The sequence below is a fragment of the Vibrio sp. RW genome (assembly GCF_027587105.1).
GTDB classification, from domain to species: domain Bacteria; phylum Pseudomonadota; class Gammaproteobacteria; order Enterobacterales; family Vibrionaceae; genus Vibrio; species Vibrio toranzoniae.
Genome location: NZ_JAPPTM010000030.1, coordinates 1 through 43,603, shown reverse-complemented (window position 1 = coordinate 43,603; position 43,603 = coordinate 1). Strand labels below are relative to the sequence as shown.

The 43,603-nt window shown below is 44.3% G+C and carries 36 protein-coding genes, 1 pseudogene and 1 riboswitch; of the genes and pseudogenes, 21 read left to right on the top strand and 16 right to left on the bottom strand.

Going from position 1 to position 43,603, the window contains the following annotated elements; genetic code table 11:
• Window positions 1-271 precede the first annotated feature (271 nt).
• Window positions 272-1,642, bottom strand: a complete 1,371-nt coding sequence (locus tag OCT63_RS18575) for an alanine/glycine:cation symporter family protein (protein WP_161687720.1) — start codon at window positions 1,640-1,642, stop codon at window positions 272-274.
• A gap of 129 nt (window positions 1,643-1,771) precedes the next feature.
• A riboswitch (glycine riboswitch) is annotated at window positions 1,772-1,905 on the bottom strand.
• A 301-nt stretch (window positions 1,906-2,206) separates the two neighbouring features.
• On the opposite strand from OCT63_RS18575, the gene OCT63_RS18570 reads away from it, so the two are divergent.
• Entirely contained in the window at window positions 2,207-2,365 is a 159-nt protein-coding gene (locus OCT63_RS18570; RefSeq protein WP_046222879.1) for a hypothetical protein, read from the top strand.
• A 164-nt stretch (window positions 2,366-2,529) separates the two neighbouring features.
• Complete coding sequence (locus tag OCT63_RS18565; RefSeq protein WP_060467572.1) at window positions 2,530-3,264, top strand: hypothetical protein; 735 nt, start codon at window positions 2,530-2,532, stop codon at window positions 3,262-3,264.
• Window positions 3,265-3,394: 130 nt separating this feature from the next.
• On the opposite strand, the gene OCT63_RS18560 is transcribed toward OCT63_RS18565, so the two are convergent.
• The 5 genes from OCT63_RS18560 to OCT63_RS18540 all read right to left on the bottom strand — a co-directional run bounded on the left by OCT63_RS18560 (window position 3,395) and on the right by OCT63_RS18540 (window position 8,664).
• A complete protein-coding gene (locus tag OCT63_RS18560; protein WP_161755227.1) occupies window positions 3,395-4,558 on the bottom strand; it encodes an ABC transporter permease in 1,164 nt (387 codons plus the stop codon).
• Complete coding sequence (locus OCT63_RS18555) at window positions 4,555-5,781, bottom strand: ABC transporter permease (RefSeq protein WP_269984284.1); 1,227 nt, start codon at window positions 5,779-5,781, stop codon at window positions 4,555-4,557. The genes OCT63_RS18560 and OCT63_RS18555 overlap by 4 nt, the downstream gene beginning before the upstream one ends.
• A gap of 7 nt (window positions 5,782-5,788) precedes the next feature.
• The gene (locus tag OCT63_RS18550) at window positions 5,789-6,763 is read right to left on the bottom strand and encodes an HlyD family secretion protein (protein WP_161672085.1); all 975 of its coding nucleotides are present in this window, start codon (window positions 6,761-6,763) and stop codon (window positions 5,789-5,791) included.
• A 3-nt stretch (window positions 6,764-6,766) separates the two neighbouring features.
• Window positions 6,767-8,200: a TolC family protein gene (locus OCT63_RS18545; RefSeq protein ID WP_161687714.1), complete on the bottom strand. Its 1,434-nt coding sequence runs from the start codon at window positions 8,198-8,200 to the stop codon at window positions 6,767-6,769.
• Between the two features lie 236 nt (window positions 8,201-8,436).
• Window positions 8,437-8,664, bottom strand: coding sequence for a hypothetical protein (locus OCT63_RS18540; protein WP_060467577.1), 228 nt, complete (start codon window positions 8,662-8,664; stop codon window positions 8,437-8,439).
• A gap of 625 nt (window positions 8,665-9,289) precedes the next feature.
• Between OCT63_RS18540 and OCT63_RS18535 the strand changes: the two genes are divergently transcribed.
• The 6 genes from OCT63_RS18535 (at window position 9,290) to OCT63_RS18510 (ending at window position 16,678) form a co-directional block, all read left to right on the top strand.
• Window positions 9,290-10,939 (top strand): ATP-binding protein, encoded by a 1,650-nt coding sequence (locus OCT63_RS18535; RefSeq protein WP_161672083.1) that lies wholly within the window; start codon window positions 9,290-9,292, stop codon window positions 10,937-10,939.
• A 74-nt stretch (window positions 10,940-11,013) separates the two neighbouring features.
• Window positions 11,014-11,709: a response regulator gene (locus OCT63_RS18530; protein ID WP_161678283.1), complete on the top strand. Its 696-nt coding sequence runs from the start codon at window positions 11,014-11,016 to the stop codon at window positions 11,707-11,709.
• A 501-nt stretch (window positions 11,710-12,210) separates the two neighbouring features.
• Window positions 12,211-13,713: a glucose-6-phosphate dehydrogenase gene (gene zwf, locus OCT63_RS18525; protein WP_017055239.1), complete on the top strand. Its 1,503-nt coding sequence runs from the start codon at window positions 12,211-12,213 to the stop codon at window positions 13,711-13,713.
• Window positions 13,710-14,426, top strand: a complete 717-nt coding sequence (gene pgl, locus OCT63_RS18520; protein WP_269984285.1) for a 6-phosphogluconolactonase — start codon at window positions 13,710-13,712, stop codon at window positions 14,424-14,426. Before zwf ends, pgl begins: the two co-directional genes overlap by 4 nt.
• A 28-nt stretch (window positions 14,427-14,454) precedes the next feature.
• On the top strand, window positions 14,455-15,903 hold the full coding sequence (gnd, locus tag OCT63_RS18515) for a decarboxylating NADP(+)-dependent phosphogluconate dehydrogenase (protein WP_161672081.1): 1,449 nt from the start codon (window positions 14,455-14,457) through the stop codon (window positions 15,901-15,903).
• 361 nt (window positions 15,904-16,264) lie between these two features.
• A complete protein-coding gene (locus OCT63_RS18510; protein WP_017055242.1) occupies window positions 16,265-16,678 on the top strand; it encodes a VF530 family DNA-binding protein in 414 nt (137 codons plus the stop codon).
• 123 nt (window positions 16,679-16,801) lie between these two features.
• On the opposite strand, the gene OCT63_RS18505 is transcribed toward OCT63_RS18510, so the two are convergent.
• The 5 genes from OCT63_RS18505 to OCT63_RS18485 all read right to left on the bottom strand — a co-directional run bounded on the left by OCT63_RS18505 (window position 16,802) and on the right by OCT63_RS18485 (window position 21,434).
• On the bottom strand, window positions 16,802-16,993 hold the full coding sequence (locus OCT63_RS18505; protein ID WP_060467583.1) for a hypothetical protein: 192 nt from the start codon (window positions 16,991-16,993) through the stop codon (window positions 16,802-16,804).
• A 239-nt stretch (window positions 16,994-17,232) separates the two neighbouring features.
• Window positions 17,233-17,991 carry a sulfite exporter TauE/SafE family protein gene (locus OCT63_RS18500; RefSeq protein ID WP_269984283.1) on the bottom strand — a complete coding sequence of 253 codons (759 nt, stop codon included), beginning with the start codon at window positions 17,989-17,991 and terminating at the stop codon, window positions 17,233-17,235.
• 191 nt (window positions 17,992-18,182) lie between these two features.
• Entirely contained in the window at window positions 18,183-19,703 is a 1,521-nt protein-coding gene (locus OCT63_RS18495) for a tripartite tricarboxylate transporter permease (RefSeq protein WP_161755215.1), read from the bottom strand.
• Window positions 19,704-19,713: 10 nt separating this feature from the next.
• Window positions 19,714-20,214: a tripartite tricarboxylate transporter TctB family protein gene (locus OCT63_RS18490; protein ID WP_060467586.1), complete on the bottom strand. Its 501-nt coding sequence runs from the start codon at window positions 20,212-20,214 to the stop codon at window positions 19,714-19,716.
• 248 nt (window positions 20,215-20,462) lie between these two features.
• Window positions 20,463-21,434, bottom strand: a complete 972-nt coding sequence (locus OCT63_RS18485) for a tripartite tricarboxylate transporter substrate binding protein (protein ID WP_060467587.1) — start codon at window positions 21,432-21,434, stop codon at window positions 20,463-20,465.
• A gap of 491 nt (window positions 21,435-21,925) precedes the next feature.
• On the opposite strand from OCT63_RS18485, the gene OCT63_RS18480 reads away from it, so the two are divergent.
• The 10 genes and pseudogenes from OCT63_RS18480 (at window position 21,926) to OCT63_RS18435 (ending at window position 34,154) form a co-directional block, all read left to right on the top strand.
• On the top strand, window positions 21,926-22,522 hold the full coding sequence (locus OCT63_RS18480) for a LysE family translocator (protein WP_269984282.1): 597 nt from the start codon (window positions 21,926-21,928) through the stop codon (window positions 22,520-22,522).
• Between the two features lie 13 nt (window positions 22,523-22,535).
• The gene (locus OCT63_RS18475; RefSeq protein ID WP_060467589.1) at window positions 22,536-23,351 is read left to right on the top strand and encodes an AraC family transcriptional regulator; all 816 of its coding nucleotides are present in this window, start codon (window positions 22,536-22,538) and stop codon (window positions 23,349-23,351) included.
• Window positions 23,352-23,512: 161 nt separating this feature from the next.
• The gene (locus tag OCT63_RS18470) at window positions 23,513-24,232 is read left to right on the top strand and encodes a GntR family transcriptional regulator (RefSeq protein WP_269984281.1); all 720 of its coding nucleotides are present in this window, start codon (window positions 23,513-23,515) and stop codon (window positions 24,230-24,232) included.
• A gap of 37 nt (window positions 24,233-24,269) precedes the next feature.
• Complete coding sequence (gene prpB / locus OCT63_RS18465) at window positions 24,270-25,166, top strand: methylisocitrate lyase (RefSeq protein ID WP_269984280.1); 897 nt, start codon at window positions 24,270-24,272, stop codon at window positions 25,164-25,166.
• Between the two features lie 158 nt (window positions 25,167-25,324).
• Window positions 25,325-26,527, top strand: coding sequence for a bifunctional 2-methylcitrate synthase/citrate synthase (gene prpC / locus OCT63_RS18460; RefSeq protein ID WP_269984279.1), 1,203 nt, complete (start codon window positions 25,325-25,327; stop codon window positions 26,525-26,527).
• 87 nt (window positions 26,528-26,614) lie between these two features.
• Window positions 26,615-29,260, top strand: a complete 2,646-nt coding sequence (acnD, locus tag OCT63_RS18455) for a Fe/S-dependent 2-methylisocitrate dehydratase AcnD (RefSeq protein WP_443088555.1) — start codon at window positions 26,615-26,617, stop codon at window positions 29,258-29,260.
• 9 nt (window positions 29,261-29,269) lie between these two features.
• Complete coding sequence (prpF, locus tag OCT63_RS18450; protein WP_269984277.1) at window positions 29,270-30,442, top strand: 2-methylaconitate cis-trans isomerase PrpF; 1,173 nt, start codon at window positions 29,270-29,272, stop codon at window positions 30,440-30,442.
• 116 nt (window positions 30,443-30,558) lie between these two features.
• Window positions 30,559-32,088: pseudogene (locus OCT63_RS18445) on the top strand (AMP-binding protein); the annotation flags it as partial.
• A gap of 101 nt (window positions 32,089-32,189) precedes the next feature.
• On the top strand, window positions 32,190-32,669 hold the full coding sequence (locus tag OCT63_RS18440) for a GNAT family N-acetyltransferase (protein WP_060467595.1): 480 nt from the start codon (window positions 32,190-32,192) through the stop codon (window positions 32,667-32,669).
• Between the two features lie 72 nt (window positions 32,670-32,741).
• Window positions 32,742-34,154: a bifunctional NUDIX hydrolase/phosphatase PAP2 family protein gene (locus OCT63_RS18435; RefSeq protein WP_269984276.1), complete on the top strand. Its 1,413-nt coding sequence runs from the start codon at window positions 32,742-32,744 to the stop codon at window positions 34,152-34,154.
• Between the two features lie 105 nt (window positions 34,155-34,259).
• Here OCT63_RS18435 and OCT63_RS18430 read toward each other — a convergent pair whose 3' ends face one another.
• Window positions 34,260-35,069, bottom strand: coding sequence for a Cof-type HAD-IIB family hydrolase (locus OCT63_RS18430; RefSeq protein WP_269984275.1), 810 nt, complete (start codon window positions 35,067-35,069; stop codon window positions 34,260-34,262).
• Window positions 35,070-35,253: 184 nt separating this feature from the next.
• Here OCT63_RS18430 and queE point away from each other — a divergent pair, with 184 nt between their 5' ends.
• On the top strand, window positions 35,254-35,922 hold the full coding sequence (gene queE, locus OCT63_RS18425; RefSeq protein WP_333482697.1) for a 7-carboxy-7-deazaguanine synthase QueE: 669 nt from the start codon (window positions 35,254-35,256) through the stop codon (window positions 35,920-35,922).
• Between the two features lie 58 nt (window positions 35,923-35,980).
• Window positions 35,981-36,676 carry a 7-cyano-7-deazaguanine synthase QueC gene (gene queC / locus OCT63_RS18420; RefSeq protein ID WP_161678296.1) on the top strand — a complete coding sequence of 232 codons (696 nt, stop codon included), beginning with the start codon at window positions 35,981-35,983 and terminating at the stop codon, window positions 36,674-36,676.
• On the opposite strand, the gene OCT63_RS18415 is transcribed toward queC, so the two are convergent.
• The 4 genes from OCT63_RS18415 to OCT63_RS18400 form a co-directional block, all read right to left on the bottom strand.
• Entirely contained in the window at window positions 36,636-38,663 is a 2,028-nt protein-coding gene (locus OCT63_RS18415; RefSeq protein ID WP_269984273.1) for a tetratricopeptide repeat-containing diguanylate cyclase, read from the bottom strand. The two genes, queC and OCT63_RS18415, sit on opposite strands and share 41 nt — an antisense overlap.
• A 163-nt stretch (window positions 38,664-38,826) precedes the next feature.
• A complete protein-coding gene (locus tag OCT63_RS18410; RefSeq protein ID WP_017055260.1) occupies window positions 38,827-39,177 on the bottom strand; it encodes a DUF2750 domain-containing protein in 351 nt (116 codons plus the stop codon).
• A 134-nt stretch (window positions 39,178-39,311) separates the two neighbouring features.
• The gene (locus OCT63_RS18405; RefSeq protein ID WP_161678298.1) at window positions 39,312-39,929 is read right to left on the bottom strand and encodes an OmpA family protein; all 618 of its coding nucleotides are present in this window, start codon (window positions 39,927-39,929) and stop codon (window positions 39,312-39,314) included.
• The gene (locus tag OCT63_RS18400) at window positions 39,929-41,194 is read right to left on the bottom strand and encodes a TolC family outer membrane protein (protein ID WP_060467611.1); all 1,266 of its coding nucleotides are present in this window, start codon (window positions 41,192-41,194) and stop codon (window positions 39,929-39,931) included. Before OCT63_RS18400 ends, OCT63_RS18405 begins: the two co-directional genes overlap by 1 nt.
• A gap of 445 nt (window positions 41,195-41,639) precedes the next feature.
• Here OCT63_RS18400 and OCT63_RS18395 point away from each other — a divergent pair.
• Window positions 41,640-43,603, top strand: a 1,964-nt coding sequence (locus tag OCT63_RS18395) for an Ig-like domain-containing protein (protein WP_269984272.1), incomplete at its 3' end; no start/stop codon positions are given.

The window sequence follows — 43,603 nt, the reverse complement described above, 5'->3', positions numbered from 1 at the left end:
GTTTATTCGTTTTTGACAAAAATACTGACATTTAGTCACAATTTGTTAAACGTAAGCAATATCTAATTAAGTGTTTGTTTTATTAGTGAGTTTTATATTAGTGACTTTTTATTAATCTTTTTCTCATATTTAATTGGATCCGTACCCGAATAAATATCGTATTTATTTATGGATATTCGGTAGTCATAACTTAGTCAGTTTAACTTTCGAGTGAATATAAAAAAGCCCGCACTTGAAGTGAGTGCAGGCTTTGTGTTCAATCAATTTAAGGTTATGCTTTAACTGCTTGGCTATCATTTGAAGAAGTTAGAGGCTTGAAGAAGAGCTTCGTTTCTTCGACAACAACGTGGCGTAGTAAAATAAGTCCGATTAGGTTCGGAATTGCCATTAGGCCATTCACGATATCTGCCATTATCCAGATCATGTCGAGCTTTAAGAATGCCCCAGAAGCCACCAACGCGATGAAGATGATCTTGTAAGGTAGAACGGCTTTAGTACCCAGCAAAAATACAACGCAGCGCTCACCGTAGTAGTTCCAACCTAAAATCGTAGTAAACGCAAAGAAGATTAAGCCAACAGAAACCAGCATTGGTCCTAGGGTGTCTGCGTTTAAACCTACAGCGAATGCATGAGTGGTCATTGCAGCACCAGAGAGGTCAGTCTGCCAAGCACCGGTTAAGATCAGTGCCAAACCTGTCATCGTACAGATGATGATGGTGTCGAAGAAGGTACCTGTCATAGAGACAAGGCCTTGTTTCACGCATGAATCTGTTTTTGCCGCAGCTGCAGCCATTGGTGCGCTACCTAAGCCAGATTCATTAGAGAACACACCACGAGCAATACCTGATTGGATGGCAAGCATGATGCTCGCACCAAAAAAACCGCCTGTAGCCGCTGTGTTAGTAAACGCAGAGGTCACAACAAGGGTTATGGCATTCAGTAGTTGGTCTGCATTGGACACCAGAACGCTCAAACATGCGACGATGTACATGATAGCCATGGTAGGAACGACTTTTCCTGCCACCTTAGCAATAGATTGAATGCCACCAAGGGTTACCACTGCCACCAATATTGTAAGAACGACAGCTGACATTTCTCGAGAAGCACCAAATGAAATTTCAGTTGCGTCTAAGATTGCGTTGACTTGTGGGAAGGTACCAATACCGAAGCAGGCAACACCCAGAGCGAACACTGCGAACATCACCGCTAAGATTCTTGAGCCAACACCGTATTGAAGGTAGTACATTGGGCCGCCAACCATTTCACCATTACTATCGGTTCTGCGGTATTTAACGGCAAGTAGACATTCTGCATATTTGGTCGCCATGCCAAATACAGCGGCAAGCCACATCCAGAATAGGGCACCAGGGCCACCAATCTTGATTGCGGTCGCTACACCAACGATGTTACCTGTACCAATGGTCGCTGAAAGCGCGGTACACAAAGCAGCAAAACTGGATACATCACCCGTACCAGATTTGTCTTTGGTGAACACCATTTTTAGTGCAGTTGGGAGGTGTCTAAACTGGAGCAAGCCTAAGCGAAAAGTAAAGTAGATACCTGTACCCACCAGCAGAATAAGCAGTGGTGGTCCCCAAACGAATTGGTTGATGGTTTGTAGTGTAGCTTGTAGGTGGTTCATAGATTCCCCTTAATAAATTAAAAATTTAAGGAGAAGAGGGAAGGCAGCGCAGATCACAGGGATCGGTAGCACTACTTAATACATACGGATTTCTAGATAGAATTCTTTTGTTAATTAAGGCTTGTTGCTTTCCACTCCTCTGTCCTTTTGCCTGAGAGTTTCACTTAGCGAATCACTTATAGATAAGTCACGGGCACTAAGCTTGCTCCTTCGGCGGCCGCTTTCTACTACAAAGTAGTACGGCTCTCTCCAGAGGTTCCTCCAACGACAGTCCTCACTTTTCTGGGGTTAGCCAGCATAAAGCACCTGAAAGATTTACTTCTTCGGCGGGTCAATCTAACTAAATGTTAAAGTTTAGTTAAAAACCACTCTCCTGCAGTCTTCATTGGAACAATTACCTAAATAATCAGGTAATCTGTAGGCGTATCCTAGATCATATAAACTGTGATGTCAGCTACAAAATATCTGTTTGTACAAATGTTGTTCAACTAAATGATCAAACAACGCGACTCTGACGTAACTTGCTTATTTAAATGGTATAAAATAGAGAAACAAGGAGGAGTTATGACTCGACTAATAGCGATTGTTTTTTTATTGGCTTTGGCATTTGTACTGTTTCGTTATCGGACTAACGAAAAGGTGCAAAAAGGGGTAGTGATAGTTATCGTTAGCAGCTTCCTTTTGTATACTGCCAGCTTGATGATTTCAGAGTTAACTCGTTAGGCGCGGTGGTTTCTACTGCGTTTTTAAATGAGCGGTGTTCAAACGACAGTGAGCGAGTGGACATGAGCTTAAGTGATGTATTCAAGGCTTAGGTGATAAGTTTAACTGAATCTTGAATATCAGTGACCGCGTAATGTTAAACATATTTTTGGGAGTACCCGCTAGTGAACCAGCAATCTGGACAAAGCGAACAAGATGAAGTGGTTGTTATTGAAGAACGTGATAAGCGCAGTCAGCTTTATATCGGCATTGCTGCGGTTATAGGTTTAGCGCTAGGTGGCTTAATCGGTTCTACAGTGACGGCTTCGAAGTGGGAGTCCACTTATCAGGTACTTGAAACTCGATACCAAGAACTGCGCGACAGTAAAACGGAATTGATGACGTCAGTGGAAGCGAAGGTGGCAAAAGTCGATACCGAGGTCGATGCAAAAGTAGAAGCTGCGCTAGTCAAACAGGCTGAAGAGCATCAAAAAGAACTCCAAGACTTAGCGAAACAATCTGCAGTTTTAGAGAAAGCGAACTACTCGCTAGAACAACAGTTAAACGAACAACAGCAAACGCTAGACAAAACTAAGCAGGACAACCAGAAGCTAAACCGTCAGGCAGATATGCAGTCGACTCTGTTTGAACGCTCTCGTGAATTGTTCCGTAAAGAATTACAAATTTCTCAAGAACTTGAAAAGCTTGAGAAAGAAAGAGATGAACTTGAACAGAAACTTGGTTCTTTGAAAAAGGCGTGTGACGTGTTTTTAGATGGCACGTCATGGGATTCAAAATCAAATGCTTGTGAGAAACAAGATAACGCTAACTCTCGATTGAGTGATATCAGACAAATGATTCAAGTTCACACTATGGATCTCAAACAAATCAAAACATTAACTGAAGAGATGGGTTTATAGCCCTTATCATCAATATTTAAGTCATGATGATTTGTGACTAATCTAGCTTACAATTAATCAGTATTAAAACGCCCACATCACCTTGGTTGGTGTGGGCGTTTTATGATTATGGGTTCTTTACATATGAATATTAAGTTCTTGCTGTTCGGCGTACCAAAATCTTACTCGATTTATGCCATAGTTTAAGCGCTAGCAACGAACCCCATAGAATAACTTGTCCCCATAACAGCGTCCACTGAGGTGCTACCTCTTGCCAAGACGCGCCCATCTGATTCAGCGCCAAGAAACCTTGAATTGCAGGGGTACTTGGGAATAGCTGTGATAGCAGTACTAACCACTGTGGCATCATTTCAACAGGCCAGATAAATCCAGACGAGAAAATAAGCGGCATCGAACTGATTAACACCACAACCGTGACTAGCTCTCTTCTTGGTACTAGCTCACCGATAAGAATTCCGATCAAACAACTTGCCAATAAGAAAGGCAGCAGCAGAGTTAGAATTTGAGTTATAGAGGCGAGCAAGTTAATCCCATACATCGAGAAACTGGCGCCGAAGTAGTACATGGACAGCAAATAATAAATGCCGACTAAGGTACAACAACGAGCAAGGATCAGTTTGGCTGGTGGCGTTTTACTCCAATATCCAAATGTCGATTGAGCATTTTGTGTTGCGCCAACTAAACCAGAAGCCATGGCTAGGGTTTGTTGCAGAATCAACACAAATACAGCAGGAACAACATAATCGATGTATCCCATGCGACTATTGAAGGTTGGTTTTAGATTCAAGCTAAACGCGCTATAGCCTTTGGTTGCGGACTCTAACGGCACACCTTCGACTAACAAGTGGCTGACCTTAACTTGTGCCGCTAACGTGCCTCCGGCTTTGGCTAACCCTTCAACAATGGTTCCGTACACCAAGAAGTAAGACGCATCGCCTGCATAAGAGAGCGTAGGGCTCTTTCCAAGAAGTAGATCTTTATAGAAATCTTCTGGGATGACGATGAACCCGCCAATCTCTTGGTTCAGCACGGCTTGTTTCGCATCTTCGATGGTGGAATCTCGACGAACCAAATCGATTTGAGAGGTCGCATCGACCATTCTCTCTAACTGGTAGCTGCTTTTGCTCTTATCCAAGTTCACCACCGACGCTTTCAATTGTTGAGGTACTTGATTAGCGTAAGGCAACGGATACAAGAAGGAATAGAAGACTACACCACCGAACACGGTGAGCAATACAACAGGGTTGCGAAGTACCGCTAAGAGTTCTTGTTTCAGTAGTTGAGTAAAGCTCATGGTTTTACTCCTTGTTGTTCTGCTTCTTGTGCTTCTTCAGCGTTAGCTGAGCGTGGTAACTGCGCTAGATGTTTCTTAATTAATAAGATAACCACCAACGCAGGAACCGCATACCACAACATAGAAGTGAGGCTGATTAACGATTGTGCTGCGCTTGCCCCGTAACTGGATTGTGCTGTTTGTACTTCGATGTAGTGACTCACTGGTAACAAGCTTCTCCAGATTTGAGCCGCCGTGTTCATGTCGGTGACTGGGAAAGTAATTCCCATGAACGCAAAACTTGGTGCCGTAAACGCGCCAGCGAAGCTCATCGCTCTTGCTGGATCGAGTGTTAAAAAGAAGAACAAGCAACCCATGATAATACAGCTGATCACAGTCAGCAGTTGAGCAACAGTCAATGCTATAAAACTGCCGTTAAATGGCCAGTCGAGTAGGCAATAGAACCAAAAGCTAAACGCAATACCAAACGCTAAAAACAGAACCACGTAAGGGGTTAACGTTGAAACTAACGACTTTATAGGGGAGTGTGAAAGCCAAGCTTTTAGTCCACGAGCTCGAACGTTTGCAGTCAATACTAAGATCGTGCCAACCACAATCATGATTTGCCATAACGCAGGAATTACGGCTGATACTAAGAACTGCGCATAACTGCTGTTCTTATTAAACAATGGCGTGATCTGGCTTTGTACCGTAACCGCTTGCCCCAATGCTGATTTCACTGTGGTATCACCATGCGAAAGTTGTTTCACCACTTCGAGTTGCGCGTTAAATGTGCCTTGAGCCTGCAGCAGAGCCGAGTTCACCAGTTTGCCGATCAAAATAAATTGGCTGTTGTAGAACACGGAAACTTGCGGGTTTAATCCTAAGTAAATATCTCGGTCAAAGTGTCTGGGTATGACAACATAGCCATAGATATCGCGTTTGATCATCGCCTTAGCTGCTTCGCTCACTGAGCTGTATTTCTGACTCACTTGCAGCGTTGGGGAGGCATCAACTAAGCGCGTGAACTGTTGCGAAATTTGGCTATGTTCAAGATCAACCACCGCAACGGGTAAGTCACGAGCGATGCCTTGTGAGAAAATCAGCCAAATGCTGGCAGCAAGAAGCAAAGGTATCCACGTTAGGCTCGACAACAACCACTTGTCTTTGCGGACTATCGTCCACTGCCTAAGTAATGTACTCGTCACTTTATGATGATCTGATGAGTGAGAGTTAGCAGACATACGTCACCTAAAGCTCAACCACAAGGCTCATGCCCATACGCAGTGTTTCATCAGTGTCGACAGGGCGTGCTTCTACTTCAAATGTACGTAGGTCAAAGCCTTGCGCTGCATCGGTTGAACGCCAAGTCGCGAAATCACCCATGACGGCAATATGAGTCACTTTAAAGGTCAATGATTTATCTAGCGCAGGGAGATAAGCATCAAACTGAGTGCCTTTCTCAAAGTGTTTCAACATGTCTTCACGAACGTTGAACACAGCCCAGGCGTCTTGAGTGTCGATAACGGTGACAACGGGGAAACCTTGTGGCGCTAATTCACCACTGCTCAATAGTACCTGAGCCACTTCACCGCTAAACCAACTGTGGATCTGTGTGTCTTTCGCGTAAGCCTCAACTTCCGCTACCGCACCTGCCGCCATTAACGCTTTTTGAGCAGCTGCCACTTTGGTTTCGTCGCGAGCACCTTCTTGTGCCAGTTGGTACATCTGGAAGGCAGCACTTTCTGTGTATTTCGCGGCTTGCCACTGTGTTTTGGCTTCATCACGCTTCTGCTCGGCAACCACGCCATCGTTGTAAAGATTATTTACTCGTTGGTAGGTTTTGTTCATTAGGTCCGCGGCAGCTTTGGCTTTCAACCATTGGTCTTTCGCAGCTTGGATCTGTTGGCTACGCGCACCATTCTCGGCTTCTTTAGCCAATGCACCTGCCGCTTTCTGTCCCGCTTTTGCTTGTTCTAATTTAGCATCAATTTCTGGGCTAAGAAGAGAGAAGATCAACTCTCCTTTTTCCACTGAATCGCCTTTGCGTACAAAGACTTGGTCTATTCGGCCGGGCACTTTAGAAGAGATACTGTATTGCTGTGCATCGATTTGCCCTTGTAGCTTTACGGGTTGAGGTTGATAAGCTTGGTAAAAACTGTATCCAACCCAGCCAATAATTCCGATACCAACTAAAGATAGAAGAAGGGGTTTAATAGGTTTCATGAATTATCCTTTTGACTGGCTATCGGTGTCTGTTTTTGAATCGAAATCAGACGAAAAAGAAGAAGTTGAGTAACTCGAGTAAGCGTTCATTTCGCTGGTTAGCGCCAAAAGCTTGTTGAGAGAAATGAGGTATTTGAATCGCGCAGCAGATTGCTGGGTTTTAATGCTCGCAAGATAGAGTTCAGCATCAACAACCTCTAACGAATTAGAGAGCCCTTGAGTGAAGGCTTTTTTACGTAGGGATAGGTTCTCTTGAGCCAATGAAAGGCTGGAATTAAGTCCTTGAACCTCTTCAATTGCTTGGTTTGCTTCGAGGTAAGTCTTTTGAACCAACACGGTTAAGTCTTGCTTAGCTTGTGACTTCAGGAATTGAACCTGAGAAACAGCGCTGTGCGCAGCGGCTACTTTGTCTGAGCGCCCTGAGGTATCCAGTAACGGAACGTTCACCCCAATGCCAACCAACCAATCAGGCTTCATTTCGCTGGCTAGAGAGTCATCCTCATACAAGCTGTAATCACCGTAAAGATACACCTCAGGGTAGTATTTACCTTTCTCCGCTTTAATTAAGCTACTTGCTTGTTTCTCTTTCGCATCAAGGATCTTAAGGCCGGGGTAGGTCATGAGTGTTTGATCAATGAACACGTCCATATGAGGTAGGTTCTTGTTGATAAACAGTTGCTCTGAAGGTTCAACGCTTTGGCTTTGACCAAGAATTTGAGTAAGGGCGAGCTGAGCTATTTTAAGATCATTCTGAGCTTTCGTGCGCTCGACAGTTGCTTTGTCTAAAGATGCATCCGCTTGTAGGCGTTCTACGCGCGCGATTTGTCCTTGTTGCTCCAGCTTGATCGCGAAATCACGGTGTTGAGTTAAGCCAGCTTCTACGGCTTGACGGGTTCTTACTACATCTTCTGCTAAGATCACTGAGAAGTAGTATTTACTTAAATCCTCGTATCGCGCCTGCTTTTCCATCAACAGTTGGCTTTGCGCTTCTTCGCTTTTACCTTCGGCTGCATTTTGCGCAGCGGTAATCCGCCCGCCCGTAAAAATAGGCCAAATAGCGCGAATCGAAGAGCTAAAGATGTCTTGTTCGGTGATCGTTGAGGTAACTCCACCAACTAGAGGGCGAAAAATCGCGGATATAGCAGGGTTTACTCCACTCAAGCTATCTGAAAACTGTTCGCCATTGATGGTCACATCACTATCAAGGTGAGTGTAGTTAGCACCTAAGGTCACAGAGGGCAGATTAAGGCTTCCAGTGGCATTTTGAAGATGCTGATAACGCTCAACGTTAGCTTGTTGAGCCGCAAGAGAGTTGTTGTTCTCTTGAAGTATTTGCCATGCTTCGGAAAACGTGAGTGGGGCAGCATAGCTTGGCGAAGTCATCGTACCGAGGAGAATACTGGCGATCGCAAGGTATTGAAGTTTTGGTTTGGTCATCTGTATTAAATACCAATTAGAGTATTAACTCTAATGTTAGCAGGGCGATAGTTATTTGTCTTGAATAGATTGTACCTGCGAATAGATTGTCTCACACCAACAGAAGTATCATAACTCGTTAATCAAGTGTAAAAAGATAGAGTGATGCAGATGTCAAAGATAAATAACACTTAAAAAGCACGCCGCAGCGTGCACTCTAAGTTCTGTAAATAATTGTCTTTACAGCATTTAATGGTCTATTTAAAGCTTGGACAATGGTGATCGGCTCGCCATACCAATTGCTTTGACCCTTGCATTGTTTGTAATAAATCTTTGCCTGACATTTGCGGAAATGCTAACAATACCTTGAGATCACGTGGGGATGTATCGTCTTTCTCATAGGCTCTTACATGAGTGAAAGTAGATTGTAAGTGCTTGAATAGCATAGTCTTAGTTAGACAAATTCCAAAATTATCGCGTTTCATTGCCTGGTTTCCTTTTCAACAATGTTTGTACGTTATGTTTTTTATCCCGTTGTCATTGGACATCACCACTGGCTTACATGCCCTTATTATTAGTGTTGTTTCGTCGTTAACTGAGTCTAGGTGATGTTTCACTAGCACCTCTGAGTTTCATTCCTGTCTACTGTTTAGTAGAGGCAAACAAATAGGGTTGGAGACATCACTCATTTTTAAACTTTCTCAACAGTAAAATGACAAGTTTCTTACTGTACGACACGTCTAGCGAGTCAATGATTGTTGCCTTTCTGTGAATCCAAATTGCGACCTAGATAGCTGTCTTAAAATGGTGACTTACAGTTTAACAACAACAAATCTCTTTATATGCAACTATTATAATTGTATTTATTTTAAACAACCTAAAAACACCTAAAAGCTTAGTGATCTAGCTCAATGTTTACTCGTTTATTTATTTTTTGAGTCAATCTGCTCTGAAATTGAACAGTAGCCTAAGTGACATAACGTAAGGGAATACCAATTAAGAACCAACCCAGTTATTTAGTTGAGTAACAGTCACAAATTCGTATAAGTACAAAGGCTATCGAATTAACTTGGTGTTAACATCAATGGCTAAGTATTAGGGACGTTCTATATGAAATGGAGTAGCATCAGCTTCAGAAAAAGGTTGCTGATTATCATGACGGTCACTGGCCTCGTTGAACTTTTGATACTGTCAGCTGCAGGTTTCTACTATATCAAACAATCTCAAGAGCAAGAGATGGGTTTGAAAGCATTAGGTGTTGCTGACTTTCTTGCTGAATCACCATTTGTCATTCGTATTATTCAAGATAATGGAACCTTTAATTCCAAAGCTGCTCCCCACGTAGTCTCAGAAGAAACCCAACTTAAATTTCGTAACCTTACCCAACTTATTGGTGCAGCGTTTATTGTTGTGGGCGATGAGCAAGGAATTCGTTTGATTCATCCGTATGACGATAGGTTGGGTAAGCCAATGCGTGGTGGCGACAACGAGCAGGCCTTGGTGTTGGGGGAGTCTTATGTGTCGACGGCTAAAGGTTCACTCGGGTTTTCGGTACGTGGTAAATCTGCGGTCAAAGACGCTCAAGGCAATGTCATCGGCGTGGTGTCTGTAGGTTATTTATTGGATTCATTGCAAGATCGAATCGAACCTTACTTAGCCTTTTTGATTGTGATGGCGTTGCTGGTGGTCGCCGTCAATGCGGTGATTTCAAGCTATGTGTCTCGTCGTTTTCAGCGCGCGATTTTGGGGTTTGAGCCAGAAGAAATTGGTCGATTATATGTCGAACTTGATGTGACGATGAGTACCGTAAAAGAAGGCATCCTGAGTATTGATAAACACGGTATTTTACGTTCAATCAACAAGAGTGCCTGCGACATTTTGTCGATAGACAGGGAGAAATCCCTTAATCAGCGCCTTGCCGATGTATTGGCTGGCAGTGATTTGGAGCAACTTTTATCAACGGGAGAAATTGACCACGATGTTGAGTTATACCTGAATAACAAACGAATCATTGCTAACCGTAGCCCAATTACTGTGGCTGGTGAAGTGGTCGGTGCGGTGTCCAGTTTCCGATTACGAGATGAGATTAATGATTTAACTGATCAGCTTTCTCAAACTAAAGAGTATGCGGATTTGCTGCGCTCGCAAACGCACGAACACCAAAATAAGTTAAACACCATCAGTGGCCTAATTCAGATGGGTGAGTTGGAGTCTGTTCAGCAGTTGATTGGACAAGAAACAGCTCACTATCAAAGCCTTATCGAGTTCTTAAGAGAAACGGTCAAAGATCCACTGATCGCGGGCATGTTGCTAGGTAAAACAGAGCGTGCACGCGAGATTGGTTTGGAGCTCAAAGTCGAAGAAGGTTCAAGGCTAGAAACACTGCCAAGTCGGTTAAACGCCGATGATGTCGTCACTATTATTGGCAATCTGATTGATAACGCATTTGATGCCACCATGATGGCCATTAAACAGGAAGGACAAATTGTCCCGGCACGCCGTGTTATCGAAGTGTCTATCAGTGATTTTGGCAATGAAATCATTGTTGAGGTTGAGGATAAAGGGTGTGGTTTACCAAAGCATCTAGCAACCGATGAACTAACAGAGAAAGGTGTATCAAGTAAAGCTAAGCAGAATCGTGGTGTGGGTTTGTACTTGATTAAACAGCTTGCCGATCGTTATCAAGGGCAATTGGAGATGATCGATAATCATGATTTTGGTACTCGAATGACAGTGTATTTACCGAAAGAAGAACAGTAAGAAATGGATATCAAAATTGTGCAGAATATTAGAACAGTGATGACTGGACATAACATGTTGAAAGGAAGGACATAATGGATGCAATCACGAGAGTCATGGTCATTGAAGATGATATTGCGATTGCAGAGCTTCACCATCGTTATTTAGATCTGATGGGAGGCTTTGATGTGGTCGGAATTGCGACTACACAGTCTGAAGCCTTAATGCAATTGGATATCTTAAAGCCGGATTTGGTTTTGTTGGATGTGTATCTTCCTGACGGGTGTGGGTTGGATATTCTCAATCATGTCCGTGGCGCCAATCAAGGGTGTGATGTTATCTTAATCACCGCAGCACGTGATGTCGATACATTGCAACAAGCGATGCGTGGCGGAGTGGTGGATTATCTACTTAAGCCGGTTATGTTTCCTCGCTTAGAAGCGGCATTGAAAAAGTACCAGTCACAGCAACAAGAATTTGAAAGTGTGTCTGACCTCAACCAAGGATTGGTGGACAAGATGTTGCAAGCGAACGCGAAAGATAATGCAGGGAAAATATCAACTCTACCCAAAGGAATCGATGGGGTAACGCTTAATAAGATCAGAGCGCTTTTTCAGCAAGTAAGCGCGACCAACATCACGGCGGACGAAGCGGGTGAACGTATTGGTGCAAGCCGAACCACAGCCAGACGCTACTTAGAGTTTTTGATCACGACGGGCGAGTTGGTTGCCGACTTAAACTATGGCACCGTCGGTCGCCCTGAGCGGTGCTATAATAGAGCGAGACGATAGGGCAAATCAGAAGGTAGTACTCTTTACTTAAAATCTTCCCTTCTACTTAAAGTACTCCTCCTGCTTAAAGATTCCCGTTTGCTTGAAGATAGCGCTTAATTTAAACGCAGAATGCGAAATCAGTTGAGTAAAGCGCTGTTTGCTTTCTTCGGATATCCCGCAGTTAACTCCACCGACCAGATACCATTCTTTATTAACTACAATGTCCGTGAACGAGGAATTATCGTCACCACGGGCTTTACGAACTCAATAATCGCTTATATTCCGGACAAAGTGAGCCAATATTTAATCGATTGCCTTCACAGTGGTTGATGTAAATCAAATAGTCATAGACAATACTGTCCCGAATAGAGGTGATAGCTTTCACCCTCATTTACCAAACGCATTCTCAAGTGTAATAGGCACTTGCTATTGATGTAATAGTTAAGACCTATTATCTATTTTTGTATGTCGCTGATACCTTTGGCGAATACTAAAAACCTTGTTTTTATAGGAAAGATGATGGTAATACCTGAAAACAGCAGCATCGTTATTTTTGGTGCGTCGGGAGATCTAACTTATCGTAAGTTAATTCCTGCTTTATACCACCTGTATGCTAGCAATCAACTTCCTGAATCCTTTGCGATTCTTGGAGTGAGCCGTACTGAGTACAGCGACGAGTCTTACCGTGAGAAGCTGAAGAAGTCTCTTCAGGAAATGGAAAAAACTGAACCAGAGACGCTAAATGCATTCATTGAGCATTTGCATTACCAGGCGATCAACACTTCAGATGTAGACGACTACGCTCGTTTAGCACAACGTCTAGATAATCTTGAGCAAGACTACCAATTCGAAAACCATAACACACTGTTCTATTTGGCAACGCCGCCAAGTTTATATGGTGTGATCCCAGCAAATCTTGCTGCGCATGGCCTGAACGATGAGAAGAACGGCTGGCGTCGTCTTATCATTGAGAAGCCATTTGGTTACGACCTCGCATCTGCTCAGGCGTTGGATGAAGAGATCCATCATCACTTCCAAGAACACCAGATCTACCGTATCGACCATTACCTCGGTAAAGAAACGGTACAAAACCTTCTAGTGCTTCGTTTCTCAAATGCGATGTTTGAACCACTGTGGAATCGTAATTTCATTGATTACGTTGAAATCACGGGTGCTGAGTTCCTAGGCGTTGAAGAGCGTGGCGGATACTACGACAGCTCTGGAGCTGTGCGCGACATGTTCCAAAACCACTTGCTACAAGTATTAGCAATGGTTGGCATGGAGCCACCTGCACAGATCAACGCGGATTCTATTCGTGACGAAGTGGTTAAAGTCCTTCAGTGTCTAAAACCACTAGAAGAAGATGACCTGCGTAAAGACTTGGTCCTAGGTCAATACACAGCATCAGACGTTCGCGGCCAGCAATTGTTAGGTTATCGTGAAGAACCAGGTGTTGCGGATGACTCTCGTACTGAAACTTACATCGGCTTGAAAGCTCACATCAATAACTGGCGTTGGAATGGTGTTCCTTTCTACGTACGTACTGGTAAACGTTTACCTACACGTGTAACTGAAATCGTGATTCACTTTAAGAACACACCACATCCAGTATTTGGCCAAGATGCACCAGAGAACAAACTGATTATCCGTATCCAACCGGATGAAGGTATCCAGATGAGCTTTGGTTTGAAAGAACCTGGTGCAGGCTTTAAGGCAAAAGAAGTCAAGATGAACTTCTCTTACTCTGACTTGCCTGAAACTCAAATGCTAACGGCTTATGAGCGTCTGCTTCTTGATGCGTTAAACGGTGACGCAACTCTGTTTGCACGTACTGATGCGGTAGAAGCATGTTGGAAATACGTTCAACCAATCTTAGACTTCAAACAAGATCCTCAAGCACTGTTTGGCTATGCTTGTGGTACTTGGGGCCCACAGGAGGCGGATGAGCTTCTACAACGTGATGGCCGAGCATGGCGTTTCCCATGCAAAAACTTAACAGACACGGATTACTGCGAATTATGATCAATCACAAGATCTTTGCAACGCCAGAATTGGTCGTTGAAAACCTAGCAAACGAAATGAAAGCTTACAGTGAACAAGGCAAACCTGTTCATATTTCATTGTCGGGCGGCAGCACGCCAAAAATGCTCTTTAAGCTGTTAGCTCAAGCACCATACGCAGAAGGTATTCAATGGAATAACCTTCATTTTTGGTGGGGCGACGAACGTTGCGTGGCACCAGATGACGCTGAAAGTAACTTCGGTGAAGCGAATGCGTTACTGTTTTCGAACGTGAACCTTCCGGCAGAGAATATCCACCGCATCCGTGGTGAAGATGAGCCTAACGCTGAAGCCGAGCGCTTTGCTAAAGAAATGGCTGATGTGATTCCTGGTGAAAACGGCACGCCTATTTTCGATTGGATTCTGTTAGGTGTTGGTGCCGATGGCCACACAGCTTCGCTATTTCCGGGTGTAACTGATTACCAAGACGAGAGACTCTCTTTATTAGCTTCTCATCCTGAGTCCGGTCAAATCCGAGTTTCTAAAACGGCGAAAGTTTTAGAAGCAGCAAAACGAATCAGTTTCCTAGTACTGGGTGCAGGTAAAGTTGAGATCGTTAAAGAAATTCATACAACTCCTGCTTCAGAATTGCCTTATCCGGCAGCGAAAATCCAGTCTAAAGCTGGCGAAACAGAGTGGTTCCTAGATTCAAGTGCAGCAAGTGCTATCGCATAAGTGCGAATAGCCGCAAGGAGATAAAATAATGAAAGGTGATATCGGTGTAATTGGCCTAGCAGTAATGGGTCAGAACCTTATCCTAAACATGAACGACCACGGCTTCAAAGTTGTGGCTCATAACCGTACTGCTGCTAAAGTAGACGAGTTCCTAGAAGGCCCAGCTAAAGGTACTAATATTGTTGGTGCTTACTCTCTAGAAGAGCTAGTTGAGAAGCTAGAAGCGCCACGTAAAGTGATGCTTATGGTTCGTGCAGGTGACGTTGTAGATACGTTCATCGACAAGCTTGTACCACTTCTAGACAAAGGCGACATCATTATTGATGGCGGTAACACTAACTTCCCAGACACTAACCGTCGTGTTGCTGCTCTTCGTGAGAAAGGCATCCACTTCATCGGTACTGGTGTTTCTGGTGGTGAAGAAGGTGCTCGTTTCGGTCCTTCAATTATGCCAGGCGGTTCTCCTGAAGCTTGGGAAGCGGTTAAGCCTATCTTCCAAGGTATCTCTGCGAAAACTGACGCGGGTGAGCCTTGTTGTGATTGGGTTGGTAACGACGGTGCTGGTCACTTCGTTAAGATGGTTCACAATGGCATCGAATATGGTGACATGCAGCTTATCACTGAAGCATACCAGTTCATGAAAGATGGCCTAGGTATGAACCACGACGAAATGCAGGCTGTATTTGCTGACTGGAACAAAACTGAACTAGACAGCTACCTTGTAGAAATCACTGCTGATATCCTTGGCTACAAAGATGAAGACGGTGAAGCACTTGTTGAGAAAATCCTAGACACTGCTGGCCAAAAAGGCACAGGTAAATGGACAGGTATCAACGCACTAGACATGGGTATCCCACTGACTCTAATCACTGAGTCTGTATTCTCTCGTTGCCTGTCTGCACTTAAAGACCAACGTGTTGAAGCTGAGAAACTATTCGGCAAGACAGTTGCTCCAGTTGAAGGTGACAAGCAAGAGTGGGTTGATGCAATTCGTCAGGCTCTACTGGCTTCTAAGATCATCTCTTACGCTCAAGGTTTCATGCTAATGCGTGAAGCGTCGAACGAAAACGGCTGGGATCTAAACTATGGTAACGTTGCACTGATGTGGCGTGGCGGTTGTATCATCCGTTCTGCATTCCTAGGCAACATTCGTGATGCTTACGAAGCGAACCCAGACATCGCTTTCCTAGGTTCAGATGCCTACTTCAAAGGTATCCTAGACAACTGCATGAGCGCTTGGCGTAAAGTTGCAGCTAAGTCTATGGAATCTGGCATCCCAATGCCTTGTATGACTTCTGCACTAACGTTCCTAGATGGCTACACTACAGCGCGTCTTCCAGCGAACCTTCTACAAGCTCAACGTGACTACTTCGGTGCTCACACTTACGAGCGTACTGACCGTCCACGTGGTGAGTTCTTCCACACAAACTGGACGGGTACAGGCGGCGACACTGCTTCTACCACTTACGACGTATAATCGTTAGTTAGAATCAGTTAAGAACACGTTCGTTCTTTCAGCTGTAAACTAGAAAACAAAAGGATGCGAATCGGCATCCTTTTTTGTTGCTTGAGCATTTTTGTTAATTTGAATGGTGAGGTTTCGGAACCGAAGAAGACTCCCGAGATGCAGGGCAGTTGATGTTACCCCCGAATGTTAAATGACCAATTCGAAATTAATTTTAAAGATAAATAGGATCACGAGCATGCTTTATGCCATCATAAAGGCATAGATAAGGGCAACGGATCTAATGCCCAAGTGATTGAGCTAGAAATGGTCAGTGATGACGGTGTTCTAGAGTAAATTCAAGGCCTTTAGTTGCCTTGAAAAAGGTAATGTTATGACTGAAGAAGAAAGAATCGAACTGCAACAAAATAACCCATTGCATGGCTTAAAGCTTGAAACCATGATCACTGAATTAGTGGATCATTATGGTTGGGAAATTTTGGATGCAGCAATGCGCATGAACTGCTTTAACACTAAACCAACGGTAGCAAGCGCTGTTAAATATCTAAAGAAGACAGAATGGGCCCGTGAGAAGGTAGAAAACTTTTACCTGTATCGTTTTAAGCGTATGCCTAAAGCGTCTGATATCGAATATCAGATGCCACCACGTTCACGTACGTTCCGTCACGGTTTAGAACCTCGTGAACCAATGGAGTTGACGGTTGAGTCTATTCAAGCGTCACAAGCTAAAGCCGCGTCTGCTTTCAAAGAACGCCGAGGTGGCAACGGTCGTAACTTTCGCCGTTAATTAAACGTCGTTAAATAAAGCAGCCTAAATAGGTTAAGTAACCTAAGGCCGAAAAGTGATAAGCATAAAATACAAAGGAGCCTCAGAGCTCCTTTTTAATGCGTGTAGCTTTAGTAATACGTCTTAAGTTTCGCGGTTTTTTCTTTGATTCTTCCAAAGATCGGCGATATAAATAATTGCACTGACGAGTAAGAATAGCGCTGACACAGAAAATAGAGCAGGCATTTTTAGGATCCACGCGAATGTGGCAGCAAGAAAAGCGACAAAGCAAATGAGTCGACTTGATGACATGATATGACCGAGTTTAATGTTCATAACGCCTCCTAATGAAGTCTCACTTTCGACAGAAGAATTATCCCACTTCCCATAGAGAAAAGACTAAAAAATAGTCTAAATTGTTATCAAATTTACTAATTAAAGGACTCGTCTCACATATATCGGTGTGGCTGTTTTATAAGCAATAAAATAGCGAGATAGGTAATGTGAGAGTCAACTCTTCCACTCTGTCTTCCTGTTAGAATTAAGCTTAGTCTTGAGTTTAATTAGCATAAAACCTAGTTGGCATAGAAAAAGTAAGCGGTGATTAAGAAACTCGCGATGATCACTGTGTTACGAACATATTGTTGTGGGATGCGGCGAGAGATTTTTGCTGAGTAATAGCCACCAACTAAGGTCCCCATCAAAACGGCCATGCCTGACGGCCAATCAATAGAGCCATTCACGATAAAAAACACGATTGCAGCAAGTGATACACAAGCGGATACAAGCAGTTTAATGCCATTCATGACGTTGATATTGGTATATCCCGCCAGTGCCAAGTAGCTCAATGTCACAATGCCCAAACCTGCATTAAAATAACCACCGTAGATACAGACAATCAAAAGCAATAAAGCGGAAAAGAATGCGCCTGCGCTGGTGGCGTGCTTATGTTTTGCTGCAGCTTGTTTAAGCCACTTATTGAGCGTGCCGCCAAACGTGAATAGCAGAGCGGCGAACAGCAATAACCAAGGAACGGATTGAGTAAATAGCGCTTCTGGTGTGTGTAACAATAGAAGCGCTCCGATGCCACCACCCATTACGCATAAAGCGATGGTCAGCTTTAGCTGCTTGGTGCCAGATTGAATTTCATGGTGCAGGGCATAAGCGCCACTGATATAACCAGCGCATGAAGCAAAGGTGTTGGTTGCGTTGGCCGCAATAGGAGGGACGCCAGCAAATAGCAGAGCGGGAAAGGTGATAAAACTGCCTCCGCCAGCGATGGAGTTCAGTACACCGCCAATCACGCCTGACGAGAATAGAATCAACCAATCCATAGTTTAGAATCCAATACGTTAACTAATCGGTTACCTTACTTGAATTTGTTATGAATATCAGCGCCATGTGTGTTGTAAAGATAGGTTTGTGAGTTTGCTACCATCTTTAACCGCTGGTTCGAATTGAGGCTCTAAATGAAAAAAGGAGCCAATGGCTCCTTTCGTTGAGGTTTAGTTGATTCGGTAAAGCTTTACACTTCTACTGGTTTTGTTCTAAAGCTCTTGAACAGCTTAACTAGAATCGGACTAGCAAGAACTAATACAGCCAAGACAGTGAATGTCATGGTGATAGGACGTTCCCAAAGGAAGCTTAGCTCACCATCGCTGATCATCAGTGCGCGTCTTAAGTTTTCTTCCATCAAACCACCTAAGATAAAGCCAAGTAGTAATGGCGCCAGTGGGAAGTTAGCCAGCCTTAACGCTATCGCTGCCATCGCCACAATGAGCATCACAAACACATCCATCGTGTTGAAAGACACCAAGTACACGCCAGTGATTGAGAAGAAGATAATCATTGGCAGCAGTACCGTTCTTGGTACCGCTAGCAGTTTGGAGATATATGGGATAAGCGGCAGGTTTAGAATAACCAATACAATGTTGCCAAAGTACATAGAGATAATCACCGACCAGAATACATCTGGGTGTTCAACGAATAGGCGAGGGCCCGGTTGGATGCCGTAAGCGATCAATGCACCTAGCATGATTGCAGTGGTACCAGATCCCGGAATACCTAGCGTCAGTAGCGGAACGAATGAGCCACTTGAAGCCGCGTTGTTTGCTGATTCAGGAGCCACAAGACCACGAATACTGCCTTTACCGAACTCTTTCTGTTTGTCTTTTGGTGCAAGGCTACGTTCCATACCGTAACTCAAGAAAGCGGCAATGGTTGCACCAGCGCCAGGTAGAACACCGGTAAAGAAGCCAAGGATCGAAGAACGAATCGAAACGGGCGCTACTTCTTTGAACTCTTCTTTGGTTACCTTCATGCTGCCAATATCGGCCATCTTTTGGCTTTCTTCGCCGCTGGTGTCTTTCTCTGGTTTCAAAATACCCATTAAAGTTTCACCAAGCGCGAACGTCGCCATAGCCAGCAATAGGAAGCTGAAGCCATCCATTAGATCCGTGAGGCCGAATGTGAAGCGCTCAACACCAACGCCTTTGTCGATACCTACGGTTGAAAGCATCAAGCCTAAGATGGTCATCATCCACGCCTTGATAACCTGACCTGGGCCTGCAAACGCCGCTACAGCCGATAAACCTAATAGCATCAATGCAAAGTAGTCTGAAGACTGGAAGCTCAATGACACGCTTGCTAGAGCCGGAGCTGCAATCAAAAGCATAATTGCTGAAAGTGTACCGCCAGTAAAAGAAGAGTAAGCAGCAAGAGCCAGTGCTTTACCAGCTTGGCCTTTTTGTGCCATTGGGTAGCCGTCGAATGCCGTTACTACCGTAGAAGAACAGCCTGGAGCATTGATTAGGATTGATGATGTTGAACCACCAAATACCGCACCGTAGTAAACACCGGCCATCAAAATAAGACCAGAAGATGGGTCTAGGCCGTAAGTGATAGGGATCATCAGAGCAATGGCTGAGATTGGACCTAACCCCGGAAGCATCCCGATGAAGGTACCTACGAAACAGCCCACGATTACCATCATGATGTTCATTGGCATCACAGCGGTAGAAAGTCCTTGTAAAATTCCGTCTAACATAATGTTATCCCTACCAAAGAGTGAAGATTAAACCAGGCTCTAGGTAGATATCTAAGCCTTGAGTTAAAAGAAGAAAGAACGCGATAACGAAAGGAAACGACGCGCCAAACAAGATAGATTTACGGCGCTCACCCAATAGGTAGAAGCCCGCTAATAAGAAGAAGCTTGTAGCTAAAACAAAGCCAAGATACGTCAGCCCAACACCGTACAGTGCCATTAACACCAAGAAGCCAATCAGCAGTTTCCAGTTCAGCGGCGTTGTTTCACATTTGACTTTCTTGTTTGGTTCTCCAGTGACAAGCAAAATCAACGATAACCCGATACCGATGAAAGTCAGCAGGGTAGGCAATGTTCTCGCGGTAAAGGGTTCATATTCATCACCGGGAAACAGCGGAATCAGGGTAGTTTGGTAGCCATAGCACAAGCACGCCAGCATAAAGATCAAAGCTCCGAGACGATCGCCTGAAAGCAAAGATTCCTTACTGAAAAATTTGGTTGGTAAGTCCGACATATCCAACTCCATTTGTGTGGTGTAGAAAAGTAAAAAAACCGTACATGAGCGAGTCAATGAAATGTCTGGGATCACTAACCGAAGGTAAGCGAACTACAGTGCTTGGGCTTAGCAAGCCGCTTGTGTTTACAACGAATCAGCAAGCGTTAGTAACACGTCTACAAATAAACAAAGGAGTTTGAAGTTAACTCATGTACGGCGAAACAAGGAAAGAGTAAGAGGGCATAAAATCCCTCTATCGTTGTTGGTTATTTCAAGAAACCAAGCTCACGCATTAGGTCGCCCATCTGTTTTTCTTGGTCTTCTAGGAAGGCGTAAAAATCTTTGTCCGCTTTGTAGTTGTCGATCCAACCGTTACGGTCGCGCACCACTTGCCACTCATCGGTTTTGTACATTTTGCCTAGAGCTTCATTCCATTCATTGATTTTCGCTTGACTAGTGCCCGGTGCCGCGAAGAAACCACGCCAGTTAGCGAATACTGTTTCGTTGCCGTACTCAGTCAGTGTTGGGATGTTAGGTGCTGCTTCAAGACGTTTTGGTGCTGTTACCGCCAGTACTTTCACCTGCCCAGACTTAGACATCTCGAGTACTTCACCAAGACCAGTTGAAAGCAGTTGTGTTTCACCAGAAAGCAGTGCAGCCATTGCTTTGCCGCCCGCATCGTAAGCAATGTAGCGAACCTTTTTCGCATCAAAACCTTCACCTTTGAACGCTGCGGCTACAACTAGGTGATCCATGCTGCCACGAGCTGAACCGCCAGCAATTTTCACTTTACGTGGGTTGGTTTCGAATTCCTTTACTACGTCTTCCCACGTGTTGTACTTAGAATCTGCAGACGCAACGATTGCGCCGTAATCGGCAATGGTTGCAGCAACAGGCGTTAGGTCACGGAAAGACTGTGGAAAAATACCCGTGAGAGAGCGCACAACGATAGGTGTTGAGTTCACCATTAGCGTGTCTTCTTGGCGTTGAGCCGTTTCAATTAGGTGTGCAATGGCTTTACCGCCGCCACCACCAGATAGGTTTTGGAAAGAGACATTTTCTACGATGTCTGATTTCACCAGTACATCACCGGTACCACGAGCTGTCATATCCCAACCGCCACCAGCGCCGCCAGGGATTAGGAAGTGTATTTTTTCTACGTCAGCAGCAAAAGTGTTGAAAGAAAAGGTTGCTGCGATAATAGAAGCCGCAAGAGTAGGTTTCAGTGCCTTGAACATGTTCACGTTCCTTATGTAGGGGCTCTCTTCAATGGAGAGAAACTTATGTTTATATCCAGCTACTAAACACACGAGTAGGGTATTGCTTAGTAGATGAAGCTAAAGTTAACGATGTGTTAACGAATTGTCTGCAATGCGGCGATATTGAGGATAAAGAACATTGGGTGAATAAAGTTCATAAAGTTCACGGATTGGTTACTCTCTCTTATCCATAAAAGAGTCACGTATGTTGATGTAAACAAATATCTCGAGGTCACGTGCTAGATGATGAGATCTAGAATGACTGTATTGTAGAGTGGGCGATGAATGAAAGGCGCAGGTAAATGCGAATTTTTTCATCTGAGGGTTATATGTAAAGGCGTTATACCAGTAAGGCGTTTAAAAACTGAAAGAAGCATAGAAAGTAGATGAGATCATAGCAATTTTGTTCAATAACGGGTTTTGAAGTTTAGGTACTTTAGTGTTTTAGCAAAAGAATAAACGGAACTGTCATGGAACAATTATGGGTAGCTATGTTCACATTTGCGATGATTGGAGCTTTGTCACCTGGACCGGTAAATATCGTGGCAACTAGTACGTCGGCCAATTACGGCTTAAAGGTTGCGTTGAGGTATGTAGTAGGAGCGAGTATTGCTTATGCCACCATCGTTTTTTGTTCAGGAAGTTTATTGCGATTATTAGCAAGTGGGATTCCAAATATTGCATGGTTGATGAAAATTGTAGGGACCCTATTTTTACTCTACCTCGCAAAACAAATTGCTTTTGCGCCATATCAAAGCATTGACGCTATTTCGCAAGACAAAGCCCCTAATGCGTGGCAGGGCGCATTTTTGCAATGTATAAATCCCAAGGCTTGGTTAGTTGCGATGTCGGGTATTAGTTTATATGTTGTCGATCAGCCATCGTCTTCCATCGCGCTACTGCTCTTTACCTTGATATCTCTAGCTGCATGCTTAGTGGGGGTGGCGAGTTGGGTATTTTTAGGACAGGCGATAAGAAAGGCATTACAATCTGAGGTGAAGCAAACAATGTTCAACTGGGGTATGGCTGGACTACTCGTCGTTTCGATAGTAAGTATTTGGGCATAAGAAGGAGAATGATATGGCAAAGGATCGCACGGTCGCTTTTAAGCAAAGCACCTTGTTGCCGAACATTGAAATTAGAATAGCGGATAAATCGAGCGCATGCTATGACGCGCATTCTCACGATGAATTTTCGTTTGGTGTTATTCAGCAAGGCGCTGCTCACTACCGCAACCTAGGTTCCCAACACCAAATAGGGCGTGGTGATATTGTTACTATTAACCCCTCAGATATTCATTCTTGCAATCCTGTTACGGTAAGTTGGTCTTATAACATGCTATTTGTGGATACTCATTGGATGGGTAATATCCAACAGCAAATAACAGGGGATAGACAATACGATTATTGTGCGTTTTTGCACGATTACGAGAAAGGGGGCGAGGTAAGAAACAGCTTTCAAAAGCTTTACACTTCTCTTGTTAACGGTCACTCCTATCTTGAGGCCGAAACTCATTTTTATGATTTTATTGAAGAATGTCTCCAGCAGTCGAACACCAATACCTTGCGTACAACGTCCGTGTTACCTCACCTTCAGCGCGTAAAAGAAAAACTATTCGATAACGTTGAATACAATTTGCGTTTGTCTGAGATCGCGGAAGAGGTAGGCGTTAGTCAATATCATCTTATTCGTAGTTTCAAACAGTTTTATGGGTTATCACCGCATGCGTATTTGCTTGATGAACGGATTAAACGTGCGAAATCCATGCTTAAGACAGGGCAAACAATTGTCGACACTTCAAACGCGCTTGGTTTTTCTGATCAAGCGCATTTTCAACGTAACTTTAAGAGGAGAGTGGCAGTAACACCAAGGGTCTATCAATCCTTTTTCCTCTGATTTAATCGTTGTAATTCGCTCCTTCTTAAATACTACCTTAGTCTAAATTGTCGACAATTCTCTTGATTGTCGATAATTTAATCGTGTATTTTATATTCATGTTATAAAACTGTTGACAATTGACAATTGACGTTCAGCAATCAGAAGTGAGCAGCGTGAATATGAATACTGCGATAAAAGATCTCATCTTAAGTACAAATACGAAAACTCGTGTGAGCGATAAAGAAAGCACCAAGTCAGAAAACCTGACGGAATACCTCGTTGAGGCGATTGTTAACGGTGAATTATCTCCGGGCAGTAAGATCTCGGAACCCGAGCTGGCTAAACGCTTTGAGGTAAGCCGAGGCCCATTGCGTGAAGCGATAATGCGGGTTGAAGGGCTAGGGCTTATTGAGCGCATTCCTCATGTCGGAGCGCGAGTGATTACATTCTCAGCCGACACACTGCTTGAGCTTTACGCGGTTCGAGAAGCATTAGAAGGTATGGCTGCGCGACTCGCAGCACGACACATCACACAAGAAGAACTTCTCGGGCTTGAAGGGTTACTGTCGACACACTCTCAGCATATCGATGAAGTAGAGGGCTCTTCCTATTTCCACCAACACGGTGATTTCGATTTCCATTATCGAATCATTAAAGCCAGCCGCAACAGCAAACTCATTTCTCTACTTTGTGATGAGCTTTATCACTTATTACGCATGTATCGCTACCAATCGCCTAGAGCACAGTCTCGCCCAAAAGAGGCGCTTGATGAACATAAATATATCCTACAAGCAATCCGCAACCGTGATGAAGAGCTGGCAGAAATGCTGATGCGTCGACATATCTCCGGTAGTCGACTGCTTATCGAACAACAAATTCAATCCAAAGATATGGATTAACAGGCTTACAAATACACAATTAACAGGGAGCGTCATTATGAAGTTATCAGCAGGAGCAAAGTTCCGACAAGCTGTGCAAGACAATGATCCACTGCAGATCGTCGGCACGGTGAATCCGTACTGCGCGATGATGGCAAAGAACTTGGGTCATCAGGCCATTTATTTGTCTGGTGGAGGTATTGCCAATGCGTCTTACGGTTTGCCTGATTTAGGCATCACCACACTAAACGATGTGTTGGTGGATGTTGAACGTATTACCAATGCGTGTGATTTGCCCTTGCTGGTGGATATCGACACGGGTTTCGGTGGCGCGTTCAATATCTCACGTACGATTCGCGCGATGGAGAAAGCAGGCGCAGCGGCAATTCACATGGAAGACCAAGTGGCACAGAAACGCTGTGGTCATCGTCCTAATAAAGCGATCGTTAGCCAACAAGAGATGGTCGATCGAGTAAAAGCCGCAACCGATGCGAGAACCGATGAGAGCTTTGTGATTATGGCTCGTACCGATGCACTGGCGGTTGAAGGCATAGATAGTGCGATTGAACGCGCGATTGCGTGTGTTGAAGCGGGTGCGGACATGATTTTCCCTGAAGCGATGAACCAACTCGACCAATACGTGAAGTTCTCGACGGCGCTGAAATCAGCGACGGGTAAGCACGTGCCTATTCTCGCAAACATCACTGAATTCGGGCAAACACCACTTTACAACTGCAAAGAACTAGCGCAATCGAGTGTCGACATGGTGCTTTATCCACTCAGTGCATTCCGTGCGATGAACAAAGCCGCGGAGAATGTTTATAAACACTTGTTAGTTGAAGGTAATCAAGAAGCACTGCTGGATTCCATGCAAACTCGTAAAGAGCTTTATGAATACCTGAATTACCACGATTACGAGAACAAGCTTGATCAGCTGTTTTCGAGTGACGAATAAATCCAATTTCAATTAATAAGAGTCAACCTAATCCAATAACGTGAAATGGTTAGTCGCCACATCGGGTCCGTGAAATCGAGTGAGATAGTCGTGGTCATCGAATACAAATAGTCAGCACCAAAGAGTGCAGGGCGGCTAACCCAGAGAAGGAGTTCATCATGTCTGTATCTTTGAGTGATAAAGCAACTGTCGATAATGCTTCAACAGTAAACCAACAAGAGAGTACCAAACCGTCTAGCGCACCGGCGATTGGCGGTGCTGGTTTGCGTGGCCAGAGTGTTGGAACTACGGCGCTGTGTACGGTAGGAAAATCAGGAACAGGTTTAACTTACCGTGGCTATGATATTACCGACCTTGCTAACCATGCTCAATTTGAAGAAGTGGCACATCTGCTATTAAGAGGCCATTTGCCCAGTGAAAAAGAGCTAGACGATTACCAAACATTGTTGGTTGGTCTACGCGGCTTGCCTCAACCGTTGAAAATAGCATTAGAGCTTATCCCAGCAGACGCTCACCCTATGGATGTGATGAGAACAGGCTGTTCAATGTTGGGCAACTTAGAGCAAGAATCAGACTTCTCTGAGCAGCTATCGGCAACAGAACGTATGCTTGCGCTTTTCCCTGCCATTATTTGCTATTGGTATCGCTTCAGTCACGATGGCGTTCGAATTGATACTGAAGATAAAAGCGAAGCGTGCTTGGGCGGCTACTTCTTGAAGATGCTAACGGATAAAGCGCCTAGTGAACTGCACAAGAAGGTGATGCACTGCTCGCTCACTCTTTACGCGGAACATGAGTTTAATGCTTCAACCTTTGCTGCTCGTGTGTGTGCATCAACACTGTCGGATATTCATTCGTGTGTAACAGCAGCAATTGGCACATTAAGAGGACCTCTACATGGTGGCGCGAATGAAGCGGCAATGGAAATGATACAAGATTGGAAAAGCGCCGATGAAGCTGAAGCGAACATCATGAAGATGCTTGCTAACAAAGACAAAATCATGGGCTTCGGGCATGCCATTTATCGTGAGAGTGACCCACGAAACGCACTAATCAAACGCTGGTCGAAAGAACTTGCTCAAGAAGTGGGCGATGAGCAGCTCTACGCGGTATCTGAGCGCGTTGAAGCGGTCATGAAGCGTGAGAAAGGCCTGTTCTGTAATGCGGATTTCTTCCATGCCTCTGCCTATCACTTCATGGATATCCCAACCAAACTGTTTACGCCTATCTTTGTGATGAGTCGCCTTACCGGTTGGACGGCGCATGTGTTCGAGCAAAGAGAAAACAATCGCATTATTCGCCCAAGTGCAGACTACACCGGGCCAGAGCATAAAAACTGGCTACCTATTCATTTACGTTAACCCTTCTGTCTCAAGGCGACTCATATATCGAGTTGTCCTTGAGATCTAATGAATAGAATTTTAGATAATGGTGGATGTATGCCTGATATGAAAATTGATAAAAAACAGAGTCTTGAGCAGAGTGTAGGCGTTAAAAATAGCCAATACAGAAAGGTTTTACCGGGAACTGGCTTGGAATATTTCGACGCCCGTGAAGCGGTAGATGCGATATCTCCGGGCAGCTATAAAACCTTGCCTTATACGTCGAGAGTATTGGCGGAGCAATTGGTAAGACGCTGTGACCCAGTTGCTCTTGAAGACAGCTTGAAGCAGATCATTGAGCGTAAGAGCGACTTAGACTTTCCTTGGTATCCAGCACGTGTCGTGTGCCATGACATTCTGGGTCAAACCGCTTTGGTTGATTTAGCTGGATTAAGAGACGCGATTGCCGACCAAGGCGGAGACCCCGCCAAGGTGAACCCCGTTGTTGAAACTCAACTGATTGTTGATCACTCTCTGGCAGTGGAACACGCAGGCTTTGATAGCGAAGCCTTTGACAAAAACCGCGCCATTGAAGAGCGTCGAAACGAAGACCGTTTTCATTTTATTGAATGGTGTAAAACCGCATTTAAAAACGTCAGTGTGATTCCAGCAGGTAACGGAATCATGCACCAGATTAACTTGGAGAAAATGTCTCCGGTTATTCAATCTAAAGAGGGCATTGCGTTCCCAGATACCTGTGTTGGTACTGATAGCCACACTCCTCACGTTGATGCGTTGGGTGTTATTGCGATTGGAGTGGGCGGATTGGAAGCCGAGACGGTAATGCTAGGTCGTCCGTCGATGATGCGTTTACCAGGTATTGTGGGCGTTAAGCTAACGGGTCAGAGACAAGAAGGTATTACGGCGACTGATATTGTGCTTGCGATTACAGAGTTTCTTCGCAATGAAAGGGTGGTTTCAAGCTACTTAGAGTTCTTTGGTGAAGGCGCACGTGCACTGACCATTGGTGATCGTGCGACTATCTCAAACATGACACCTGAATACGGCGCGACGGCAGGTATGTTCTATATAGATGAACAGACCATTCAATACCTAAAGCTGACAGGCCGAGATCCTGAACAGGTTGAATTAGTTGAGCTTTATGCTAAGCAAACCGGACTGTGGGCGGATGATCTCGATTCGGCTCAATATGAGCGTGTACTCGAGTTTGATTTGTCGAAAGTTGAGCGAAACCTCGCGGGGCCTTCGAACCCTCATCGACGCCTGCCAACCAGCGAACTTGCCCAGCAAGGCATCAGTCAAGCATCTTGGAAAGAGCAGCATGCTAAGCAGTACAGCGACGAGCAAATGCCTGATGGTGCGGTGATCATCGCAGCCATTACCTCTTGTACTAACACCAGTAATCCAAGAAATGTCGTTGCCGCGGCTTTAGTGGCTAAGAAAGCCAATCAGCTTGGATTAGTTCGTAAGCCTTGGGTGAAAACGTCATTCGCTCCAGGCTCAAAAGTCGCCAAGTTATATCTCGAATCGGCAGGTTTGCTTCCTGAACTGGAACAATTAGGCTTCGGTATCGTCGGCTATGCGTGCACTACCTGTAACGGAATGAGTGGGGCGTTGGATCCTAAAATCCAACAAGAGATCATCGACCGCGACTTGTATTCAACCGCCGTGTTATCTGGGAACCGAAATTTCGATGGTCGAATCCATCCTTATGCAAAACAAGCGTTTTTAGCCTCACCGCCATTGGTGGTTGCTTATGCTTTAGCGGGTACGATTCGCTTTGATATTGAGAAAGACAGCCTAGGTATAGGCAACAATGGCAAGCCAATCTACTTAAGTGATTTATGGCCAAGCGATGCAGAGATCGATGCCGTTGTTGGTGAGCATGTTAAGCCTCAGCAATTCCAACAAATCTACGTGAAAATGTTCCAGCCAGACGAGGGTCAGGTAACTACTGAACCGCTTTATGACTGGCGACCTCAAAGTACCTACATTCGAAGACCGCCTTATTGGGAAGGTGCACTCGCAGGGGAGCGAAGCCTTTCTAGTATGAGACCGTTAGCGATCTTAGGCGACAACATCACCACCGATCACTTATCTCCTTCAAATGCGATTCTCGCTTCGAGCGCGGCGGGGGAATACCTCACAAAAATGCTAGTGCCGGAAGAGGATTTTAACTCTTACGCGACCCACCGAGGTGACCACTTAACCGCGCAACGAGCGACGTTCGCCAACCCGAAGCTGTTTAATGAAATGGTGAAGGACGCTGGAGAAGTCGTGCAAGGTTCATTAGCACGAGTTGAGCCGGAAGGACAGGTTACTCGCATGTGGGAAGCGATAGAAACCTACATGAACCGTAAACAACCTTTGATTGTTGTTGCTGGCGCAGACTATGGACAAGGTTCATCACGCGACTGGGCGGCTAAAGGCGTGCGCTTAGCGGGTGTTGAAGTGATTGTTGCTGAAGGCTTTGAGCGAATCCACAGAACCAACTTAGTGGGTATGGGCGTTTTGCCGTTGCAATTCAAAGCAGGAACGGATCGCAACACCTTAGAACTCGATGGCACCGAGCTTTACGATGTGTATGGCGACATCCAAGCGGGTTCTGACTTGGCTCTAGTAATCACTCGCAAAAACGGTGAGAAACTCGATGTGCCAGTAACCTGCCGACTAGACACGGCAGACGAAGTGAGTGTGTATAGCGCTGGTGGCGTATTACAACGCTTTGCCAAAGACTTTCTCGCCCAATAGGAGCCTGTGATGAACGCTAAACAGATAAAAGTCCCGGCAACTTATATGCGTGGAGGAACCAGTAAAGGTGTCTTTTTCAATTTAGAAGAGTTGCCTGAAGTTGCGCAAGTCGCCGGAGAAGCACGAGACACATTACTTCTGCGTGTGATTGGCAGCCCAGATCCTTATGGTAAGCAAACTGATGGTATGGGCGGTGCGACGTCCAGCACCAGCAAAACTGTCATCGTGTCGAAGAGTGGTAAAGCCGGTCACGATGTTGATTATCTCTTTGGTCAAGTGGCGATAGACAAGCCATTTGTCGATTGGAGCGGCAACTGCGGGAACTTGTCTGCAGCGGTTGGCCCGTTTGCTATTCATAGTGGCTTAGTCGACTCGAATCGCATTCCAGAAAACGGTGTGGTCGAAGTGCGAGTATGGCAAGTGAATATAGAGAAAACCATTATTGTTCATGTGCCTATCGTAGATGGTCAAGTTCAAGAGTTGGGCGATTTCGAACTCGATGGTGTCACTTTCCCAGCAGCTGAAATCCAAGTTGATTTTCTTGATCCAGCCGATGCGAGTGGTTCAATGTTTCCGACAGGGAATGTGGTCGATTTCTTAGATGTTCCAGAGCTAGGTTGCATCAAAGCGACATACATCAATGCAGGAATCCCAACCATTTTTGTTGATGCGGAATCGGTCGGATATCAAGGCACTGAGCTTCAATCGGATATCAATAGTGATGCAAAAGCCTTGGCACTGTTTGAATCCATCCGAGCGCATGGCGCCGTTGCGATGGGGCTTATTGATTCGTTAGAACAAGCTGAATCTCGCCAACACACACCTAAAGTCGCCTTTGTTGCTAAGCCACAATCGTATCGAGCCTCAAGTGGTAAACCTATTTCAGCTGACGATACCGACCTCCTGGTGCGTGCTTTGTCTATGGGGCAACTGCATCACGCCATGATGGGCACAGCAGCGGTTGCGATTGCTTCAGCCGCAAGTGTCCCGGGGACTTTAGTGAATTTAGCGGCGGGAGGGAGCTCTCGTGACTTTGTGACCTTTGGTCATCCATCAGGAACCTTGACGGTGGGTGCTAAAGCTTTGCAGACCGAAAGCGGTTGGAAAATAGAAAGGGCGATCATGAGCCGTAGTGCCCGAGTGATTATGGAAGGTGCCATTCGTGTGCCTTTTCCCAAGTAAAGCGATTGTCGTGAGCGGTTAAATGTTCCGAAAACAACGCTGAGAAAAGAGTGCAACCAAGTGCTACTGCCAAAGGCTAGCCGCTTGGGAAATGGATAAATCATGGAGGAGGCACTATGTCTGCTACGAATCGAATGACTAGAAAAACGGATTACATCACCGAGTATCAATGGGCGAGGGAAGACCCAAATTCATTTTGGGAAACACAATCACAAGCCATTGATTGGTTTGAGTCTCCAAAAACGATATTACAAACTGACGATAACGGTATTGAACGCTGGTTTCCTGATGGGGTGATGAATACTTGTTGGTTGGCGTTGGATTATCATTGTGAAAATGGCCGTGGTGATAAGGTTGCGCTGATCTATGATTCGCCAGTCACGGGTATCAAGTCGTCCTATACCTATAATGAACTTCGCGTTCAAGTGGCTAAGACCGCTGGTATGTTGGCACAACAGGGCGTAACCAAAGGCGATCGTGTGGTTATCTACATGCCAATGATTCCTGAAGCAGCCATGGCAATGCTAGCCTGTGCACGACTAGGCGCTGTGCACTCTGTGGTGTTCGGCGGATTTGCTCCGCATGAGCTTGCGGTTCGAATTGAAGATGCCGAACCCAAAGTCTTGATTACCGCCTCATGTGGTATCGAAATCAACAAGGTTCTACCTTATAAACCGATGGTTGACCGCGCGATCATGGACAGCCGTTGGAAGCCTGAAAAAGTCGTAGTTTTTCAAAGAGAGCAATGCCTTGCAGAGTTAAACAAAGAGCGTGATTTGCATTGGCAACAAGCGGTGGCTGGTATTGAGCCTCATGAGTGTGTGCCTGTTTTGGCAACCGACCCGTTATATATCCTCTATACCTCGGGTACGACAGGGAAGCCGAAAGGGGTTGTCCGCGATAATGGCGGCCACGCGGTCGCGATGAAATACTCGATGAGTACTATCTATGATATGCCGCAAGATGGTGTGTTTTGGGCGGCTTCCGATGTGGGTTGGGTGGTTGGGCATTCTTATATTGTGTACGCACCACTGATTCATGGCTGTACCACGATTCTGTTTGAAGGCAAGCCAGTCAGAACACCAGATCCCGGCGCATTCTGGCGTGTGTGTGAAGAATACAACGTCGACGTGTTATTTTCTGCGCCAACCGCATTTAGAGCGATTAAGAAGGAAGACCCAGAAGGTGAGTTGCTCATCAAGTATGACTTGTCATCACTGAAGTCGATCTTTATGGCTGGCGAACGCTTAGATCCGCCAACATTAGATTGGGTTGAATCTCATACCAGCAAACCGGTTATTGACCATTGGTGGCAAACCGAGACGGGTTGGGCTATCTCAGCTAACCTTATAGGACTTGAGTCTTTGCCTGTGAAAGCGGGCTCTTCAACTAAACCTGTACCGGGCTATCAAGTCGAAATCCTCAATGAATTGGGTGAGCCTGCACAAGCTAACCAACAAGGTTTCGTTGCACTCAAACGACCGCTTCCACCTGGCTGTTTACCGACGGTATGGCGCAATCATGATAGGTTTGAATCCGGCTATCTGAGTCAATTCCCGGGGTATTATGTGTCGGGTGACGGTGGTTATCTTGATGAAGATGGTTACCTATTTATTATGGGTCGTATTGATGATGTGATAAATGTGCCGTTCAAACAATGAATTAATTCAATCACTTGTATAGATATTGACTGCAAGTAAACTAGACTTAATTTAAATACTAATTTGGTTTGAGAAGCGTACTCGTCATGAATGTCACCCTAAGGGCAGCAAAGCACACCGATCTAGAGCAACTTAATGAGTTGATGTTTGATCTTCACCAACATCATCATATTGCGTGTCCTGAGCATTTTAAAACGGCTGAAGAAATAGAGCTGGAAAAGAGTATCGCACGATATTTGGATAACCCTGAATGCTTGGTGTACGTGGCATTAAAAGGAGAACTGATTATTGGTTTTATCTCGGGGCATTTTTGTGAGCTTATCTCAACGGTGAGTAAACCGGTACAGATGGGCAGTGTCGACGAGCTTTTTGTTTTGCCAGAATATCGTAAACTGAAGGTGGCGAAAATGCTATTTAGTCGTGTTGAGTCGACTTTTGAGGATTATGGCGTGACGCAGGTTTTTGTCGAGGTTTGGGATTTTAATTCACCTGCCAAGGATTTCTATCAAAAAATGGGGTTCACTCCTCATATTCAATGGATGAGAAAGTCTTTGCACGAAACATAGACAGCAGTCTTCGTTGTGTTTGATTACACTAGAGTATTCTGTATTTGCAGCTTTTATTTTTAGGTAAACTTGTTGGTTATTCGATATTTATTAGTTCTTATTCTTTCTCTTTTGAGTACTACTTCCGCTTGGGCAAGCAACACCTTGCCTGATCATGTCGCGGGCGCCTTGTGTGTAGTGCGTGCTGATAACCAAATAGTGTTGGTTGATGAACTGATCACAGGTCAATTATCTCTGCCGGGTGGCACTGTTGTTTCTGGTGAGCCGCCAGCTATCGCAGCGCAACGTGAAACTTGGGAAGAGGCCGGTTTGTCCGTTACTGTTGGTGATGTGCTGGGTTACACTGATAGCGCCGTTGTGTTTGACTGTGTCTCTGACTCTGAAGTGATCAGTTATCAAGCGCGAAATGATCTAGGTGGCTTTGAACTTCCTATCTGGTTTGCTCCTCACTATGGAGTGGAGGTTAGCAGAGCGATGTTGCTTCCTCCTATAGAGTTGGAAGCAAATCAATACCGTTACCCAGAACAGTGGTCTGAGATTAACGAGCTGTTTCTTTCCGCGACTGATCAGCCAGTGACTTATGTGACTGAGCTAGTGGGCGCTGCGCCGAAAGTTCACCAAGTTGAACTGAACTGGATTGTTTCACTTCAAAACACGTTCGATAATTTGCCGAGTGTGTTTTCTAGTACGGCACTTTTGACTGACTTACTCGTAAAGCCCTGGGTTTTCATCATTATCCTGCCGTTGATAGCTTGGTATTTTGGCCGTAATTTTGCGTTGAAGTTTGGTTTCACGTTGATATCAGTAACACTGCTTACTTTAATTGCGCACCAAGGCTTTGGTTTCCCACCTCCGCACGCCTATTTACCAACATTGAAACTGGTGATGAGCAGTGGGTATAGTTTTCCAAGTTTGTTAGCTGCCCTATGGGTCAGTTTAAGCTTATTAGTATTTTGGAAACTAAAGTGTTTGTTTGAACAAAAGTCGACAGTGATTGTGGTCGTTGGTCTACTTTGGATAATGCTGTTTAAGTCTTATTCAGGCAGTGCTTTCTTTAGTGATGTTTTGATTGGCGGCGTATTGGGAGCATTAACAACGTGGCATGTTGTGAGATTAGACGCGAAACCTGATGTTGATATTAGTGTGTTATTGAGCTCTAAAGGTGTTTGGTGGGGCTTATGCCTGTTATCAATCGTACTTACGGTTATCTGGCCATTACCAACATTCTCATTCTGGGTGGCGATTTTGATGACGATTGCTTGCCTTGTAACATTAACAGACTCAAAACCTTTGGTCGGTCAGTTCTCATTTACGGTCGTGATTGGGGTCATTGTGATGCTACTTGCTGGTAACTTGCTGATCAGTTGGGCTGGGAGCTTTGTTTCTTTTAGTGGTATCGCTTCTTTTATTGTTGAGACGTTACGTTTCCCAACCTTGATTTTATTTGGTGTAGTCGCGTTTCGTCTGCCTTGGGCTCGGAAATAGTTAAGCCACTCTTGTTAAATAAAAGAAGGCTGTGCATTGCACAGCCTTCTTTATCTCAAGATATTTTAGGGCGAGATAGATAAAGCCTAAGGGTTTATCTAACGTTTACGAGTTGAAGATAAACTTTTCAATCGCGACGGCTACACCGTGGTCGTCATTGCTTGCTGTTATGTAGTCAGCTAACTTCTTGGTTTCTTCCATTGCGTTATCCATTGCAATGCCAAGGCCAGCAAAATTAAGCATGTGATGATCGTTCTCTGCATCACCCATACAGATCACTTCTTCTGCTTTAATACCCAAGTGCTTAGCAATGGCTTCAATACCTACACCCTTGTTCGAATTTGGGTTTAAGAACTCTAAGAAGAAGGGGGCACTTTGCACGATAGTGAATTGACTCTTAAGCTGCTGAGGTAAATTGCTTATGATTCCAGTTAATTTTGTTGGTTCAGCTACAATCATAGTTTTTATAATTTCATGATCGTCTTCCAGTTGAGAGAAATCGAGTTCGGTTATGTCTAAGCCGTTAATACGCGCTTCAATACTTGTGTACTCATTATTCTCTGGAGTAATCAAACCATGAACCTTGCTGAAAGCATGAACATAGCCACCAAGTTGTTCAGCTAATACCGCGACCTCTTTCGCTGCTTTACCATTACTGATCTCGCTATGGATGAGCTCTTTTGTCGAGACGTTCTGAACCATACAGCCATTGTAGAAGAGTACAAAGTCATCGTCGCCGTTGATTGAAAGTTCATCTAACTTGCTTTGCATGCCTTCTAAAGGGCGACCAGAAGCGAGAACCACTTTCACACCTGCAGCGCGAGCTTTGGCGATCGCGTCTTTGTTCTCTTGAGAAATCACTTTTTCACTGTTGAGTAGTGTGCCATCCATATCAAGAGCAATCAGTTTGTACATGTTGTTCCTTATTAAAAATTAAAGCTTAACGAAACCTAATGAACGAAAGGATAAGGGAACTTGAAACTTCAGGCTAGGGGTTTGAGCAACTCATTTATCGCTATTCATTTGTTTGACCAAAACGAGTAAGTGCTTTAAGGTCTGCGGTTGATTAATTTCATCAAATAATAAAGCAGAGGGAAAGTTGTACAAGATTAATGAAATGTTTGAAACCATCCAGGGTGAGGGCATGTTTACTGGCGTTCCCGCTGTTTTTGTTCGTCTGCAAGTTTGTCCTGTAGGCTGTTCTTGGTGCGATACCAAACAGACTTGGGACGCATTACCTAAAGATGAAACTAGTCTTGGTAACATCATGGTTAAAACAGAGGATTCACCAACTTGGTCAGCCATTGATGCTCAAGGAATCGTGAATGAATATATCAAGCAAGGTTACACTGCTAAGCACATTGTGATTACTGGTGGTGAGCCATGCATTTATGATCTTGTTCCTCTTACTGAAGCATTTGAGCAGCACGGTTGTCGCTGCCAGATTGAAACTAGCGGAACATCAGAAGTTAAAGCCACATCGGATACTTGGGTTACGGTGTCACCGAAGGTGGCGATGAAAGCGAAACTGGACATCCTAGATAGTGCCTTACTACGCGCTAACGAGATTAAACACCCAGTCGGCACAAGCAAAGACATCGAACAGCTTGATGCTTTATTGGAGCGAGTGGATGTTTCGAGCGATACCATTATCGCATTGCAACCAATCAGTCAAAAAGATCGCGCGACGCAACTCTGTATTGATACCTGCATTGAGCGGAATTGGCGCTTATCAATACAAACTCACAAATATTTGAGCATCGCGTAGGTTGTATTTTTACTGGGCAAGATAAGTCGCTAGTAGAAGGTTCTCGTAAGGATTTAATATGAAAAAAGCAGTGGTAGTATTCAGTGGCGGTCAAGACTCAACAACATGTCTTGTTCAAGCATTAAAAGAGTATGACGAAGTTCATGCGATTACATTTGATTATGGTCAGCGCCACCGACTAGAGATTGAAGTGGCTGAGTCATTGTCAAAAGAGCTTGGTGTTAAAGCGCACAAAGTGATGGATGTGACCTTGCTAAATGAGTTGGCGATCAGCTCTTTAACCCGTGATGACATCCCAGTGTCACATGAGCTACAAGAGAATGGGTTGCCAAACTCGTTCGTTCCTGGTCGTAATATTCTTTTCTTAACGCTGGCTGGTATTTATGCGTACCAAATCGGTGCTGAAACGGTGATTACTGGTGTATGTGAAACAGATTTCTCTGGTTATCCTGATTGCCGCAATGATTTTGTAAAAGCGATGAATTCTGCACTTGTACAAGGCATGGACAAGCAGCTTGATATCAAAACTCCATTAATGTGGCTGAACAAAGCTGAAACATGGGCGATGGCCGACCAGTATTCAGCACTTGATCTTGTTCGTAACAAAACCCTGACTTGCTACAACGGTATTATCGGTGATGGCTGTGGCGATTGTCCTGCGTGTGAATTACGTAAAGTAGGTCTTAATGATTACCTAGGTGACCGTGAAAGCATTATGGCTGAGTTGGTTCGTAAACAGACGGAGTATAAATAGCTTCAGGTAGATCAATCGGTTCGTTATAAGCATCAATGATGCCGTTTCGACCACCACTCTTTACTTGATATAGTGCTTGGTCAAGAACAGAGTAGAGCTCATCAAAGTCACTTAGTGCGTTTGAGGTTGCTAGATAAGCAAAACTCGCGGTTACATTAAGTGGCTTTTTGCTTTCTGACAGGAAGATACTGTTTGATATCGCATAATGCAGTTCTTCAACACGTTCGCGCACCTCAGAAGGCTTGATGTCGGTCAGCATGACAAGAAACTCTTCGCCGCCCAAGCGGCCAAATAACTCACCTTTGACTAAATGCTTTCTTATTTGATTACTCACATAAACGAGTGCTCTGTCACCTGTTGGGTGACCATATTCATCATTAATCTGCTTAAACTTATCTAGGTCGAGCAAAATAAGAACATGTTGATTATTTGTTCCTTGGCAACGTTTAATTTGCTTAATTCTGCATATTATCTCGGTTCGGTTATAGGCTTTTGTCATGCCATCAATAGTAGCCTTAGCTCGCATTGCTCTGTTTATTAACATGGTAAAGATTGCTGTGCATAGCAACACCACTACAATGATATTGTACACTCGCCGTTGATGTTCCATTTTTTCAATATAGAGTCGGTCTTGTCTCGTTTGATGCGTTAAGAGTGAGTGTTTTAATTCTTGGTCGTATCTGGCGTGAGTAAGATCGAGCGCTTCAAAAGCTAACCTGATGTCTGTATTTCGCGTTTCCATTTCTATAGCCGTGTATCGTTGATACAAATAGAAAGCCTGTTTGTAATCTTCGAGGGTTTGCTCAATATCAGATAATTGAAGAAGTGCTTGAGCAATATATTTGGGCCTTGTGACTTGTTCGGCTAATTCTAGCGCTTGCTCAGCATAATTAAGTGCTTCTGTTGTTAGTTGTTGTTCTTCGAACATGTCACTTATTGTAAGGTAAGCATTAATTCGAATGACATCATTATTGAGTTCATTGGATGCTAAAAGAGACTCGACTAGGTAGCTTTGGGCTAAATCATATTCTTTTGCTTGGGTATAGGCTTTTCCTAAACCTAAGTTTGCCATAGCGATGCCGTAGTTATGAGAAGATGCAACCAATAGTGTTTTTGCTTTTATAAAATGGTCGATTGCTAAACTGTTTTTTCTTTGGTTTAGGTATAGGTCAGCTAGGCTGTGATGAACTTGAGCTTTCATCAAATCAGAAGCATTAGCTCTTAGAGTCAACGCTTCCTCTAAGTACTGCGCCGACTTTTCGTATTGCTTCAGCTCTTTAAGTAAATTACCGACATCGTTATAGATTCCTGAAATATCATGCCCTTGTGGAAACACATTGATCAAAGATAGGTAGGTATTTAACGCAGCTTGATAATCACTACGGAAATGGTGGTTATTGGCGATGACGCGATAAGTAGTGAACTTAGGGAGTATAGGGTCTTCTATCTGATCCAAAGCATTTTTAAGTGCTGAGCAATAGTAGTTTGCTTGATGGTACTTAGCTTGCTCGTTTAACGAACGACATAACTGATACTTCAATAGCGCACGGCCAGTTTGGTCGTTCCGTGACTGCATTTTCGTCAGTAAGGTTAAAAAAATCTTTTGAGCTTGCTCATTTTCTCCTTGAGCATCCTTTGTAAGAGCTAAAATAAACGCTTCTTCAATGGCTTGATATTCCTTATCTTTGTTGTCCATACCATAAAATGGCTGACCTCTGTGCATCATATATTGATATAACAAGGATGATATGTAGAGCTTATCTCCAAAATGACTTAGGTTAGTGTAGCGCGTCTGGAGCATATTCAATGCACGTGCGGGTGAGTGCTTCAGAGTCGATAGATAAAGCGCATTCCAATCGGCATTGGGAGTCTCATGTAGATTGGAGGAGGGGATTGATGAATTATGTAGTTCATCTGCTGTTGATATTTGGCTATAAGAATAAACGCTAATGAAAAGCAGCAAGGCAATGAAAGTGGAGTGTATCACAAGGAACTATCAATCAAATAAAGAACGATATTCTATAATTAGTTTGATGTTGCTTCAATTTTTAAGGGGTGTCGGTGAGGGACTATGCGAGGTAAGTCTCTAACTTGTTGATATTTATTGAAGATAAATAGGCCGTACGCTCCCGTACGGCCTATAATGAAAATTAGATGTATAATTTCGCTAGGTCCGAAGGCTCTAGTTCTTTACCTTCTAAGCTTGCATTCCAGTTAGTACCAACAAGAACACCATCTTCAGCAAGAGTCAGTAACCAATCTTCCACAAAAATATCAAGTGGAATTTCTAGTACTTCAAAGTCAGCCCACTCTTCTACATTATGAGCGAGAGCATCTTCTTTTGATGACCAAAATGGCATAACTTCGCTAGTTTCGAATTCAGTTGAGTCACATGCTAGCCAACCTTCTTCATTGCGAAGGCCCCATACAAGTTTTGTCTCTTGTGTTTCTGAAACGAAAAGTTCTAGGTTTGCTTGAGTATCAGCTGTTAGTTTGCTCATGGATTAATTCTCTATGTTGATAACGTGGCAAGATTAACATTATAGAAGGCTTAGGTACATGCTATTCAAGGAATTATAAGAAAACTGAAACGTTACCTTATATAACGTTTCAGCTTAGATACCGCGGGTTGTGACTACCTTCCAAGTTTTGTGAAGATATGCCATTCTTCTTTAATATTGCCTTTAAATCCAGCAACGGAAGCAACGACTTTTCGGTTTAATGCGTGGCTGATTTTGGTCCCCTCGCTATCGAAAACGGTATCCCCATAACCAATAATAGTCACTCTAGATGGTTGAATACCGTTGCTGATTAGAGCTCGTCTCACATTTGATGCTCGTTTTTTAGATAGCTCTAAGTTATGAGCCGAATTTCCGACTTTGCTGGCGTAACCTTGCAGGCGGATAGTGGTACTTTCATAACGCTTTAAAAACGCTGCCATTTGACGGATTTGACCAAGGAAAACAGGATTAATTTCTGTTGAGTTGTTGGCAAATAATATATGAAGTTCTTTCTCCTCCGTAGACTCGAAATAAGAGCCACAGCCATCATTATCTATCTCTGCGCCAATTTGTGTATCAATACATAAATCACGGGCGTTGATAACACCATCGTTGTCATCGTCTTCTAGATCATAACTTTGCACGCTCTCTGGGAGCGCTCGATATTCGAACTCTTCATCGTTTGTGTCAGCTAAAATGTTGGCGGAAGCAACAAATAGACAGAGCGGAAGTACAGCTTTTAGTAGCTTCATTAATATTCTACCTTTTCATTCCATTCTTGGGGGATATCGACACGTAAACCTGTCAGCAAATTACCGGTCGCGTTCATGACCCGATATTTAGCATATTGTTCATCATACTTGGCATCTAAATAACCTTTACGAGCTTCAAAGAGTTCATTCTCAGTGTTAAGTAAATCGAGAAGTGTTCGTTTACCGATGCGGTATTGCTTCTCGTAAGAGATAACCGTATCTGATGCTGAGTCTACGTGGTCTGATAAGAACTCTTTTTGTTGTACGGTTAAATCCAGAGCGCTCCACGAGAGGCGTAAACTCTCTTCTACATTACGGTAAGTGCTCTCGCGAAGGTCTTTGGCCTTGTTGAGTTGGTAAGCTGCACTTTCTGCACGGTCTTGGTCTGAACCACCGTTATACAGGTTGTACCTTAAACGAACCATAGCAGAAAACTCATCGCTGCTACCTTCATTACCGCCAGCATCGTCACGCCAGGTTTGAGCTGCTTCAAAAGAAACGGTCGGGTAATTTGAGCTTTTAGACTGTTTATATTGGAACTTAGCTGAGTCCACATCGGCTTGTGCAATTTTGATAACAGGATGTTGGTTGAAAGCTTTCGCAAGAGCGCCATCTACGGTGTAAGGAATTGCTCCAGCGTCCGCTCGCGGAAACACTAAACCTAAAGGTGACTGTCCAACAATACGCTTAAACTGAGTATGTGTATCAAACAAATTATTTTGCGCTGCGAGTAAATTACCATGAGCTTTAGCAATACGAGCTTCTACTTGGGACATATCTGCTGTAGAGCCAATACCAGATTCGACACGTTTTTTAATGTCGCTGTAGATATCCTTGTGTGTTGCTAGGTTGTTTTCAGAAAGGGTGAGCACTTCATAAGCTTTCACAGCATCAAGGTATACTTTGGTTACCTCGAGAGCGATATCTTGGGCGTTGGAGAGTAATTGGTAACGAACAGATTCTGCATCAGCCGCGGTACGATCAATATCGTTGGAAGTATTTGCGCCATCCCAAATTAACTGAGTCAAAGTAATCGTCGCTTCCTTTCGAGTCAGATCTGTCGTGTTCTGGTTAGTGACGAGATCTGTGTGCTCATAGCCAATCCCACCATCCAAATCTATGCTCGGTCGATAAGCACCACCGGAAGCATCGTTTAGGTAACGTTTACTCACGTATTCGTTATACGCACTTTTAATTTCAGGATTCCCTTCTAGAGTAAACGCAACGGCTTGTTCTAAGGTTTGCGCTGCCGCCGGTAAGCTAATACTTATAGCTAATCCCAATGTTGTTTTTTGAAGCCAATTCAATTTACATCTCCCCACAATTAAGCTCACACCTAAGTCTTCAATTTCTGTCGTTATATATGAATTTTAGGTGAACCGCCAAAAAAACCACGTTCGCTAACCTAGTGAACGTAAATAGTTGTAAAAATGTTAACCGATTAATGCGCATTTTATGGTGTTATCGAGAGCATTAATCTTATGTGTTTAAACCTATTATTTATCGTAAACACAATAGCTTATATCGTTGATATGAGCACTTTGATTATTGTGCGATGTGATCACTGTCATTACCTTGTCACTTAGCTTGATAAATACTAGATTCATAACTAGGAATTATACGTTGTTAAGTGTTATATTTTAACTAATATTATAAATAAGATGTCATAAGTTTGACGTTGCTAATGAAAAGTGGGTTTTAGGGGATTATATGGACGTGACAGTATTGAATTTGGTTAGTGTACTTGCACTTGGTCAGCGCATTGTTATCTCACTCGATGGTACGATTCGAGTCCTACAAGATGGTGAGTCTCTACAACCAGGAGACGTAATTCTTGAGTCCCCAAATGAATCTCAGGTATCAGTAAAACGATTTTCACCTGAAGACGGCAGCGAAGTTGAGCTTGAACAAGACATCGCAAATATCTTTGCGGCTTTAGAGGAAGGTCAAGACCCAACTGAGCTAGGTGAAGAATTTGCGACTGAAGCTGGCCAAAGTGGTTCGAGTATAAGTATCAGTGCAACCATTGAGCGAGATGGTCAAGAAACTACCCCAGGTACCGAATTTGTAACAACGGGCTTTGAAGCGTTGGGTATGTCTCGTACTCAAAGCTTGAGTCTGCTAGATGCTTTCCGCTCGATTGAGCAACGCCTAGGCACAGACAACGAGACCATCGGTGATACAACAGCTCCAGATGCGCCAACACTGACACTTGATACGGACTCTGGATCAGCGGCGGATGACTTCTTAACCAATGACGGCAGCTTCACAGTCGGCGGCACAGAAGAGGGTGCGACAGTAGAATACCTCGTTGACGGAAACTGGACGACAACCGCACCAGTACCAACGGAAGGTGACAACACGATCACCGTTCGTCAAACCGACGCAGCGGGTAATACATCAGGCAGCAGCGAGCTGACGTTCACTCTTGATACACGAGCAGATGCGGGGACTGTGAATGTAGATGAGATTACATCAGATGATGTAATCACTGTTACTGAACAAGGGAAAATTATTGCTGTTACAGGCAGCGCTGTTGGTGGCGATATTCAGTCCGAAGATACTGTCACGGCAGAAATAAATGGTTCAATCTACACAACAACTGTTGGCGACAATGGAAGCTGGCAATTGAACGTTAGCGGTGAAGACTTAGCGGCAGATACTGCTTTTGATGTCTATGTTAGTTCTGAAGATGCCGCAGGTAATTCAGTTGAAAGTAAAGGTAGCTCGACGCATACCTTTGACCAGACATCAGTTAACGTCAATATCGACATAGACCCAATAACCGATGACTCTGTTATTAATGCAAAAGAAGTTGCGGACACAGTCACGATAACAGGCAGTGTGACTGGTGAAACATATGAATCGGCTATCGTGACATTAACCGTTGGCGGCGTTGAATATGCTGGAACCGTGACGGATGGTAAATATAGTATTGATGTGAACGGATCCGATTTGCAATTTGATTCTGATAGCGTCGTAGATGCAAAAGTCGACGTTGTTAATGCTGCCGGAAACATAGGCTCAGCGACTTCAACAGAGTTCTATTTGGTCGATACTTTTGCTAGAGGCACGATCTCAATTGATTCAATCACCGATGATAACGTGATTAATAAAAGCGAGAGTGAAAGTATAGTTATTTTAACTGGCTCAGTTGGGGGCGATGCGAGACCTGGAGATCAAGTTTCGGTAGTTGTGAATGGCGTAACTTACCTAACAACAGTTTTAAGTAACAAGTCTTGGAGTCTTGATGTTAAAGGTAGTGACTTAGCTGCGGATAGTTCAGTCACAGCAACGGTTACAGGTAATGATTGGGCTGGAAATGGGTTTAGTGGTTCTGCTTTTAAGGGGTATGAGGTTTCATCGGATCTACCGACCATCGACTTGACGACCGTAGGCGACGGCAACATCAGTGTTGACGAAGCAGACGAAGTGACCTTGTCAGGTACGACAACGAATGTCGAAGAGAATCAGACAGTCACCTTGACCGTGACCGACAGCCAAGGCAACACAGCCGAGTTCGAGGCGACCGTGAAAGCGGACGGTACGTTCAGCGTGGATGCGGACCTAAGTGCTACGGATCTGGTTGATGGCAACATCACCGTGAAAGCGGATGTGACAGATACAGAGGGCAACCCAGCGAGCGACACAGACAGTGCGAAACTGGATACCAC

Excerpts from the sequence above, each read along its gene's own strand:
- OCT63_RS18495 (WP_161755215.1), bottom strand. The coding sequence starts at position 19,703 with ATGTTAGACGGAATTTTACAAGGACTTTCTACCGCTGTGATGCCAATG.
- OCT63_RS18485 (WP_060467587.1), bottom strand. The coding sequence starts at position 21,434 with ATGTTCAAGGCACTGAAACCTACTCTTGCGGCTTCTATTATCGCAGCA.
- OCT63_RS18540 (WP_060467577.1), bottom strand. The coding sequence starts at position 8,664 with ATGAAACGCGATAATTTTGGAATTTGTCTAACTAAGACTATGCTATTC.
- pgl (WP_269984285.1), top strand. The coding sequence starts at position 13,710 with ATGATCAATCACAAGATCTTTGCAACGCCAGAATTGGTCGTTGAAAAC.
- OCT63_RS18555 (WP_269984284.1), bottom strand. The coding sequence starts at position 5,781 with ATGTCTGCTAACTCTCACTCATCAGATCATCATAAAGTGACGAGTACA.
- OCT63_RS18440 (WP_060467595.1), top strand. The coding sequence starts at position 32,190 with ATGAATGTCACCCTAAGGGCAGCAAAGCACACCGATCTAGAGCAACTT.
- OCT63_RS18430 (WP_269984275.1), bottom strand. The coding sequence starts at position 35,069 with ATGTACAAACTGATTGCTCTTGATATGGATGGCACACTACTCAACAGT.
- OCT63_RS18470 (WP_269984281.1), top strand. The coding sequence starts at position 23,513 with ATGAATACTGCGATAAAAGATCTCATCTTAAGTACAAATACGAAAACT.
- prpC (WP_269984279.1), top strand. The coding sequence starts at position 25,325 with ATGTCTGTATCTTTGAGTGATAAAGCAACTGTCGATAATGCTTCAACA.
- OCT63_RS18500 (WP_269984283.1), bottom strand. The coding sequence starts at position 17,991 with ATGGATTGGTTGATTCTATTCTCGTCAGGCGTGATTGGCGGTGTACTG.
- prpB (WP_269984280.1), top strand. The coding sequence starts at position 24,270 with ATGAAGTTATCAGCAGGAGCAAAGTTCCGACAAGCTGTGCAAGACAAT.
- OCT63_RS18550 (WP_161672085.1), bottom strand. The coding sequence starts at position 6,763 with ATGAAACCTATTAAACCCCTTCTTCTATCTTTAGTTGGTATCGGAATT.
- gnd (WP_161672081.1), top strand. The coding sequence starts at position 14,455 with ATGAAAGGTGATATCGGTGTAATTGGCCTAGCAGTAATGGGTCAGAAC.
- acnD (WP_443088555.1), top strand. The coding sequence starts at position 26,615 with ATGAAAATTGATAAAAAACAGAGTCTTGAGCAGAGTGTAGGCGTTAAA.
- OCT63_RS18505 (WP_060467583.1), bottom strand. The coding sequence starts at position 16,993 with ATGAACATTAAACTCGGTCATATCATGTCATCAAGTCGACTCATTTGC.
- queC (WP_161678296.1), top strand. The coding sequence starts at position 35,981 with ATGAAAAAAGCAGTGGTAGTATTCAGTGGCGGTCAAGACTCAACAACA.
- OCT63_RS18535 (WP_161672083.1), top strand. The coding sequence starts at position 9,290 with ATGAAATGGAGTAGCATCAGCTTCAGAAAAAGGTTGCTGATTATCATG.
- OCT63_RS18475 (WP_060467589.1), top strand. The coding sequence starts at position 22,536 with ATGGCAAAGGATCGCACGGTCGCTTTTAAGCAAAGCACCTTGTTGCCG.
- prpF (WP_269984277.1), top strand. The coding sequence starts at position 29,270 with ATGAACGCTAAACAGATAAAAGTCCCGGCAACTTATATGCGTGGAGGA.
- OCT63_RS18490 (WP_060467586.1), bottom strand. The coding sequence starts at position 20,214 with ATGTCGGACTTACCAACCAAATTTTTCAGTAAGGAATCTTTGCTTTCA.
- OCT63_RS18510 (WP_017055242.1), top strand. The coding sequence starts at position 16,265 with ATGACTGAAGAAGAAAGAATCGAACTGCAACAAAATAACCCATTGCAT.
- OCT63_RS18410 (WP_017055260.1), bottom strand. The coding sequence starts at position 39,177 with ATGAGCAAACTAACAGCTGATACTCAAGCAAACCTAGAACTTTTCGTT.
- OCT63_RS18575 (WP_161687720.1), bottom strand. The coding sequence starts at position 1,642 with ATGAACCACCTACAAGCTACACTACAAACCATCAACCAATTCGTTTGG.
- OCT63_RS18480 (WP_269984282.1), top strand. The coding sequence starts at position 21,926 with ATGGAACAATTATGGGTAGCTATGTTCACATTTGCGATGATTGGAGCT.
- OCT63_RS18570 (WP_046222879.1), top strand. The coding sequence starts at position 2,207 with ATGACTCGACTAATAGCGATTGTTTTTTTATTGGCTTTGGCATTTGTA.
- OCT63_RS18530 (WP_161678283.1), top strand. The coding sequence starts at position 11,014 with ATGGATGCAATCACGAGAGTCATGGTCATTGAAGATGATATTGCGATT.
- OCT63_RS18405 (WP_161678298.1), bottom strand. The coding sequence starts at position 39,929 with ATGAAGCTACTAAAAGCTGTACTTCCGCTCTGTCTATTTGTTGCTTCC.
- OCT63_RS18545 (WP_161687714.1), bottom strand. The coding sequence starts at position 8,200 with ATGACCAAACCAAAACTTCAATACCTTGCGATCGCCAGTATTCTCCTC.
- OCT63_RS18560 (WP_161755227.1), bottom strand. The coding sequence starts at position 4,558 with ATGAGCTTTACTCAACTACTGAAACAAGAACTCTTAGCGGTACTTCGC.
- zwf (WP_017055239.1), top strand. The coding sequence starts at position 12,211 with ATGGTAATACCTGAAAACAGCAGCATCGTTATTTTTGGTGCGTCGGGA.